This window comes from Allobacillus saliphilus, assembly GCF_018138385.1.
Classification (GTDB): domain Bacteria; phylum Bacillota; class Bacilli; order Bacillales; family Alkalibacillaceae; genus Allobacillus; species Allobacillus saliphilus.
In genome coordinates this window covers 1-57,671 of the sequence record NZ_JAGSIE010000006.1, presented here as the reverse complement: position 1 = coordinate 57,671, position 57,671 = coordinate 1, and the positions used below count along the sequence as shown (strand labels likewise).

The 57,671-nt window shown below is 38.8% G+C and carries 58 protein-coding genes and 1 riboswitch (1 of these 59 running past the window's edge); of the genes, 3 read left to right on the top strand and 55 right to left on the bottom strand.

The features are described from left to right. The 40 genes from KC820_RS01965 to ylqF form a co-directional block, all read right to left on the bottom strand. On the bottom strand, positions 1 to 1,856 hold the 5' portion of the coding sequence (locus KC820_RS01965; protein WP_212367509.1) for a chemotaxis protein CheA. The gene continues 142 nt to the left of window position 1, outside the view; 1,856 of the gene's 1,998 nt are visible here — the first part of the coding sequence; the start codon lies at positions 1,854 to 1,856; the stop codon falls past the left edge of the window. A 12-nt stretch (positions 1,857 to 1,868) separates the two neighbouring features. Next, positions 1,869 to 2,924 (bottom strand): protein-glutamate methylesterase/protein-glutamine glutaminase, encoded by a 1,056-nt coding sequence (locus KC820_RS01960; RefSeq protein ID WP_212367508.1) that lies wholly within the window; start codon positions 2,922 to 2,924, stop codon positions 1,869 to 1,871. 145 nt (positions 2,925 to 3,069) lie between these two features. Beyond that, positions 3,070 to 3,906 (bottom strand): MinD/ParA family protein, encoded by an 837-nt coding sequence (locus KC820_RS01955; protein WP_212367507.1) that lies wholly within the window; start codon positions 3,904 to 3,906, stop codon positions 3,070 to 3,072. A gap of 29 nt (positions 3,907 to 3,935) precedes the next feature. Continuing rightward, on the bottom strand, positions 3,936 to 5,039 hold the full coding sequence (gene flhF, locus KC820_RS01950) for a flagellar biosynthesis GTPase FlhF (RefSeq protein WP_212367506.1): 1,104 nt from the start codon (positions 5,037 to 5,039) through the stop codon (positions 3,936 to 3,938). Continuing rightward, a complete protein-coding gene (gene flhA, locus KC820_RS01945; RefSeq protein ID WP_212367505.1) occupies positions 5,036 to 7,069 on the bottom strand; it encodes a flagellar biosynthesis protein FlhA in 2,034 nt (677 codons plus the stop codon). The genes flhF and flhA overlap by 4 nt, the downstream gene beginning before the upstream one ends. A gap of 20 nt (positions 7,070 to 7,089) precedes the next feature. Then, positions 7,090 to 8,172: a flagellar biosynthesis protein FlhB gene (gene flhB, locus KC820_RS01940; RefSeq protein ID WP_212367504.1), complete on the bottom strand. Its 1,083-nt coding sequence runs from the start codon at positions 8,170 to 8,172 to the stop codon at positions 7,090 to 7,092. 2 nt (positions 8,173 to 8,174) lie between these two features. Further along, positions 8,175 to 8,954 (bottom strand): flagellar biosynthetic protein FliR, encoded by a 780-nt coding sequence (fliR, locus tag KC820_RS01935; RefSeq protein ID WP_212367502.1) that lies wholly within the window; start codon positions 8,952 to 8,954, stop codon positions 8,175 to 8,177. Between the two features lies 1 nt (position 8,955). Next, positions 8,956 to 9,225: a flagellar biosynthesis protein FliQ gene (gene fliQ / locus KC820_RS01930; RefSeq protein WP_212367500.1), complete on the bottom strand. Its 270-nt coding sequence runs from the start codon at positions 9,223 to 9,225 to the stop codon at positions 8,956 to 8,958. A gap of 15 nt (positions 9,226 to 9,240) precedes the next feature. After that, positions 9,241 to 9,909, bottom strand: coding sequence for a flagellar type III secretion system pore protein FliP (fliP, locus tag KC820_RS01925; protein WP_212367499.1), 669 nt, complete (start codon positions 9,907 to 9,909; stop codon positions 9,241 to 9,243). Continuing rightward, on the bottom strand, positions 9,902 to 10,621 hold the full coding sequence (locus KC820_RS01920; RefSeq protein WP_212367498.1) for a flagellar biosynthetic protein FliO: 720 nt from the start codon (positions 10,619 to 10,621) through the stop codon (positions 9,902 to 9,904). Before KC820_RS01920 ends, fliP begins: the two co-directional genes overlap by 8 nt. 28 nt (positions 10,622 to 10,649) lie before the next feature. Then, the gene (locus KC820_RS01915; protein WP_144087749.1) at positions 10,650 to 11,012 is read right to left on the bottom strand and encodes a response regulator; all 363 of its coding nucleotides are present in this window, start codon (positions 11,010 to 11,012) and stop codon (positions 10,650 to 10,652) included. Positions 11,013 to 11,055: 43 nt separating this feature from the next. After that, positions 11,056 to 12,249 carry a flagellar motor switch phosphatase FliY gene (gene fliY, locus KC820_RS01910; RefSeq protein WP_212367497.1) on the bottom strand — a complete coding sequence of 398 codons (1,194 nt, stop codon included), beginning with the start codon at positions 12,247 to 12,249 and terminating at the stop codon, positions 11,056 to 11,058. Beyond that, positions 12,242 to 13,237 carry a flagellar motor switch protein FliM gene (fliM, locus tag KC820_RS01905; RefSeq protein ID WP_212367496.1) on the bottom strand — a complete coding sequence of 332 codons (996 nt, stop codon included), beginning with the start codon at positions 13,235 to 13,237 and terminating at the stop codon, positions 12,242 to 12,244. Before fliM ends, fliY begins: the two co-directional genes overlap by 8 nt. A gap of 30 nt (positions 13,238 to 13,267) precedes the next feature. After that, positions 13,268 to 13,699: a flagellar basal body-associated FliL family protein gene (locus tag KC820_RS01900; protein WP_212367495.1), complete on the bottom strand. Its 432-nt coding sequence runs from the start codon at positions 13,697 to 13,699 to the stop codon at positions 13,268 to 13,270. Beyond that, the gene (locus tag KC820_RS01895; protein ID WP_212367494.1) at positions 13,692 to 13,910 is read right to left on the bottom strand and encodes a flagellar FlbD family protein; all 219 of its coding nucleotides are present in this window, start codon (positions 13,908 to 13,910) and stop codon (positions 13,692 to 13,694) included. The genes KC820_RS01900 and KC820_RS01895 overlap by 8 nt, the downstream gene beginning before the upstream one ends. A gap of 175 nt (positions 13,911 to 14,085) precedes the next feature. Beyond that, positions 14,086 to 14,979, bottom strand: coding sequence for a flagellar basal body rod protein FlgG (gene flgG / locus KC820_RS01890; RefSeq protein WP_212367492.1), 894 nt, complete (start codon positions 14,977 to 14,979; stop codon positions 14,086 to 14,088). 86 nt (positions 14,980 to 15,065) lie between these two features. After that, positions 15,066 to 15,443 carry a TIGR02530 family flagellar biosynthesis protein gene (locus KC820_RS01885; RefSeq protein ID WP_212367490.1) on the bottom strand — a complete coding sequence of 126 codons (378 nt, stop codon included), beginning with the start codon at positions 15,441 to 15,443 and terminating at the stop codon, positions 15,066 to 15,068. After that, positions 15,433 to 15,888: a flagellar hook assembly protein FlgD gene (flgD, locus tag KC820_RS01880; protein WP_212367487.1), complete on the bottom strand. Its 456-nt coding sequence runs from the start codon at positions 15,886 to 15,888 to the stop codon at positions 15,433 to 15,435. The genes KC820_RS01885 and flgD overlap by 11 nt, the downstream gene beginning before the upstream one ends. Positions 15,889 to 15,891: 3 nt before the next feature. Continuing rightward, the gene (locus KC820_RS01875) at positions 15,892 to 17,127 is read right to left on the bottom strand and encodes a flagellar hook-length control protein FliK (protein WP_212367485.1); all 1,236 of its coding nucleotides are present in this window, start codon (positions 17,125 to 17,127) and stop codon (positions 15,892 to 15,894) included. 55 nt (positions 17,128 to 17,182) lie between these two features. After that, entirely contained in the window at positions 17,183 to 17,755 is a 573-nt protein-coding gene (locus tag KC820_RS01870) for a MotE family protein (protein WP_212367483.1), read from the bottom strand. Between the two features lie 8 nt (positions 17,756 to 17,763). After that, positions 17,764 to 18,204: a flagellar export protein FliJ gene (gene fliJ, locus KC820_RS01865; RefSeq protein WP_212367481.1), complete on the bottom strand. Its 441-nt coding sequence runs from the start codon at positions 18,202 to 18,204 to the stop codon at positions 17,764 to 17,766. Positions 18,205 to 18,209: 5 nt separating this feature from the next. Beyond that, positions 18,210 to 19,520, bottom strand: coding sequence for a flagellar protein export ATPase FliI (gene fliI / locus KC820_RS01860; protein ID WP_212367479.1), 1,311 nt, complete (start codon positions 19,518 to 19,520; stop codon positions 18,210 to 18,212). Then, positions 19,510 to 20,280: a flagellar assembly protein FliH gene (fliH, locus tag KC820_RS01855; protein WP_212367477.1), complete on the bottom strand. Its 771-nt coding sequence runs from the start codon at positions 20,278 to 20,280 to the stop codon at positions 19,510 to 19,512. Before fliH ends, fliI begins: the two co-directional genes overlap by 11 nt. Beyond that, the gene (fliG, locus tag KC820_RS01850) at positions 20,273 to 21,286 is read right to left on the bottom strand and encodes a flagellar motor switch protein FliG (RefSeq protein ID WP_212367474.1); all 1,014 of its coding nucleotides are present in this window, start codon (positions 21,284 to 21,286) and stop codon (positions 20,273 to 20,275) included. The genes fliH and fliG overlap by 8 nt, the downstream gene beginning before the upstream one ends. Positions 21,287 to 21,298: 12 nt before the next feature. Next, on the bottom strand, positions 21,299 to 22,876 hold the full coding sequence (gene fliF / locus KC820_RS01845) for a flagellar basal-body MS-ring/collar protein FliF (protein WP_212367472.1): 1,578 nt from the start codon (positions 22,874 to 22,876) through the stop codon (positions 21,299 to 21,301). 76 nt (positions 22,877 to 22,952) lie between these two features. Then, a complete protein-coding gene (gene fliE / locus KC820_RS01840; protein ID WP_212367609.1) occupies positions 22,953 to 23,231 on the bottom strand; it encodes a flagellar hook-basal body complex protein FliE in 279 nt (92 codons plus the stop codon). A gap of 59 nt (positions 23,232 to 23,290) precedes the next feature. After that, positions 23,291 to 23,749 carry a flagellar basal body rod protein FlgC gene (gene flgC, locus KC820_RS01835; RefSeq protein ID WP_212367470.1) on the bottom strand — a complete coding sequence of 153 codons (459 nt, stop codon included), beginning with the start codon at positions 23,747 to 23,749 and terminating at the stop codon, positions 23,291 to 23,293. A gap of 2 nt (positions 23,750 to 23,751) precedes the next feature. Continuing rightward, positions 23,752 to 24,141 carry a flagellar basal body rod protein FlgB gene (gene flgB, locus KC820_RS01830; RefSeq protein ID WP_212367468.1) on the bottom strand — a complete coding sequence of 130 codons (390 nt, stop codon included), beginning with the start codon at positions 24,139 to 24,141 and terminating at the stop codon, positions 23,752 to 23,754. Between the two features lie 536 nt (positions 24,142 to 24,677). Beyond that, entirely contained in the window at positions 24,678 to 25,457 is a 780-nt protein-coding gene (gene codY, locus KC820_RS01825; RefSeq protein ID WP_212367467.1) for a GTP-sensing pleiotropic transcriptional regulator CodY, read from the bottom strand. 21 nt (positions 25,458 to 25,478) lie between these two features. Then, positions 25,479 to 26,870 carry an ATP-dependent protease ATPase subunit HslU gene (gene hslU / locus KC820_RS01820; RefSeq protein ID WP_212367466.1) on the bottom strand — a complete coding sequence of 464 codons (1,392 nt, stop codon included), beginning with the start codon at positions 26,868 to 26,870 and terminating at the stop codon, positions 25,479 to 25,481. Positions 26,871 to 26,873: 3 nt separating this feature from the next. After that, on the bottom strand, positions 26,874 to 27,431 hold the full coding sequence (gene hslV, locus KC820_RS01815) for an ATP-dependent protease subunit HslV (RefSeq protein WP_212367465.1): 558 nt from the start codon (positions 27,429 to 27,431) through the stop codon (positions 26,874 to 26,876). A 22-nt stretch (positions 27,432 to 27,453) separates the two neighbouring features. Then, complete coding sequence (gene xerC, locus KC820_RS01810; protein ID WP_212367464.1) at positions 27,454 to 28,353, bottom strand: tyrosine recombinase XerC; 900 nt, start codon at positions 28,351 to 28,353, stop codon at positions 27,454 to 27,456. 401 nt (positions 28,354 to 28,754) lie between these two features. Next, positions 28,755 to 30,827 (bottom strand): type I DNA topoisomerase, encoded by a 2,073-nt coding sequence (gene topA / locus KC820_RS01805; protein WP_212367463.1) that lies wholly within the window; start codon positions 30,825 to 30,827, stop codon positions 28,755 to 28,757. A gap of 183 nt (positions 30,828 to 31,010) precedes the next feature. Continuing rightward, complete coding sequence (dprA, locus tag KC820_RS01800; protein WP_212367462.1) at positions 31,011 to 31,889, bottom strand: DNA-processing protein DprA; 879 nt, start codon at positions 31,887 to 31,889, stop codon at positions 31,011 to 31,013. Positions 31,890 to 32,059: 170 nt separating this feature from the next. Further along, positions 32,060 to 32,965, bottom strand: a complete 906-nt coding sequence (sucD, locus tag KC820_RS01795) for a succinate--CoA ligase subunit alpha (protein ID WP_212367461.1) — start codon at positions 32,963 to 32,965, stop codon at positions 32,060 to 32,062. A gap of 16 nt (positions 32,966 to 32,981) precedes the next feature. Beyond that, a complete protein-coding gene (gene sucC / locus KC820_RS01790; RefSeq protein WP_212367460.1) occupies positions 32,982 to 34,142 on the bottom strand; it encodes an ADP-forming succinate--CoA ligase subunit beta in 1,161 nt (386 codons plus the stop codon). A 98-nt stretch (positions 34,143 to 34,240) separates the two neighbouring features. Continuing rightward, positions 34,241 to 34,525, bottom strand: a complete 285-nt coding sequence (locus KC820_RS01785) for an EscU/YscU/HrcU family type III secretion system export apparatus switch protein (protein ID WP_212367459.1) — start codon at positions 34,523 to 34,525, stop codon at positions 34,241 to 34,243. Further along, positions 34,522 to 36,387 carry a hypothetical protein gene (locus KC820_RS01780; RefSeq protein WP_212367458.1) on the bottom strand — a complete coding sequence of 622 codons (1,866 nt, stop codon included), beginning with the start codon at positions 36,385 to 36,387 and terminating at the stop codon, positions 34,522 to 34,524. Before KC820_RS01780 ends, KC820_RS01785 begins: the two co-directional genes overlap by 4 nt. A gap of 12 nt (positions 36,388 to 36,399) precedes the next feature. Beyond that, on the bottom strand, positions 36,400 to 37,173 hold the full coding sequence (locus tag KC820_RS01775) for a ribonuclease HII (protein WP_236782472.1): 774 nt from the start codon (positions 37,171 to 37,173) through the stop codon (positions 36,400 to 36,402). 56 nt (positions 37,174 to 37,229) lie between these two features. Continuing rightward, on the bottom strand, positions 37,230 to 38,078 hold the full coding sequence (ylqF, locus tag KC820_RS01770; RefSeq protein ID WP_212367457.1) for a ribosome biogenesis GTPase YlqF: 849 nt from the start codon (positions 38,076 to 38,078) through the stop codon (positions 37,230 to 37,232). Positions 38,079 to 38,231: 153 nt separating this feature from the next. On the opposite strand from ylqF, the gene KC820_RS01765 reads away from it, so the two are divergent. Continuing rightward, positions 38,232 to 39,431 carry an iron-containing alcohol dehydrogenase gene (locus tag KC820_RS01765; protein ID WP_212367455.1) on the top strand — a complete coding sequence of 400 codons (1,200 nt, stop codon included), beginning with the start codon at positions 38,232 to 38,234 and terminating at the stop codon, positions 39,429 to 39,431. A gap of 21 nt (positions 39,432 to 39,452) precedes the next feature. Then, the gene (gene trhA, locus KC820_RS01760; RefSeq protein ID WP_212367454.1) at positions 39,453 to 40,088 is read left to right on the top strand and encodes a PAQR family membrane homeostasis protein TrhA; all 636 of its coding nucleotides are present in this window, start codon (positions 39,453 to 39,455) and stop codon (positions 40,086 to 40,088) included. 60 nt (positions 40,089 to 40,148) lie between these two features. Here the strand turns inward: trhA and KC820_RS01755 are convergent, their stop codons facing one another. The 15 genes from KC820_RS01755 to smc all read right to left on the bottom strand — a co-directional run bounded on the left by KC820_RS01755 (position 40,149) and on the right by smc (position 57,197). Next, positions 40,149 to 40,880 carry an ECF transporter S component gene (locus tag KC820_RS01755; RefSeq protein ID WP_212367453.1) on the bottom strand — a complete coding sequence of 244 codons (732 nt, stop codon included), beginning with the start codon at positions 40,878 to 40,880 and terminating at the stop codon, positions 40,149 to 40,151. Then, entirely contained in the window at positions 40,856 to 42,532 is a 1,677-nt protein-coding gene (locus tag KC820_RS01750; RefSeq protein ID WP_212367452.1) for an ABC transporter ATP-binding protein, read from the bottom strand. The genes KC820_RS01755 and KC820_RS01750 overlap by 25 nt, the downstream gene beginning before the upstream one ends. Next, complete coding sequence (locus tag KC820_RS01745) at positions 42,514 to 43,344, bottom strand: energy-coupling factor transporter transmembrane component T (protein WP_336511005.1); 831 nt, start codon at positions 43,342 to 43,344, stop codon at positions 42,514 to 42,516. Before KC820_RS01745 ends, KC820_RS01750 begins: the two co-directional genes overlap by 19 nt. 294 nt (positions 43,345 to 43,638) lie before the next feature. Then, positions 43,639 to 44,481 carry a DUF4430 domain-containing protein gene (locus KC820_RS01740; RefSeq protein ID WP_212367450.1) on the bottom strand — a complete coding sequence of 281 codons (843 nt, stop codon included), beginning with the start codon at positions 44,479 to 44,481 and terminating at the stop codon, positions 43,639 to 43,641. Between the two features lie 12 nt (positions 44,482 to 44,493). Further along, on the bottom strand, positions 44,494 to 47,631 hold the full coding sequence (locus tag KC820_RS01735; protein WP_212367449.1) for a DUF4430 domain-containing protein: 3,138 nt from the start codon (positions 47,629 to 47,631) through the stop codon (positions 44,494 to 44,496). Positions 47,632 to 47,784: 153 nt separating this feature from the next. After that, a riboswitch (cobalamin riboswitch) is annotated at positions 47,785 to 47,979 on the bottom strand. Positions 47,980 to 48,126: 147 nt separating this feature from the next. Beyond that, positions 48,127 to 48,471 (bottom strand): 50S ribosomal protein L19, encoded by a 345-nt coding sequence (gene rplS / locus KC820_RS01730; protein WP_144087713.1) that lies wholly within the window; start codon positions 48,469 to 48,471, stop codon positions 48,127 to 48,129. A 131-nt stretch (positions 48,472 to 48,602) separates the two neighbouring features. Beyond that, the gene (gene trmD / locus KC820_RS01725) at positions 48,603 to 49,337 is read right to left on the bottom strand and encodes a tRNA (guanosine(37)-N1)-methyltransferase TrmD (RefSeq protein ID WP_212367448.1); all 735 of its coding nucleotides are present in this window, start codon (positions 49,335 to 49,337) and stop codon (positions 48,603 to 48,605) included. Beyond that, positions 49,334 to 49,855 (bottom strand): ribosome maturation factor RimM, encoded by a 522-nt coding sequence (gene rimM / locus KC820_RS01720; protein WP_212367446.1) that lies wholly within the window; start codon positions 49,853 to 49,855, stop codon positions 49,334 to 49,336. Before rimM ends, trmD begins: the two co-directional genes overlap by 4 nt. Before the next feature lie 5 nt (positions 49,856 to 49,860). Further along, complete coding sequence (locus KC820_RS01715; RefSeq protein ID WP_212367444.1) at positions 49,861 to 50,250, bottom strand: YlqD family protein; 390 nt, start codon at positions 50,248 to 50,250, stop codon at positions 49,861 to 49,863. Between the two features lie 76 nt (positions 50,251 to 50,326). Then, a complete protein-coding gene (locus KC820_RS01710) occupies positions 50,327 to 50,554 on the bottom strand; it encodes a KH domain-containing protein (protein ID WP_212367442.1) in 228 nt (75 codons plus the stop codon). Positions 50,555 to 50,569: 15 nt separating this feature from the next. Further along, on the bottom strand, positions 50,570 to 50,842 hold the full coding sequence (gene rpsP, locus KC820_RS01705; RefSeq protein WP_144087708.1) for a 30S ribosomal protein S16: 273 nt from the start codon (positions 50,840 to 50,842) through the stop codon (positions 50,570 to 50,572). Between the two features lie 79 nt (positions 50,843 to 50,921). After that, entirely contained in the window at positions 50,922 to 52,262 is a 1,341-nt protein-coding gene (ffh, locus tag KC820_RS01700; protein WP_212367440.1) for a signal recognition particle protein, read from the bottom strand. A 14-nt stretch (positions 52,263 to 52,276) separates the two neighbouring features. Further along, a complete protein-coding gene (locus KC820_RS01695) occupies positions 52,277 to 52,603 on the bottom strand; it encodes a putative DNA-binding protein (RefSeq protein ID WP_212367438.1) in 327 nt (108 codons plus the stop codon). 13 nt (positions 52,604 to 52,616) lie between these two features. Next, a complete protein-coding gene (gene ftsY / locus KC820_RS01690; protein WP_144087705.1) occupies positions 52,617 to 53,612 on the bottom strand; it encodes a signal recognition particle-docking protein FtsY in 996 nt (331 codons plus the stop codon). A gap of 18 nt (positions 53,613 to 53,630) precedes the next feature. Then, a complete protein-coding gene (smc, locus tag KC820_RS01685; RefSeq protein WP_212367436.1) occupies positions 53,631 to 57,197 on the bottom strand; it encodes a chromosome segregation protein SMC in 3,567 nt (1,188 codons plus the stop codon). 111 nt (positions 57,198 to 57,308) lie between these two features. On the opposite strand from smc, the gene KC820_RS01680 reads away from it, so the two are divergent. Further along, complete coding sequence (locus KC820_RS01680; protein WP_144087703.1) at positions 57,309 to 57,533, top strand: DUF1128 domain-containing protein; 225 nt, start codon at positions 57,309 to 57,311, stop codon at positions 57,531 to 57,533. The last annotated feature ends 138 nt before the right edge of the window (positions 57,534 to 57,671 follow it).

Genomic DNA, 57,671 nt, shown 5'->3' with positions numbered 1-57,671 from the left:
ACCACTAAACCGGCCACTTGCTCCCCTTTTCGAACAATGATAACTGATTCTTTATCTGACGCATTGTTCGAATCTGGTACATTGAGTACTTCACGTAAAAAGATAAGAGGGATGACTGATTCTCTGAAGTGCATCATTTGTTGTCCTTGAATGGTAACAATCTCTTCTTGTTTAATCATTGCTGTTTCAATGATTGTAGATAATGGAACTGCATACGTTTCACTACCAATCGTGCTTAACATGACTGAAATAATTGATAACGTTAGCGGAAGTTGAATTGTAAACGTTGTGCCCTCGCCTTCTTCTGATGTGATTTCTATTGTTCCACCCAATGACTCGATTGTGTTTTTCACAACATCCAGTCCTACACCTCGACCAGATAGATCAGAAACCTCATCAGCGGTTGAAAACCCACTAGCTAAAATCAACTCATCGATTTGTCGGTCGGAAAGTTGATTCGCTTGTTCTGGTGTTACCACTTGATTTTCAAGCGCTTTATTCAACACTTTTTCTCGATTAATCCCTTGTCCATCATCAGAGATTTCTACATAAACATGATTACCACTATGATAAGCCTTTAACAGTACATGTCCTTGACGATTTTTACCGTTCTTTTCTCGGACTTCGGGCATTTCGATTCCGTGATCCAATGAATTTCGAATTAAATGGACTAAAGGATCTCCAATTTCATCGATCACCGTTCGATCAAGTTCTGTTTCAGCACCTTCAATATCTAATTGAATATCTTTGTTCAACTCACGTGTCAATTGGCGGACCATTCGTGGAAAACGATTGAAAACTTGCTCAATTGGCACCATGCGCATAGTTAAAATGATGCTTTGAAGATCGCTAGATATCCTACTCATTCGACCGACAGTTTCTGTTAAATCACCATGTTCCATTTCAAAAGCAATTTGTTCCAATCTACCTCTATCAATTACTAGCTCCTCAAATAAATTCATCAACGCATCCAACCGATCGATATTCACACGAATTGTTTTGTTCGCTGACTGTTTGCGTTGCGATTTAGAATTGTTTTGGACTTCCATGCTCGCTTGCTTACTTGGTGTTTGATTCACTTCCTTGTTGTCGGTATCCTCATGATTATCTAGGCTCTTAATCGGCTGAATGCTTACCTGCTTAATTTCAGATACCTTCATAATTTTGTCATTTAATTCTTTCTCTTCTACCGAAGTCACAAAAACAACGTCAAACTGATGATCAAATTCTTCGCTCTCTAGTGTTTCTACTGAAGGGACGGACTTAATCACTTCGCCTTCTTTTTCCAAGATTTCAAAAACCATATAAACTCGGGCCGCCTTCAACAAACAATCATCCGTCAGCTGAATCGTTAAATGGTAAGTATGTAATCCTTCAGAATTTGCTTGGTTAATCACCGTTTCTTCAAATGAATCGAGTGTGAGTTCACCATTAATCCCATCTTCATTTGACGTCACCATTTCGTTCGTAATTTCTTCACTTTTATCGATCGCTTTAAGCTGATTTAAAATTGGTTGTATGGTAGATTTCCCATCACCACCAGCCGAAATATCACCAACCATCTCTTCAAGCTTCTCAACAGCATTCAAAAGAATATCCAATAATTTAGCTGATACAGCCAGTTCACTATTCCTAACTAAATCTAGTACATCCTCCATTTGGTGTGTCAATGTAGTTAAATCTTCGTAGCCCATGGTTGCTGACATACCTTTTAATGTGTGAGCCGCACGAAAAATGACTTCGATATGCTCCATATTCGTTGGGTCTTTTTCTAAATCAAGCAATCCATCGTTCACTTTTTGTAAATTTTCGTTACTTTCATCGATAAATATACCTAAATACTGATTGGTTTCCATTCATGTTCCTCCCTATTCGTCCACCAATTCCACAAGTGTTGAAGCGATCTCATCTAGTCGTCTGATCAAACAACCACTTATATTCTCAACAATGGATTTTGGCATTCCATAGATTAACGCGGTTTTTTGGGATTCAGCAATGACTACACTGTCCGGATCAACTCGTTTCAGTTCCTTAGCTCCATCCGTACCGTCATTCCCCATACCCGTGAGTATAACTGCAATTTTATTTATGTTTCTTAATGTCGAAGCTGACATAAATAACTTATTAACGGACGGTCTATGACCTTTTTCCGGATCTTCTTTATTAATATTAATTGCTAGTGAACGATTGAGCTGTTTGAGCTGAAGATGAAAATCTCCAGGAGCAATATAAACAACACCATTACGTAATATTTCACCGTTGATTGCTTCTCTAACTTTAATAGACGATAGTTCATCTAATCGTTCAGCAAGCGATTTTGTAAACCTCGCAGGCATATGTTGGACGATGACTACTGGTGCTTGAAAATTCTCTGGTAACTGAGAGGTGATATGTTGTAAAGCTTTTGGACCACCTGTTGATACACCGATACAAACAACCGTTTGTTTATGTGTAAATCGTGGAAGATATTCATTACTATTTATATCGAACATATTCCCTAAATGTTGATGCTGCTGTGTAACGGATGTTTCTGCTGCTTGAATGATTTTTTTAGTTATCTCTGTTGCTATTTTATGTATATCTAAAGAGATGGCTCCAGAAGGCTTGGAAATAAAGTCAACCGCTCCAATTCGAAGAGCTTCCACGGTTTCTTTTGCTCCAACTTTTGTTGTGCTAGATAACATGACAACTGGAATTGGATGACTCTCCATAATTCGTTCTAATGTTTCTAAGCCATTCATTTTAGGCATTTCAACATCTAGCGTGACAACGTCGGGTTTCAGTTGATTTAATTTTGCTAATCCATCAATTCCATCTCTAGCTGTTCCAACCACTTCTAATTGTTCTGACTGTTGAACGATATCAGAAATCACTTTTCTCATGAATGCTGAATCGTCTACAATGAGTACTTTGTATCGTTTCATGCAGAGCATCCTTTCTTTCGTTGTAGTGATTTCGTTTCTGCAGAAAAAGGAGTTAACATGTATACTTAAATCATTTAAAACCGGGACGGTTCGTATAACAATTGTGGTACTTAATCATCTTGAAAGAAGATGACCTAGAACGCGCTTAACGAGAAAGGATCATTTTGATTTTTTCCATAAACGTTCTAGATTGCTTGGGTTCCTTTGATTCAAGCTGTTCATATTGAGTGACGAGTTTATCCAGTTGTTTTGCGATTGGAGATTTTGGAAAAGACTCTATAAACGGTACTTGCCTTTTAACGGACTCTGTCACTGCAGGATCCTCCGGCAAGCTACCAGCAAAACGAAGTTGATAGTTTAAGAAATTCTTAGTTACTTCACCAAGTCGCTGATACACTTGCCATCCTTCGGTATTCTTTGTTGCCCGATTGATGAGTAAAGATAAATGAATAGATTGATTGTCTGATTCGATTAACAAATGCTTCATTGCAGCGTAACTATCGGTAATTGCAGTAGGTTCAGGTGTTGTGATAACAATTGATTCATCAGCCGCTTCTAAAAAAGCTAAGTGATTTTTCGTCATTCCTGCTCCTAAATCTAATAAAATATAATCAAAAAAGGATATGACCTCTTGAAGCTGCTGAATAAAATGTGTCCTTTCCGTACTATTTAACTCGAAAATACGAGTGAGACTAGTACCTGCTGCGATGAAAGAAAAGTATTCAGATCTTGATTCAATTATATCAAACATACTCATTTTATTCTCTAGCATTTCTACCATCGAATAGTCAGGACTAGTACCTAGTAAAATATCAATATTCCCCATACCGATATCTAAGTCAATCAGTAACACTTTCTTGCGCCGGTTAGCGAGGCAAAGCCCAAAATTAACAGCAAAATTAGACTTACCCACGCCACCTTTACCACTGAATATAGCAATCGCTTTTGCTTGTCGACGATTTTCTTGGGTTTGGTTACTCATCAGGTCCCGTAGTTTCGATGCTTGGTCATTTACCATAGCTTCTCACCGACCATTATACGAGCAAGTACCTCTTCATCTACATCCAAAAGGTCGTTCGGCACATCTTGTCCGTTTGTCAGAGCCAGAATATCAAAGCGATGTTTTTTCCATAAATTAAAAATCTGGCCATAAGTTGAAGTTTCATCAGCTTTCGTAAAAATGACTGTATCAACGGGTAATTCAGAAAACTGATGGTAGATCATGTTCATATCGTCTTCTTTTGAAGTAAGCGAAAGCACGCAAATCAGCTGATCCTGCTCTTTAAATTTGGCCATGTCCTTTAGTTGATGGATATATTCATTCTTCATATAGTTCCGACCGGCTGTATCAATATAGATGAGGTCTTTATCTTCGAATTTATCTTTGGCTGCTTCTAAATCTTCTGCATTGTAAGCAACTTCAATTGGAATATCTAAGATTTTCGCATACGTTTTCAACTGCTCGATTGCAGCTATTCGGTATGTATCCAACGTAATAAATGCAATGTCTTTCGAGTATTTCATTTTATCGTTAGCGGCCATTTTGGCTATGGTCGTTGTTTTACCAACACCTGTTGGACCGAGAATATATAAATGCTTGGATTGTTTTGCAGTTCCTTGAATATATGGAGACATCTCTTTTTTAAAAAACTCTTTTGTCACATCTAGTAATTCTGATTCTGTCATTTCTTCATCTTTTTTATAATACGTTGAAAGCAGTGTTTGAAGCACATTTGCGCGTGTATCTTCATCGATTCCATTTTGCCTCAGCCGTTGAAGTGTACTCTCGACAGGATGTGGATATTCATTCGACAAGGATAAGCGAGCAGACACTTTTTCTTCCGAAGTTTTTGTCTTCTGAACGCTTTTCACGTGGTTTGATCGCTTCGTTGCATGATTAGCCGTTTCCTTCTTACTTCGAACAGCATTACGATTCCGTGTTGGCTGTGGATCTACGGCTGCCAATACTTCTATATTCCTCTTCCCGAATAATCCAAAAAAACGACTTGTTTTAATCTCCCGGGAATCAAGAATAATCGCTGATTCGCCTAATTCCTTTTTCACTTGATTCATAGCTTCAGGCATTGTCGGTGCAATAAATTTTTTTACCTTCATTGAACATTCACCACCCCACTGCTTTCCACTTCAACAGTCGGCTCCAATTCGTTATAGGATAATACGACAGCTTCCGGTAAAGCTCTTCCGATAATTTGTTTGACATACATTCGAACAGCAGGAGAACACAAAACAATCGGTGCCGTATCTTGGAAATACGCTTGTGTGAACTCCTGGTGGACTGCTTCGATTAGTTTTTGTTGATTTTCTGGATCCATTGTTATGAAATTGCCATGCTCTGTTTGTTGAATTCCTTCTGCAACCATTTTTTCAACTTGAGGGGACAATGTAACAACCTTTAAAAATTGATTCTGTGCATATTGATTGGTAATTTGTACAGATAACGCTTGGCGACAATATTCTGTCAGTAGATCCGTATCACTCGTCATTTTTGAATAATCCGCCAATGTTTCAAAGATAATCGGTAAGTTACGAATGGAAATTTGCTCACTTAACAACTTAGCGAGCACCTTTTGAATTTCACCAACTGACAATGGTTCTGGTGTTATTTCTTCCACTAAAATCGGATGTGTTTCTTTTAAGTGATCGATTAACTGTCTTGTTTCCTCGCGTCCAATCAATTCATGTGCATGTCGTTTAATAACTTCTGTTAAATGTGTTGAAACAACAGATGGTGGGTCGACGACGGTATATCCGAGTAATTCAGCCTCTTCTTTCATTTCCTCGGTAATCCATTTAGCTGGCAACCCAAAAGCAGGCTCATTCGTTTCTATACCGTCAATGCCATCATCCTCTAAGTCCGGGCTCATCGCTAAATAATGGTTAATATACAATTCACCTCGAGCAACCTCATTCCCTTTGATCTTCAGTTGATATTCATTCGGATTCAACTGAATATTGTCGCGAATTCTGACGACCGGAATGACGAGTCCAAGCTCTAATGCTAGTTGTCTACGAATCATAACAACGCGATCAAGTAGGTCTCCTCCTTGGTTTTGATCGGCAATCGGAATAAGTGCATACCCAAACTCAAATTCAATTGGATCTGTATTCAATAACTGAACGACATTCTCCGGTGCTGCCATTTCTTGTGCACGCTCTTCTGTTTCATCGACTTCCTCTAAAGGCTCAGCAGCATTTTCCTCAGCACGACTCAAGTAAAATCCACCAAAAGCAAGCATACCGGAAATTACTGTTGTCAAAGCAAAATTAATCGGAGTTAACCCGAGCATAAAAATCGTTCCTGCTGCGATATAGAGTAACTTTGGAAAGCGGAATAATTGACTCGTGACGTCAAAAGAAAGATTTCCTTTGGCTGCTACACGTGTCACAATGATTCCTGTTCCGGTTGCGATTAATAGAGCAGGAATCTGAGAGACCAATCCATCACCGACAGTCAATCGCAGGAAAACATCTACCGTTTCCCCGGCACTCAAACCGAATTGGGTCATTCCGATAATAAATCCAAAAATAATATTGATCAGAACGATGACAATTCCGGCAATCGCGTCACCTTTAACGAACTTACTGGCACCGTCCATTGCCCCGTAAAAGTCCGCTTCGTCTTCAATTTTTTCACGGCGATCTTTAGCTTGTTGTTCGGTAATCAAGCCTGCATTCAAGTCGGCGTCAATACTCATCTGCTTACCAGGCATCGCATCTAACGTGAAACGCGCAGCGACTTCGGAAACACGTTCTGCTCCTTTCGTAATGACGATAAATTGTATGACGACAAGAATAAGAAAGACAACAAAACCGACTAACGGATTACCACCAGTCACGAAGTTACCAAATGTATCGACAACACCACCCGCGTCTGCTTCAGATAAAATGGAACGAGTGGTAGAAACGTTGAGGCCTAATCGAAATAATGTCAAAAGCAATAAGAGTGAGGGAAATACAGAGAATTCCAACGCTTCTTTTACATTCATGGCAACTAAGATGACGATCAAAGCCAACGAAATATTGATCAAAATGAGTATGCTTAATAATGAACCCGGTAAAGGAATCACTAGCATGATAATGATCATAATAACGCCGAATAAAACGGATAGATCTTTTATGGACATTCAGAAAAACCTCTTTCCAGTTACACTTTTCGTTGTAGCTTATAGACATAAGCCAATACTTCGGCAACTGCTTGATAAAACTCCTCGGGTATGGAGTCTCCAATCTCTACAGACGCATATAGTCCTCTTGCCAAACTTCGGTTTTCAATTCGCATGACACCATTTGCTTCTGCAATTTCTCTAATTCTAAAGGCGACATAGTCTGCTCCTTTCGCAACGACTAACGGAGCATCTGATTTTTCTTCATCATATTTTAGTGCGATGGAAAAATGAGTAGGGTTTGTAATGATGACATCTGCAGTCGGCACTTCGCTCATCATCCGCTGTTGAGCCATCTGTCTTTGGGTATCCCTGATTCGTGATTTAATCAGCGGGTCCCCTTCCATTTTCTTATATTCATCTTTCACATCCTGCTTGGACATTTTTATGTTCTTTTCGTGATCATACCGTTGATATAAGTAATCGAAGACCGATAAAAACATCAACATGAGAGAAGCGGCAATGCCCATTTGAATCGTCAATTGAGCAAAAAATGCAATCGATTCACTCACCGTTTTCAAAGATAGGAGCATAAGTTCATCTTTTTGAAGCCAAAGTACTGCAAAACATACACCGCCGATGGATACGATTTTCAATAATGATTTCAAAAATTCAACAAGTGCTCGAACAGAAAAGATTCGCTTAAATCCTTTAATTGGATCTATTTTCTTCAGATCGAACTTCAGTGGCTCACCCGAAAACAACAACCCGAATTGTATGTAATTCGATAAAAGTGCTGCGATTACTGCAACAACCATCACAGGTAAAACGACCTTGACAGCTTCCATTGTCATTTGAAAAAACACTTGCTCGGTAGTAGCTGCGGTTACTTCCCAATGGATGAATTCCGTAAAGCTATATGTATACATCCCTGTAAAGACTTCACCCATAACCGACCCAAAGACAAGCAAAAATAGAAAGACAAAAAACAATAAGATTGCCGAATTAATATCCTGACTTTTTGCAACTTGCCCCTTATTACGTGAATCTTGGCGCTTTTTAGGTGTCGCTTTTTCCGTTTTTTCTTGATTGAAGAACTGAAGGTCCAATCGTAGTAATTCCAAAATTAAGCGCCTCCCATTAACTGCATGAGTTGTCTCATCATCTGGAACATCGTTTCAAACAATCCACGAAGCAACATGACATAGAATGCCAAAAAGATAAGAATCATTACAAATGCGACAAATATTTTAAGTGGTAATCCAACGACAAACACGTTTACTTGAGGCACAGTTCTAGCAATCATACCTAAAGCGATATCTACCAAAAACAAAGACCCAACAACTGGAATTGACATTTGAAACGCAAGCATAAACATATGAGCGAAACTGTCTATAATAAAAACCGGAAAAGATTGATTGCCAATGGGAATCATGTCATAAAATCCAATGAATTCATAACTATAAAAAATCCCATCAATTAGTAAGTGATGCGCATTCGTAGCAACTAAAAACAACAAGGCGAAAATATATAAATATTGACCAATAATCGGGCTCTGAGCTCCGGTTTGCGGATCGACAATGTTAGCAATGGCAAACCCCATTTGGAAATCGATGAAGCCACCTGCTATTTGAATGGCAGATAAGATGATGTAAGCCAATAAACCAATCATTAATCCGACGGTAACTTCCTTCACCAGCAAAAGAAAGAACTGTCCATTCAAGAAAAACACCGGTATTTCTATAGTGAAATACATAATCCAAGCCAGAAACATGACTAAACCAATACGAACAGGCATTGGAATATTTCGATAAGAAAAAAACGGTGTCATCATAAAAAAACCAGCCAAACGAGCAACAATTAATAGCAACCCTGGCATTCTCGCAAGATCGATAAACTCATCCATATTAACCGACCACGTTAGGGATGTTATTGAATATGTTGATTGTAAATTCAATCATACGCTGAAGCATCCAAGGACCGAAAAAAACGACCCCAATAAATACGGCAATCATTTTAGGAATAAATGCCAACGTTTGTTCTTGAATCTGTGTCGTCGCTTGAAAGATACTGACGAGAAGTCCGACGGTTAGCGCTAAAATCATTAAAGGGCCAACAACAATCAATAATGTATAGACACCTTGTTCCGCTAATGCTATTACTGTATCTGCACTCATTTAATGCCCTACTTCCTATGTAAAACTTTCCAATATTGAATGACCAATTAAGTTCCAGCCATCGACAATTACAAACAACAAGATTTTAAATGGCAATGAAATCATAACGGGTGGTAGCATCATCATTCCCATTGACATCAACACACTAGCAACAGCCATATCGATGACCAAGAACGGAATAAAAATCATAAAACCCATTTGAAAGGCTGTCTTCAATTCGCTAATCGCAAAGGCAGGTACTAATGTCGTCAAAGAGATATCAGCTAGGGTCTCTGGGCTTTCTTCTCCGCTATAATCCATGAATAACGCAAGATCTTTTTGCCTTGTATGCTTTGCCATAAACTCTTTAAAAGGTAAGCTTGCCGCTTCATAAGCCTCGTCTAATGTTATTTCTTCATTGAATAGAGGTTGTAATGCTTCCTCATTCACTTCATTAAACGTCGGTGCCATGATAAAGAATGTTAAAAATAAAGCTAAACCAATGAGCACCTGATTCGGTGGCATTTGTTGCGTCGCCAATGATGTTCTAACAAACGACAAAACAATAATAATACGAGTGAAGCTAGTCATTAAAATTAAGATACTCGGAAGAATGGTTATCGCCAATAATAATAACAGTAGTTGAATGGCTGACGAAGCTGCTTGTGGATCATTTTCTGTCAATAGGTTGACGGCATCAGTCATGACGTTGATCCTCCTTCATTTCGCTTCCTTTCAGCAATTCACTACGATTCTTTTTCATTTGACTCAATTCAGATTGAAAGTCATTTTTTATGTCCGTCTTTTGATAAGGATTTTGATCTCTCTGAGTAAACCTTTTCAATAAATCTTGAAACTGAATGGCTTGATTGGACGTAGTCCCACTTGATTCCAAACTATCAATCGTTTCTGGCGAATCAATTTTATCGAGTAATTGGATGTTATCCCCGACACCAATTAAATAATAATCATTCCCAACACGCACAATTTGAATAGATTTATTTGAACCGAGGGATAAACCGCCGAAGTTTTCCAGTGAACGTGTCTGCTGATAGATTCGTGTTCGTTTCTGTAAAAATTTTAGTAGAAAATAGATTAAACCTAACACAACGACAAGCGCGACAATCATTTTTAAGAAATCCAAAAACAAAGAGCGATCAGATGCAGCCACTTGCTTACCAGCGGAGTCTTCATTGTCGTTATTATTTTCTTGTACAGGTTCTTCTTGTTGATTCGTTTCCTCTTCATCAAAAAGATCGGAAACATTTCCTTCTCCACTTGGTGAAGCAGATACTGAACCAAATGGAATGATTAAAAAGAATAGAAGTACCCCAATGGCTATTTTTTGTTTCATCTTCATCGACCCTAACCGTAAAATGTTTTCATAGATTTCTTTCAAACCGTTGTGTACATTCATGATGTTCTTTCATACAGCAATCTATCAATTAACTTAACACCTTGTTGATCGCTTCGAGCACGCGGTCCGCCTGGAAAGGCTTGACAATAAAGTCCTTTGCTCCTGCCTGAATGGCGTCGATCACCATTGATTGTTGCCCCATTGCTGAACACATAATTACTTTCGCATCACTGTCTGCACTTAATATTTCCTTTAAAGCAGTTAAACCATCTTTCTCAGGCATCGTAATATCAAGCGTCACAAGATCTGGTTGTAGTTCTGCATATTTCTCAACTGCCTCAACACCGTCTTGCGCTTCTCCAACAACTTCAAAACCGTTTTTCACTAAAATATCTTTGATCATCATACGCATGAATGCTGCGTCATCTACGATTAATATCTTTTTCGCCATAATAGATTTCTCCCTTATTCATTTTATATTTTTAGATGTTTTTCTAACGTAACTTTTGTATTCGTTCAGCTTGACTCAATATATCAGTGACCCGAACACCAAAATTTTCTTCGATGACAACGACTTCACCTTTTGCAATCAATTTACTGTTTACTAGAATATCAACCGGTTCTCCTGCAAGCTTGTCCAATTCAACAATTGAACCTGTGCTAAGATCGAGAATATCTCGAATAGGCTTACGCGTGCGTCCAAGTTCAACGGAAACATTCAGTGGAATATCCATTAATAAGTCTAGGTTACGACGCTCAGTCGGGTTTGACTTTTCTGAAGAGCCAAACTCACTAAATTGAGCGGATTCAACATTGTTGATGAAAGGTTTCTGATATGAACTATCATTGGTGTGCTGATTTGGTTCAGGCTCTTCCTCTGAATAATTTTTCACAGCTTTTTCACCTTCCTCCTTCTCAAAAGTTTGTTGATTCGATTCCTCTTTTTCTTTTGAACTTCCATTCAATAAACGTTCCACACTATCTTTGACGAATTGAATCGGCAACAGTTGCATGATACTAGAGTCGATTAGGTTTTCTACTTTCAGCTGGAAAGATACTTTGATCAACACAGGCTCATCTGGTAAATATTCTAAGCCATCACCTGTCATAACATCTAGCATAATTGGCTTCGGTGGTGAAATATCAACCTGCTCGTCGAAAATAGATGACATACTTGTTGCAGCAGAACCCATCATTTGATTCATTGCTTCTTGAATAGCACTTAAATGCAATTCGTCTAAATCGCTAGAAGGAGAGGAGCCATCGCCTCCTAACATGAGGTCAGCAATTACTGCAGCATCTTCATGTTTAATAACTAACAAATTTGACCCTGTGAAGCCAGATGTGTAATCTACGCTCACAGCAACATGGGGAATCGGAAATTCACCGGCAAGTTGATCAACATGTACAGCGGTAACAACTGGTGTTGTAATCTCTACTTTATGATTCAATAGAGTTGACAAAGTTGTCGCTGAACTACCAAAAGATATGTTCCCTAACTCACCGATTGCGTCTACTTCCATGGAAGTGAGCACATCTTCGAGTGAAGGTTTCGATTCATTCATTGACTCGGTTGATTGCTGATTTTGTTGATCAAAACGTTCATCCGTTTGGTCATCGGACGAGTCGCCATTCAGTAGCGCATCTATTTCTTCTTGTGTGAGCATATCACTTTTATGATTATCCATCGTTTTCCTCCTCCATATCACTGATGACCTGAACGGCTAAGTGATTATTTTTCTTGCCTGGACGAACATAAAATTTCGGTTCTTCATCAACATAAAACTTTAATGGCTCATGGATCGATTGATTGAGCTTGATTACATCGTCAGTCTGCAAATGCAAAAAGTCTTCAATGGTAACGGATGTCTCCCCTAAATTCGTTTTGACATCAACAGAGACGTTTGAAATATTTTCTTGAAGTAAATGATAATCTTCTTCATTTCCTTTATGAGCTTGGTTTTCCATCCAATAATGCACAGACAACTTAGAAATAATTGGTTCTAATAAAATGTGAGGAATGCAAATGTTCATCATTCCAGAACTTTCTCCAATCATTGTGTTTAGCGAAATGACAATTACCGTTTCATTTGGTGACACGATTTGTAAAAATTGCGGGTTCACTTCGAAATCTTCCATTTCCACATCAATGGAAACCATCGATTCCCAAGCTTCTTCTAAAGATTCCATTGCTGACCCAAATGTTCTGGACATTATTTTTGTTTCAATTTCTGTTAGTGTTTCTACTTTATTTAAACTAGAGCCTGAACCACCTAGCATTCGGTCTAATATCGCATAGGCGATGTTCGGATTCACTTCGAAAAGTAACCGTCCTTCTAATGGTTCCGCAGAGAAGACGTTTAAAATTGTTTTAGACGGGACAGAGCGGATGAACTCTTCATAAGGCACCTGGTCGACGGACGCTACTTGAATCGATACGTAAGAGCGTAGATGCCCTGAGAAAAACGATGTCAGTAACCTGGCAAAGTTTTCATGTATTCGTGTTAGCCCCCTAATTTGATCTTTCGAAAATCTCAATGCTCGCTTAAAATCATAGACTTTTATTTTTTTATCTTCTGTTTCATCTGCTCTTAATTCATCTGCATCCATTTCTCCACTGGATAACGCAGTGAGTAAGGCATCAATTTCGCCTTGAGATAATACATCATCGGCCATATTTCTCACCCCCATTATTGGGTCTTTCTACTATTGAAGAACTTTATCGATTGTAAAAATATCGGTTACCTTTCCATGGTCCTTCAATCCTTCTATTTGATTAAGACGTTTCTTTAATTGTTGTTCAACTTCACTGAGTCCACTTCTAAAATTTTCTTCTTTCAGGACAGTTAGTTCTTTTAAAATGACATTGTTTAACTGAAAGTGCTCACCTTTTTGTAGAAATTCAGCTGCATCTTCATGATCGGTAACGATACGAAATTGAATTAATAAGAAGTTGTCGTCTGATAAATCCGTCCGTATGTCTCCGGTCGTAAACGAATTCTCGACCATGTCATCAATCGTTCGTTCCTCCGATGAAACAGAGCCTTGATCACCGTAAACGAGAATAACAATGGTTGCTATTCCAATGATCGTCAACGAAATGAGTATTGTAATCATGATTTTGATTGGTTTACTCATTTTTCTCCACCACCTTTTTATGTAGATCAATTAATCCGATTTGTCGATAATAGTCAGTGATTAATTGAATGACTTCAGAGACCGTCTCTTTCACAAAATGCTTTTTCCCATTAATTAAGCTGATTGTTGTGTCAGGCAGTGCTTCTATTTTTTCTACATATAATGCATTCAAAACAAATTCATCACCGTTTAGTCTGGTTAATTCGATCATATTTAGGTAAGGGGCTGGGACAAATCTGGGACAAATCAAAGTTATAAACTCAGAAACACGAATGATAATCTAATTTAGCGTAGTATATTTCCGAAGCGGGTATTTCCGCATTACTAAATTAAAATGTTCGTATCTGAGTCAACTTTAAGAGTTTTGTCCCAGCCCCATGCCTCCTTTATCGTTTCAGATTAACAAGCTCTTGTAGAATTTCATCACTTGTTGTAATGACACGTGTATTCGCTTGGAATCCACGCTGAGCTGTTATCATTTCGGTAAATTCTTCTGAAAGGTCGACGTTTGACATTTCAAGTGCACCGGCAAAAAGACTACCAGCTCCACCTTCCCCAGGAACGTATAGATAATCAACGATTCCGCCGTTTAATTCACCAGCATTGTTGGAGATTTTATAGGAATTACTTCCAACTTTATTTAAACCTTCTGGATTGGAGAAGTTAGCAAGCAAGATTTGGCCGGCTACAGCTGGTTGTCCATCTCCATCCACATAATTGACCGTTCCATCTCCACCGATACTGAAGCTTTGAGCATCGTCCGGTAATTGAATACGTCCAATTTGATTTGTGACACCATCATTTGCTGCGTTTGGTGTACGCCCTACTAAATATCTGCCGCCACTCGTTACAATATGACCGTTGTCATCAAAATAAAAATTACCTGCTCTTGTAAAGCTAAGGTCATCAGCATCCGTCGCAAGATTATCATCCCCATCGACAGACTCGGCAGTCGCAAACATCCCATCACCTTCGATTGCTAAATCTAATGGTCTGTTCGTCGTCTGACGGTTACCTTGTGTATGGATATTATCAATACTTCCTGTAGTTGTTCCTAATCCGACTTGCATTGGGTTACGTCCACCTAATGTTGGGTTGCCTGCTGCATTTTGAATAGGACCTGTTGCACCTTGCATCGTTTGACTCATTAAATCTGAAAACGTGTAACGTCCTTTCTTAAATCCGAACGTATTTACATTGGCAATATTGTTAGAAACTACATCTAATTTCGTTTGAAAACCTTTCATTCCTGAGATACCTGTATACATTGAACGTAACATTTACATCTCTTCCTTCCGATTTTAAGTTTACTAGTCGAATTGCTTCTTTCGTTCAGCAATTCTAGGGCTTCCTTTCGGTCCAGCCGCTAATTAGGCATAATAATCGTCCCATTAATATTGGTAATCAATTGATCCGCTTCGTTACTTTGATCAAGTGCTGTAATAATCGTATGATTCTTTGTACTCGCAACTAAAACAGCTTCCTTCATCACGATGACAGAATCGGTTACACCTTTTTGTTTTGCATCTAGCATTTTTTCGTGAATTTCATTCCACTGTGACGGCGTAATATGAATATTCCGTTCATTCAATCGTTTTTGTGCATGTTTACTCACTTTGAGTTCAGCTGTCTGACTTTCCAAGATGGATTGGAAAGATTGTTGAACTGCTTTCTTTTGTTGCACTTGCTTCGATTGTGGTGGAATTGTCGGATAATGAATGGTATTAATTCTACTATTCGCCATCTGCAATCACCTCGTTGGTCGCCTGGGTAATTTCCATTACTTGACTTGCTGCAATTCGATCTTCATTGGCTAGTTTTAACACCACATCATTTCCGGTAAATGACACTGATTGTACCCGACCTGTTTCTTGCCCTGTATATTCACCTGTTGAATCATACACCGCGTATGTAATCTCCTTGTTGATTAGGTTCGAATAGGCTAAGAAATTTGATTGACTTTGCTGATTTGCCAACGTTTTCATTGTTTCTGACATGTTAATGCTTTGTTCCAACTGTGAAAACGTAGCCATTTGAGAGATAAACTGCTTGTCATCCATAGGGTCTAATGGATCTTGGTGTTTTAACTGGGCCATCAATAATTTTAAAAATTCATCTTTTCCTAAATCGGATTGTTTTGTTTGATTCGCTGTTTGATTCGCCAAATAAAGACTTTTATCAATTTTCATCTTCTACACCTCCTCAGCAAATAAATAATCTTGGAAAGTTACATCACCATCTTCTTCGTCTAATTGTCTTGCATTTTCTTGTTGTTTAGATGATTGTTCTTCCTGTTCCTCTTGTTTTTCTTTGAAGTTAGCTAAATTTGTTTCATTTGGCACGTCGATTTGACGTTCAACAACAACCTGGTGAGGTGAGAATAAGTGTCTTAATTGATGTAAATTTTTGTCTACCATTTCTTTTGCCATCTGACTCATGACGGTTATTTTAACGGTCATTTCTCCATCTTGCTTCACAAAGCGGAGAATCATTTCACCGAGCTCCATTGGATTCAGTTGCACCGTTAGTTGCGTTGTACCACCCGGTTTTGCAAATCGCGTTGATAGGATCATTTGCTCAATTTGATTCATCATTTGTTGCGAATTTCCTTGAAGCGGGAGACTTTGCTTAACCAATTGTGCACTGTTCGAATTGACATTCCTCATTAAATTGCCTAATTGCTCAACAGGGTCTAATGGCATGTGAGCTGCTGGCTTTGAAAGCTTTCCTGTAATGGCATGTGCCCAATTCATAACCGGTTTGTCAGAATCGGTATTACTTGATAAACGCATCAATTCCTTCGCAAAATCCGTTGTAGTCTGCGTTTGATTAACTTGCTCACCTGAGATGAGTTGCTGCCATACGTTCGACGTTACTCGGGTCTGTTGGTTACTTTGTTCGGTTGATTGGAGTTGTTGATTTCTTTGTTGAACCAATTGGAATAAAACATTTTCCATTAAATTTTTCAGACCATTCATTCCACTGGACGATTGTGGCAACAACGCTTCCAATCCTTTAGCGGATTCGATTGAAGCTTGACTATGTGACGTGAGCGAACGATACAGCTCAGTTAACACCAAACCGACTTGATCAATCGATGAGACGGATGAACCCTCTAGTAAACCATCAAGATCTTCTTCGGAAATGTTCATTGAATCGGTAAACGTTTGTAACCAATCAGATAGTTCGGATTCCAGTTCTTCATCAGAGGAAAGCAGCCCTAACAGTTTTTTTAACATCGTTTCTAGTTCTGCCATTGAACCTTCTTCGGAAAGCTCCATACCTTCTTCTACAGTTACTTTTCCAGCGATTCCTTGAAGCAACTTGGCAAAATCTCCTTCTTTATTTGACAACAGTGATTTGCCAGTAGCCCTGCCCATCAACTGATTAACTTGTGGCATGGCTTGTAGCATCATTGCGCTATTCATTTTTTCACCCCCTTTCAAAGCGTTGAGTTGTATCAATCAACTTTTAGTAGTTAAGTTATTCTGCACTTTTACGTTCAATCAGTGAGTCCGTATAGCTTGCTGCCTGTTCCGGTTTCATTGCTCCTAATACTTTACCGCGTTCTTCATCGCTCATTTGCTCAAGTAGCTTCAATGCAACTTGTTCTTCCATCTCTACAATAATCTCAGCTGCAATTTTTGGTTCAATTCCTGAGAATGAATTGGACATTTTTTTGATTGCTTCTTCTTCAGTCAATAGCGTTTCTTCTCTACGTTCCAATTCAACATTCAAATCAGCAATCTCGTTTTCTAGTTTTTCAATCTTAGCTTCTTTTTGACTAACTTGACTTTGTAGGTTTTCAATTTGTGTGTTCTTGTTATTATTCTCTTTCTGTATTTCTTCCAATTGGGACTGCAGGATTTCTTCATCTTTTGAATCTACGAAAGAAGAAACAACTGGTGCTTCTTTCAGTTGATTGATTGGATTGATTCCCATTACAGACAATACGATCAATAACATTGCAATGGCGAAGATAATTGGAATGACAATTACAAATAGAATCCATTGCAGCTTACTTGTCTTTTTACCTTCTTTGGCATTCTTAGCCATAACATCACCTATCTCGTACGGAAGTATTGTTGCACAGAAATTTCATCCATGAAGTCAGCTTCTTTTTTCTTTGCAAACTCTTTTAATTCTTCTTTTTTTAGTTGAAAGAGCTTTTCAATCTTTTTCATTTCAAGATGGGCTTCTTTCAATTGTTGTTCTTTTTGTTCCATGTTGACTCGTGCCTGGTGCACTTTTGTTTGGAGTGCTTTCTCTTCTGTTTCAATCCGTTGAATCGAATCATGCATTGTGTGTATGTATGTAACCGTTACTCGTTCTTTAAGTCGATTGTCAAATTGTTCTTGGAGCGTTTCTTTCTTTTTTAGCAACTGGAAAAGCTGTGTCGCTTGTTCTTCAAAATAATCGATTGCTCGTTGATACTGCGCTTGAGCTTCGTTCACTTCTTTTTCGCGAATATGGCAAATCTTTTCAATCGAATGTATTGTGTTCATGATCATCAACCTTTCAAGATTTGGCTAAGTTCGCTCAGTGATTGTGTAAGATTGCTGTCTTCATTTATGTTTTGTTCAAGAAAAGACATAATTTCTGGATAGTAATAGATTGCTTCATCTACCTTTGCAGAAGACCCTTTTTTATATGCGCCAATTTGTATCAGCTCTTTATTTTCCTCATATGTAGCTAACAGGGAACGTAACTTTTTAGCCAATTCAAGATGTTCATCTCCTGCGATTTTTTGAATGAGACGACTGACTGACTTAAGAACGTTAATTGCTGGATATTGACCTTGCTCAGCGAGTCGACGATCCAAAACCAAGTGTCCGTCTAACAAACCTCTAACCGCATCAGCAATCGGTTCATCCATATCATCACCGTCAACCAATACAGTGTAAAAAGCGGTAATGCTTCCAGTTTCACCAGTTCCTGTTCTTTCCAATAACTTAGGTAACAAGGCAAATACACTCGGTGGATATCCTTTTGTCGTTGGTGGTTCACCACTAGCCAATCCGACTTCCCGTTGAGCCATTGCAATCCTAGTTAACGAGTCCATCATTAAATTGACATCATATCCTTGGTCCCTAAAGTATTCACTAATTGCTGTTGCTGTATATGCCCCCCGGATTCGTTGTAAAGCCGGCTGGTCGGAGGTTGCAACAACGACAATAGATTTAGCCAACCCTTCTGGTCCTAATTCTTGCTCAATAAACTCTCTCACTTCTCTGCCGCGTTCTCCGAGAAGGGCAAATACGTTAATGTCAGCATCACTATTACGTGCTAACATCCCGAGCAGCGTGCTTTTACCAACTCCACTGCCAGCAAAAATTCCTAAACGTTGCCCCCTACCAACTGTCATACACGTGTCGATCGCTTTAATTCCAGTCGATAATACTTCATCGATTGGTGGTCTAGCCAGTGGGTTAAGCGGTTCTTGTTCTGTTTCATAAGGAATAAAATCACTTGGTAAATTAGATCCATCTAATGGGTTACCTAAACCATCCAGCACTTGGCCGATCAGTCCTTCTCCAACCTTTACTGTCAGTGACCGATTAAAGGATTCTACTAAACTTCCTGGACCAATCTGGTTTGTTTGTTCATATGGCATCAATAACACATGTTCGTTTTGGAAACCGACAACTTCGGCTAATATTGGCTCTTTTTCATTCGTTGCAGAATGAATATAACAAACCTCTCCAATATTAACTGCAGGGCCTTTGGATTCAATTAACAAACCTACATTTCGGTATACTTTTCCATATCGTACAATCGGATCAATTTTATGTAGTGCCTCAACGAATCGCTTAACTTCCACGCTGTTGACTCTCCTTCACTAGCTGCAACAATTTCTCTTTCACCTTACTTAATTGTTTATCAACACTAGCATCGATTTTTCCAAAAGGAGATTCGATCAAGCAAGCATAAGCTGAAAGTTCTTCATTTGAGAAAACACTGAGCTGTCCCTTACCTGATAAAATCCTTTCCAACTCTTCCTGTTGATTTATGACGAGTTGATAAGTTTTCGGGTGTACATAAACATGTACTTCTGGTTGATCAGATACTTCATTGACTGTTTGCTTCACAAGCTGAATAAAGCGGTCTTCGTTCAATTCAAATGTTTCATGAATAATTTTCTCAGCAATTTCTACGGATAACGTTACTAAGTCTTCTTCTGCATCAGAAAGCTTTTTAAGGTATGAAGCTTTCGTTTGTCTAACAACATCGTTTGCCTGGTCAATTAGCGACTGATATTGTTCCTTCGCTTGTCCAAGACCTTCCTTTTTCCCCTCTTCGTAACCCGTTTGTTTTGCTTCTTGATGTGCATGCTGGATAGAAGTTTTCGCTTCTACATATAGTCGTTCTGCTTCCTGCTTGGCCTGGTCTATTAATTGTTCGGCTTGTTGTTTCGCTTGTTCGACAATCTCTTCTGCAGAAACTTTTTTTTGTTTGATTTGATCTTCGTAAGTTAATTCGTTTTCTGCGTTTGTATCACGTGTTGGTTCCTGAAACGTACCGATATGAATCGGCCTTCCTGTAAGTTGTTTATTTGACGGATAACGAAAAACATTAGACAATGATGTCATCTCCCCCGCCTCGAGCAATGACTATTTCGCCCATATCCTCTAGTCTTCGGATCGTACCTACAATTCGCATTTGCGCTTCTTCAACATCCTTCAAACGAACAGGACCCATATATTCGATCTCATCTCGAATCGTTTCGGACATTCGTTGAGACATATTCTGAAATACGAGGTCTTTCACTTCTTCACTAGCTACTTTCAAGGACATGATTAAATCCTGATTCTCTACATCTCGAATGACACGTTGAATGGCTCGATTGTCTAAAGTGACAATATCTTCAAACACAAACATCCGTGTTTTGATTTCTTCTGCCAATTCAGGATCGCGGATTTCTAATTCATCTAAAATCGTACGCTCCGTTGATCGATCGACACCATTTAATATTTGGACGATTGATTCAACACCACCTGTTTCAGTGTAATCTTGTGTAACAGTGGATGATAAGTTCTTTTCAAGTAACTGTTCAACCTCTTCAATAATCTCAGGCGCCGTTGAATCCATAATTGCAATCCGTCGTGCAATATCTGCTTGCTTGTCCTCGGGCAATTCCGATAAAATTTGAGAAGCTTGCTCTGATTCCAAATAAGACAACACGAGAGCGATCGTTTGCGGGTGTTCATGTTGAATAAAATTGTAAATTTGAGTTGGATCCGCTCGTCTAGCAAAATCAAATGGTCGAACCTGTAAATTAGTTGTTAACCGTGATAGGATTTTGGAAGCTTCATTTTCTCCCAACGCCTTCTCCAAAACGGTTTTTGCATAACCAATTCCACCTTGTGAAATATAATTTTGTGCAAGAGCGATTTGGTGAAATTGATCCAAAATCTCCTCTTTCTGTGCTGGGTCTACTTTTTTGACGGATGAAATTTCTAATGTAAGCTGCTCAATTTCCTCTTCAGTTAAGTGCTTATATACTTGTGCGGAAATATCTGGACCCATGGAGATCAGCAATGCAGCAGCTTTTTGCTTACCGGTCAACTCTTTTTTCTGCGTTACCAATACAGACTCCCCCTAATCCTCTGAAATCCAGCTTCTTAATAATTTAGCGAATTCATCTGGTTGCTCTTTTGCGAGCTGTTCAAGCTGCTTTCTTTTGGCTGTTGATTCTGTTTGTTTCTCTTCGATCTTGAAATCTTCAAGATCTGGAATTTCTTCTTGATATACTTCCTCCACAACTTCCTCTTCATTTTTATTGCGGAATAGTAAGAATAAAAGTAATAGAATAGCAATAATCAAAATACCACCGACAATATATAACCATGTTGGAATGCCGGTTTTTGGAGATTCTAAACTTCCTTGTCTTGAAAACTCCTGAAATACGACAGAAATATTATTTAATGGCTCCTCGATCTCGACATCCGCGGATATCGATGTGTTCACAATCGAAGAAAGAATGGATTGAATATCTTCTTCAACTGCAGCCTGCTCTGCTGCTGTCAATGTAACCGTTTCACCATTTTCGATCGTAGAATTATCAACAGCTACTTGTATACCAATATCACGTACTTCATAAGGACTCTCAACAATCTCTTTTTGAATTCGGTTAAATTCGTTGTTAATCGTTTCCCGAACCATTTCATATTCTGATTGTCCTTCGCCTTCCTCAACTCCCTGGAGTTCAGGAATATCTGTATCTCCCTCAACTAAAGGGAATCCATCATTACCTGTATATGTTTCTGTGATCCGGTCAACGCTCACAGGTAAACCTTCCATATTTTCAAGATCTACCGGTTCGACTAACTCTTCGATTCGGTTTTCTTGGGTGAAATCAATATCTGTCGTTACTGATACGACAACTTTGTCTTGACCTACCATTGTTCCGAGTAGACGTTGGACACGACGTTGAATGTCTTTTTCTACCTGCTCTTTAACTTCCTGATTCTGCACATATGTATTTCCGTAACCATTTGTTGAATTATTTATATCTAAATAGTTAAAGTTTTGGTCCATGATGACGATATTATCTGTAGGGAGATTTGGAACAGCTTTGGATACTAGATGATATAACCCTCTTACTTGGCTTTCTGAAAAATTATAGCCAAAGTCGGTCTCCAACACGATTGATGCAGATGAATCCTGCATTTTCTCTCCGACGAATATCGTTTTATTTGCGCGATTGATCAGGACTTTCGCCTGGTTAATCCCGTCAATATTCTCAATCAAGCTTGCTAATTCAGTTTGTAAGGCATCGACTTCAATGATTTGTCGCTCTTCATCAGTCATACCCCAAGAAACATTTTCGGAAAAAAACGAGTAATCGATATTTCCGCTATTTGGGATGCCCTTTGAGGCAAAATCTACTAACAACGAGTCGGATTGTTCTTCTGGAACAAGGATCGATGTCCCGCCATCTGTCAATTCGTATGTAATACCGCGCTCGTCTAATTCTGCTTTTAATTGACCGACTTCTTGATGTGACAAATTGCTATATAAAGGCGTCATTTTTGTTGATGTCATAAAGTATGTAAGTATGATGATGAGAAGTATAAATACCGATAGTCCACCAATCAGCCATGTTTTTTGTGATTTTGAACTACTTTTCCATCTCTCGGTCAACTTTTCACGAAAGCGTTGAATGGATTGATTCATTTTTGTCCCCCAACTTCCATAAATCTCTCTATCTATTCTGGATCGACTTTACTTAGACTTTTACTAGATTATAAGATTAAATTTGCATTCGCATAACTTCTCTGTATGCCTCAATCACTTTGTTTTGAATTTCTGTGGCTGCTTGTAGAGTGACCCCTGCTTTTTGTGCTGTAATCATCACATCGTGTAAGTCTACATCTTCGCCACGGATTAGTTGATTCGTTTTTACATCTGATTTTGTTTGTAAATCATTTACATGATTAATTGCGTTTTTTAATTGTTGAGCAAATTGGTCTTTCGCTTCAGCGGTAGAAATATTGCTGGTTTTTTCTCCACGTGACATGGCCAACTTCATTGGACTGTTCGATTGCTGCAACGCAGACAGTTGGATTGGATCCATTATTTAAATCCCCCTTATTTACCGATTTCTAATGATTTCATCAAGATTCCTTTTGAAGCATTTAATGCAGTTACATTTGCTTCATACGCACGGCTTGCTGTCATCATCCCCATCATCTCTTTCAATGGATCGACGTTTGGCATCATCACGTAACCTTCGTCGTTAGCGTCAGGATGATTTGGATTGTAAACTGGATTAAATGGTGTCGGGTCTTCGTTAACGGAGTGGATGGAGACACCTTTTCCTGTGTTTATGTGCTGCTTTCCGATCGCTTTATGTAAAAATTGATTAAACTGCTCGCCTTTCGCTGTCTGGGTAACGATTTTTCTTCGGTATGGTTCCCATTCGCCAGCTTCATTCAACCGTGCCCTTGTTGTTTGTTGATTTGCAATATTATCTGCGTGCACATCCATTTTGAACCGATTTGCAGTTAATGCACTCCCACTAATATTGATGCCATCAAACATTCCCATAATTAACGACCTCCACCTAGGACTGTACGGATTGAATTGAATTTCCCATTGATCCGTTCAGTCAACGCTTCATAATAAAGTTGGTTTTTCGATAATTCAGCCATTTCCTTATCTAAATCGACACTGTTGCCATTATGGTTATATGTATGGTTCCGATTTTGTGTAATTTTTATCGTAGATGATTGTTGATCGAAAGGAATATGTTTCGGATGAGTCCTAAACGTTTCTAATTTCGATTGTTCTTGTTGTAATTGGGATTGGAACGATACTTTTTTTGCTTTATAATTGGGCGTATCCACATTCGCGATATTATTGGCGATAACTTTATTTTTTGTGGACGCATAATCAAGTCCCTGTGCCAAATGATTAAACGTATTATTAAATAGCTTCATCAGATTCCCCTCTTTCGAACATATATCTATGAATTTCTAAACCAATCGACAATCATTACAATTCAATTACTTTATTATTACACAAATCGAGGATTAAAGACATATTCTGTCCAATACTTTCCTAGTATTTCGGCAAAAATAAATCGAAAGTTCTATATAAAGATGAAATTTATGAACAAAATGACCTTCGATCTCTCCTGATGATCTTTTTGTTGATACAAGTATGAACGAAATTTATAACAAATTTAGTAATTGGGTTCTAAGTCAAATGTTAAGGATGGTACAAAAACTTTAAAGTTGACTGAGATACGAACAATCTAATTTAGTGTGTCGGAAATGCGCGCTACAGAAATATACTGCGCTTTTACCCATCGGTCATCATCAAAACCTACGCTGAGTCATGCATTTATCCCAACAAATATTTTAAAGCCAGTAATTGAAACGAATAATATATTCATTTATCGTTTCATGACTTATACAAAAAAATACCCCTTGAGTCATCGAACTGACTTAAGGGGTACTTTATATTAATTTAATTACATTGTTTTCTTTTCAAGCTCATTCAAGAATTTATCGTTCAATACTTTAATATACGTACCCTTCATACCTAGGGAACGGGATTCAATAACCCCCGCACTTTCCAATTTACGTAGCGCGTTAACGATAACGGAACGAGTAATACCTACTCGGTCTGCAATTTTACTTGCAACCAATAATCCTTCTTTACCATCAAGCTCTTTAAAGATATGCTCAATCGCTTCCAGTTCACTGTATGAAAGGGAATTGATCGCCATTTGAACAACAGCTTTACTACGAGCCTCTTCCTCAATTTCTTCAGCTTTATGGTGTAATATTTCCATTCCTACAACGGTTGCACCATATTCACCAAGTAGTAGATCGTCATCTTCAAAAGATTCCTCTACTCTTGCCAAAATCAATGTTCCTAGTCGTTCTGCTCCACCAAGAATCGGAACAATCGTTGTTAATCCTTTCTTGAATAGATCTTTGTTTTCAACAGGGAAAGCAGTGTATTCACTGTTGATATCAATATTCGATGTTGTTTCTTGGATATTGAATAAGTTACTCGTATATTCTTCAGGGAATTGTCTTTCTTCAAGCATTTGTTTCATTCGGTTATTCTCAATTTCTTCTTTGATCGCATAACCTAATAATTTTCCTTTACGGCTTACTACATAGACGTTTGAATCAATGACATCTTTTAAAGTACCCGCCATGTCATTGAAGTTCACCGCGTTTCCTTGTGTTTTTTGTAACATTTGATTGATGACTCTCGTTCTCTCTAGTAATGATTTCATTTTTAAATCCTCCTAATTTTTTTATAAAATGTATTGTGATAGGTCTTTGTTTTTAACAATCGTTGTTAGCTTTTCATCAACATAATGATCGGTAATCTCGATCTTTTCCATTGTGATGTCTGGTGCTTCATAAGATAGATCTTCGAGGAGCTTTTCCATAATCGTATGAAGCCTTCTTGCTCCAATATTGTCTGTTTCCTGGTTAACTTCATAGGCGATTTCTGCAATTCGTTTGATTGCTTCATCTGTAAATTCTAACTTTATATCCTCGGTTTCCAACAAAGCTGTATATTGTTTGATTAATGCATTTGATGGTTCTTTCAAAATATTGATAAAGTCTTCGATAGCCAGCTTGTTCAATTCGACTCTTATTGGAAATCTTCCCTGTAATTCAGGAATTAAATCAGAAGGTTTCGCCATATGAAAGGCTCCTGCAGCAATGAACAGCATATAATCGGTTTTAACAGTGCCGTACTTCGTAACAATCGTTCCGCCTTCAACAATTGGCAAAATGTCTCGTTGGACACCTTCTCTGGAAACTCCCGCTTGCTGATCATCTTTACCACATACTTTATCAATTTCATCGATGAAGATGATTCCTGATTGTTCGGCATGCTCTATTGCTTTTTGATGAACTTCATCCATATCGATTAACTTTTGTGCCTCTTCATGCGTCAGTATTTCCCTTGCTTCCTTCACAGGCAGTCTGCGCTTTTTCTTTTTCTTTGGAAGCATTTGACTGAATGCGTCTTGCATGTTCATCCCCATTTGTTCCATACCTGAGCCTTGTAGTGCATCAAACATGGATGGCGTTTGTTCTTCAACTTGAATCGTAACCATTTGATCTTCTAACTCACCAAGTTCCAATTGATGCTTAATTCGTTTTCGTTTATCCGCCACTTCATTATCTTCTTCTTCGTGTTCTTGCGGTTCCTGATTTTGCTGTTGACTAAATAACATCTCGAAAGGATTGGATACATTCGACTTCTTTTTCTTCTCCGGCACGAGTAGTTTCACAAGTCGGCGGTTCGCTTGCTCTCTCGCTTCTTCTTGGACTTCGATCATTTTTTGTTCTTTTACCATACGAACACTCATATCCACTAAGTCGCGAACCATCGATTCAACATCTCGCCCGACATAACCAACTTCGGTAAACTTAGTAGCCTCCACTTTAACAAAAGGCGCATGGACAAGCTTAGCAAGTCTTCTTGCCAATTCTGTTTTCCCTACTCCTGTTGGACCGATCATCAAGATGTTTTTCGGTACGATCTCTTCTTTTAATTCATTCGGAAGCCGCATGCGGCGGAATCGATTACGAAGCGCGACAGCCAATGCTTTTTTCGCATCTTGTTGGCCAATGATGTATTTATTTAGCTGATTTACAATTTGCTTCGGGGTCGCCGTCCTACTCATTCATCATTCTCCTTTTTCACCAAGTGTCTCAACGACGATTTGATCATTTGTAAAAACACAAATTTCACTTGCAATCTCTAATGCTGATTTAGCAATATTTTCGGCATCATCGATATTTCCATAACGTTTCAAGGCACGACCAGCGCTTAATGCAAAGTTTCCACCAGAACCAATCGCCAGGATATCGTCATCAGGTTCAATCACTTCACCAGTACCTGATACAAGCAACATGTTTTCAAGATCCATCACAATGAGCATCGCTTCAAGCTTACGAAGAACTTTGTCACTTCTCCACTCCTTGGCGAGTTCGACTGCTGAACGTTGAAGATTTCCTTCATACTTTTCAAGATACGCTTCAAATTTCTCGAATAACGTAAATGCATCAGCAACCGAACCGGCAAATCCCGCCAATACTTTTCCGTTATGTAGTTTTCTAACTTTACGGGCAGTGTGCTTCATCACAACTGCATTTCCGAGTGTCACCTGGCCATCACCGCTCATCGCTGCCTTTCCATTGTGTCGAACGGCAAAGATCGTTGTTGCATGAAACGCTTGTGACATATTTATCACTCCTATATTTCAATTAAGCTCTTGGATGTGCATTATCATAAATTCTCTTTAGATAATCCTTTGTCACATGTGTATATACTTGGGTAGATGATAGGCTTTCATGACCCAATAACTCTTGTACAGACCTCATATCTGCACCTTGGTTCAGTAAGTGCGTCGCAAATGAATGACGCAACTTATGTGGGTGGATTTTTGAAGTCAGGGCTGCTTTTTTAAGCATACGATTCAAAATATAACGAATTCCACGGTCGGTTATCGGCTCTCCTAAATGATTTAAGAACAAAGCGTTATTCTCGTTTTGTGATTTACTCTGAAGTTTTGGCCTTGATTCATCGAGATATTTTTTTAATTCCATTTCAGCAAAAGAACCAAAAGGTACGTATCTTTGTTTCCGGCCTTTTCCGAAAACGAGGAGAAGGCCAGCTGTAAAATCAACATCTTCAATTTTTATGCCAACGAGTTCAGTCACACGGATACCAGTTGCATAAAGTACTTCTAAAATCGCTCGGTTTCTTTGGCTAATCGGAGTCATTCCATCTTCCGCTGTAAACAGTTGATCCATTTCCTCATCATAAAAAAACTGAGGAATTTTTTTATCCAATTTTGGCATCGAGACATACAGGAAAGGATTTTGTTCAATAACTTCTTCTTTTTCTAAGTAGTTGAAGAAAGAACGTAATCCAGATAATTTTTTCGAAACGGATTTCTTTGATAATTTATCTCGGTATAATGTCGTTAAATACAAACGGATTTCCACGTGAGTGATTCGATTGATTTCACCAATAGACTCTACCGCTAAAAATTGTTCAAATTGCTTAATATCCGTTACGTATTGTTGAATCGTCAACTTAGATGTGTTTTTTTCTACACGCATATAATCTTCAAATGCTTGAACCCATTGTCCAAATATCATGGATAGCCACACTCTCTTATTTAAATCGCTTAAATCTTATCAAAATTTTTTAAATTATTCAACAATTAACACATCGTCTTCACAAATTTGTTGAATTTAGGACCTGAACAATCACCAATAAATGATGATGAATGAACTGTGCTACCCAGTACCTTTTCATTTAAATCCCGAAACAATAAGTTTTCTCTTTGTTTATGATGTAAAGGAAAACTTCTTACCACTGAGTAATTCTATAGGAATGTGAATTGTGTGTCAATTTAAATAAACTCTCTCTATACACTTTTCACAATTTAGATAAAATTTAATCACAAAACCGACTTATTTTTCTAAAAATAGGTATTATTAACCAAAAAAACACTGTTCCTACACTGGAATCCCAGAGAAGGAACAGTATGAGGTGATTATTGCACACCTTCTTTGTAATCGCAATTCGTACACGTTATTTGTGTACCTTTTTTCTGTTTCTTTTCTACCAATAATGACTCACATTTTGGACAAGGGCGATCGATTGGTTTATCCCATGATACAAAATCACATTCTGGGAATCGATCACAACCGTAAAATGTTCTTCGTTTCTTACTTTTACGTTCGACGACTTGCCCTTTTTCACATTTCGGACACGTTACCCCAATTTCTTTAAGAATCGGCTTCGTGTTACGACAATCAGGGAAGTTGGAGCATGCTAAGAACTTTCCATAGCGCCCCATTTTATAAACCATTTCATGGCCGCACTTCTCACAGTTGATTCCTGCAGGTTCATCTTTAATTTCAACTTTTTCAATTTCTTCTTCAGCTTTTTCTAAACGCTTCTCAAAGCCTTCGTAGAATTGACCGATTACACGACGCCATTTTTTGTCACCGTCTTCGATTCCATCCAAATCGTTTTCCATGTTCACCGTAAACTCGATATCTACGATCTCTGGAAAATACTCCTCTAGTAAATCATTGATGATTCCACCAAGCTCTGTCGGGATAAATCGTTTGTTTTCCAATTTGACGTATCCTCGGCGCTGGATTGTATCCAACGTTGGCGCATAAGTTGACGGGCGCCCAATACCTTTTTCCTCCATCGTTTTCACAAGTCTTGCTTCAGTATATCTTGGAGGTGGCTGTGTGAAGTGTTGTTCCGGTTCAATCTGACTCGCTGTAGAATGGCTTCCTTCTTCTAATTCCGGAAGTAATTTTTGCTCATCCTTTTTCTGATCGTCCGTACCTTCTACATATACCTTCATAAAGCCTTTAAACTTCACTTGTGAGCCCGAAGCTCGGAACTCGACATCGTTATTCAACAAGTGCGCTGTGACAGTGTCTAGTACCGCTGGTGCCATTTGGCTGGCTACAAAGCGTTCCCAGATCAACTTATATAGTTTGTATTGATCATTTGATAGTTTCGGTTTAATCGCTAATGGTTCTTTAGAGACAACTGTCGGCCTAATCGCTTCGTGTGCGTCTTGTGTTTTTTGTTGTGTTTTCTTCGCCCGAGATTTACCGAGGTATTCCTCACCGTACTTACTTTGAATTAAGTTTATTGCTTCATCTTTTGCAGTATCCGAAATCCGCGTCGAGTCTGTACGCATATAGGTGATCAAACCAGTTGTACCCTCTCGACCACCAAGATCGATTCCTTCGTACAATTGCTGAGCGATCATCATCGTTTTCTTAGCTCGGAAGTTCAATTTTCGGAATGCTTCCTGCTGTAATGATGATGTAGTGAATGGTAAGGAAGGGTTTCTTCTTCGCTCACGCTTGTTCACTTGGTCGACTTTGAAGTCTTTTCCGCTCAACTGATTCAGTATTTGATCGACATCTTCTCTCGATTTTAGCTCTTTCTTTTTCCCATCCACACCATAAAATTTCGCTTTAAATGTTTCACCGCTGTGGGAAAATTCAGCTTCAATTGACCAATATTCTTCAGGTGTGAAATTGTTAATTTCATTTTCACGGTCGATAATCAATTTGACGGCAACTGACTGAACACGTCCTGCACTTAATCCTTTTTTAATCTTTTTCCAAAGTAATGGACTAATATTGTATCCGACAAGTCGGTCCAGTACACGTCTTGCCTGCTGAGCATTCACAAGATCCATGTTGATCGACCTTGGCTCTTTAAATGAATCCTTTACTGCGTCTTTTGTAATTTCATTAAAAACGACACGGCAGGCTTCATCCTCACCTATTCCTAAACTATTAGCCAAGTGCCATGCAATTGCTTCCCCTTCACGATCGGGGTCGGCAGCAAGATAGACTTTTTTCGCCTTCTTGGCTGACTTCTTTAAGTCGTTTAAAATGGGACCTTTTCCTCGGATTGTAATATACCGTGGTTCAAAATCATTATCGACATCGACACCTATTTGACTTTTAGGCAAATCAATAACGTGCCCCATTGAAGCCTTTACCTTATACTTCTTTCCTAAATAACGTTCAATTGTTTTTGCTTTCGCCGGTGATTCGACGATCACTAAGTAGTCCGACATATATTCAGTCCTCCTGCGAGGTTTTCTATTTTAGTTTATTTTTTAAAAGTCTAGTCAATACACTAATTGACCTTTCACATGTATTATCCGTATTCTGCGTTGATAAATCTCATTCATTATTAAATACTTTCTACCTGTTTGTCAAACCGATTTTTCATTTTTTGGTTCTTTCAATGAAAATTCTTAACTTATTTTGTTCCACCAATCCATTAAGTCTTGCGGGCTTGTAATAGGGATTGCTCCCTCCTGCAAAAGCTTAAGGCAACCTTCTGCTTCTGGCAAGAAAATTGAATCAGGAACAACAAAAACATCCTTCCCTTGCTCAAGTGCCTGGTCTGCAGTAATCATTGTCCCACTGCGTTTAGTGGCTTCAATAATCAATGTCGCTTGACTCAGCCCGCTAATAATACGGTTTCGTTCAGGAAATTGCCAACGATTCGGCTTCACATCAGGTGGGTACTCGGTCAATAACAAACCATTTCTCTCAATTGCACGATACAACGACGTATGGGCCTTCGGATAAATATGATTGAATCCAAAAGCTAAAACAGCAATGGTTTTCCCTTGTTGATTTAATGTCAATTGGTGGCTCATTCCATCAATTCCATAGGCGAGGCCACTGACGATTGTGACAGATTTCTCGATGAGTGGGGGAAGTAATAAATTTATTTTATTTTTTGCAGTGGAGGAAGGTTTTCGTGAACCGATCACACTTAAATGAATACCACGAAGAAGACTACGATTTCCTCGTGCATAAAGGATTAATGGGGGATCTGGTATGGTAGCTAAAGAATGTGGATAATCAGTGTCATAAATTGTTATCGGGCGTAACATGCTATATTGTCGAGCGGATCTTTGTCGTTGAGGACGATTTCTGAAGTGTTCATATAGTGATTTGGCTTCATGGGTTGTCAATTGAAGTAGTTGGATGAGGTCTTTCCAATGGAGTGTATGCAATCGTTCGAGTGAAGGGTCTGTCAATAAATAATTTTGCACTTTTTTTCGTGTTATTTTTGGATGAGATAGCAAATGATACAGTTCAAATGAGGGGTTTATTTGCATTGAACAGTGGCTCCTTTGAGGGTAGGTATTATTTAATTTTAATAAAACACAAAATACGCTTGTGATTGTAATCTATAAAACTTGGATTAGTAAATGCTGGGGAAATTTGAAGGTTATTTCGTAGAATAATAGTTGAGCCCAGACGATTCATCTGGACTCAACCTAATTACTTATTGAACCGTTTTACATTTTTCGGCAAGTCCTTTTTCTTCAAGAACTTTAATCATTGTTTCACCAATATCTGCTGGTGTTTCAGCTACAGCAATTCCGCTTTCTTTCATAATGCGTTTTTTCTCATCTGCTGTACCTTTACCGCCAGAGATAATCGCACCAGCGTGGCCCATACGTTTTCCTGGAGGAGCTGTAGCACCACCAATGAATCCAACGACTGGCTTCGTCATATTCGCTTTCACCCACTCAGCAGCTTCTTCTTCAGCTGTTCCGCCGATTTCACCAATCATGACAACTGCCTCTGTTTCTGGGTCTTCATTGAAAGCTTTTAGTACATCGATGAAATCTGTTCCGTTTACTGGGTCTCCACCAATACCGACAGCTGTAGATTGACCATAGCCTTCTGTTGAAAGCTGATGAACCGCTTCATAAGTCAATGTACCAGAACGGGAAACGACGCCGATGTGGCCTTTTTTGTGGATATAGCCTGGCATGATGCCGATTTTAGATTCATCTGGCGTGATCACACCTGGGCAGTTCGGTCCGACAAGACGAGTTTTCGAACCTTCCATCGCTCTTTTAACTTTAACCATATCCAAAACAGGAATATGTTCAGTAATACAAATAACCAAATCCAATTCAGCGTCTACAGCTTCTAGAATTGCATCTGCCGCGAATGGAGCCGGTACGTAAATGACTGAAGCATTCGCTCCAGTTTCTTTAACCGCTTCTTCAACAGTATTAAAGACAGGTACTCCCTCTACTTCTTGTCCACCTTTACCTGGTGAAGTACCGCCGACAATTTTTGTACCATATTCAAGCATTTGTTTCGTATGAAAAAGGGCTGTTGAGCCTGTGATTCCTTGAACAATAACTTTTGTATCTTTATTTACATATACGCTCATGTTCGACCGTCCTTTCTTATTTGACTAGAGATACAATTTTATTTGCACCATCAGCCATTGATTCTGCTGAAGTAATATTCAATCCAGATTCATCCAAAATTTTCTTCCCTTGATCAACGTTTGTACCTTCCAAACGAACGACAAGTGGCATTTCAAGACCAACTTGTTTTGTTGCTTCGACAACACCTTCAGCAATGACATCACACTTCATAATTCCACCGAAGATATTGACAAAAATTCCTTTTACGTTTTGGTCAGATAGAATAATCTTGAATGCTTCAGTTACCTTCTCAGTTGTAGCGCCTCCCCCAACATCAAGGAAGTTAGCCGGTTCGCCGCCATAATGCTTGATAATATCCATTGTAGACATTGCAAGACCAGCGCCGTTTACCATACAACCGATATTTCCATCTAGTGCTACATAGCTTAAGTCATATTTGGAAGCTTCGATTTCTTTTTCATCTTCTTCGTCCAAATCACGTAGCTCTTGAATATCCTTCTGACGGAATAATGCGTTATCATCAAAGTTCAATTTCGCATCAAGCGCAATAACCTCACCGTCACCAGTAGTTACTAGTGGGTTGATTTCAGCAATTGAACAATCTTTTTCGACAAATACTTTGTAAAGGCTCATCATAAACTTAACAGCTTTACCAACGTATTCTTTCGGGATGTTCATATTGAAGGCAAGTCTTCTTGCTTGATAAGGGCTTAGACCTACAACTGGGTCAACAACCTCTTTGAAAATTTTCTCTGGCGTTTCAGCTGCCACTTCTTCAATTTCCGTTCCGCCTTCTTCCGATCCCATCATAACGACACTGGAAGTAGCACGGTCAAGGACAACACCTAGATAGTATTCATTCTTGATGTCGCATCCTTCTTCAATCAATAAACGTTTAACTTCTTTTCCTTCTGGGCCAGTTTGGTGTGTCACCAATGTTTTGCCTAGGATTTCGTCAGCGTATTGCTTCACTTCATCTAGGTTTTTGGCGATTTTGACACCACCGGCTTTCCCGCGTCCACCAGCGTGGATTTGTGCTTTAACGACTTTCACATCTGTCGTCAATTCTTTTGCAGCTTCAACAGCTTCATCAACAGAAAAAGCTACTTTACTATTTGGAACTGCCACATTGTACTCGCGGAAAATTTCTTTCGCTTGATACTCATGAATGTTCATGTTACATCCTCCCATCGATAATATCTCTAGCTATAAGAAAACCATGCTGGTCTTATTATACATAAAAAATTGTATCATTCAAAAGAACATTCGCCAAATTACTTGGTTTTTGTCATTTTTTGATCAATTCGATAAATATAAGCGAATACTTCGGCGACGGCTTGATATAATTCTTCCGGTATTTTTTCATTAATATTTAAGTGGCTCATTAACTCAATAAGCGCTGGGTCTTCGTGTACGGGAATATCTTCAGTAGCTGCTCGCTGCAATATTTCTTCAGCTAATAAGCCCTGGCCTTTTGCAATGACTTTTGGTGCTGCTTCCGCTTCACCATCATAACGTAGAGCAATGGCTGACTTTCGATTTGGCATAAACTTTTTCATGCTTTAAAATCAATCCCCTCACCTTGTTTTAACGAAGTAGAAGGAAAAACATCCATAGGAAGCTCTTTTGATTTTCCTTGCAACTCTTTCAAATGAAGGCCAGTGAATTGATAATCTACCCCTTGCAGACCAACTCTCAAATTCTGCTCGTAATGATGTACGATTGAACGAATCGATTTAGGATCTTGATGATAGATTGTTACATCGACCATTCGATTAATCACTTGCATATCAATAATGATATTGCTTAGATGTGGAAGATCTAAATAAAACATAATTCGACATTGTTCTGGATGAATCGTACCATCTGCTTGTTTTTTCCCTTCAAAGTCCATCCAAAGATCTTCATTTAACCCTAGCATTTCTTTTGGCAGTTGTGCACTAAACTGAATAAAATCACGATTAGCTTCCATCGATAGATGCATCGCTTGAAGAGTCTGTTGAATTTGTTGAGCCGCTGCTTGGAAAGATATTGAAGAGGTCTGACTTTGCACTTGTTGAAGCTGTGATAAAATACTCGGAAAATCACTCGACCTTCCCTTTCCACTCTCCACTTGGGTTAATTCCATAAAGCTCGACAATTTCGCCATAACCGTGGGCGCATTGACACTTGATAACTGCGTCATTCCTCTAAAAAATAAAAGTGCACGACTTTGTTCCCCATCTGTTTGTAAATGGAGTAAGCTCGTCAATGAGTTCAGCAATTGTGTTCCATTCGTTGTGCGTAGGAAGCCAGCTACGTCCGTGGACCGTTGCTGAATAGAATTCGTCAATTGGTCCAACGCATTTTGCTGCTGGATAGGTAGTTGTTTTTTCAAATTAGCCAAAAAAGTCCCTTGCAGTAAATTGTTAACAATCCGTACTTGTTCTTTTGTGGTGGCTCCGTTGTTTCGAATAGATTGCAAAATATCGACAACGGTTTGAAGATTTTTGCTTGAATTGCCTAATTGTTGGCTCGCCAGCTGTTGAATACTTGCCGAGATTTTTTCACCCGTTATTGAAAAAGGTAACGACTGGGTCTGACCATTGAGCAATTGATTGCCAGACGGTTGAAATCTGATTGATTGAGAAGCAGCCCAAGATCTAATATGTGCTGACCATTCGGCATAACTCGTTTGATTAGGTATAACTCCGGCTTTTTTGAAAAGTTGAAAGGTTGTCTGCGATCCACTCCCAACTTCTTTTAATGCTTGAAACAAGAATGTATGTAGTATTTGCTTGTTTGAGCGCTCACCTCGAAACAATTGCAGAGAGGATGCAAGTTGGATTTGATTCACGGTTTGTTGCTTACTTTCCATCATTTGGCTTTCCAACTGCTGAATGACTTGGTTAATTGATATGGGTTGATTCAAACGCTTCGATAAAGACTGATAGACTTGTTCTGTCAACGGCATACTTCGAAGCAACATCTCCGACAGGATTGTCGCTCGCGTTGTAAATGCATCGTTTTTACCCAATGCAAATAATTGCCCAAGGGATTCCTTCGACAGTGGAATTTGTTGTTTCATCAACTCGTGCAATAGCGCTTGGTCAGCCTTTGTTAGCTTTAGACCGAGCGTTTGCATTAACACGTTGATCCGTTCAGCAGGCTCATTTGCCGGTTTTTGTGATAGTACTTTCATTTTAATTGCGGGAGATGTTTCCATCACTTGCATTAAATACTTTTGGTTGGCATGAAGTTCCGTATCAATTTGACCAACGATCTGCTTCCCACTCATTTGCATCAAGGCACGGTTTTCAGGTAAGAACTTGATAACGCGTGCGGGAAGTATTTGTCCAGTCCGAACGGTCAATTTAGAAGAATCCGTCCGAGACAAACGGATTGATTGAAAAAGTTGATTAATTGGATTCGGTTGCATCACTTTTTTCCTCCGTTAGACAAATTGATTTACTGGGGCAAAGCTCTTCCGATGATAGGGAGTTGAGCCGAGTGTTTTTAACGCCTCCAAATGTTCTCTCGTTCCATAACCCATATGTTTCTCAAATCCATAACCTGGATAATCAGAAGCAATATCCTTCATCATCCGGTCTCTCGTGACTTTTGCCACCACACTCGCTGCAGCAATTGAGATGCTTTTGGCGTCCCCTTTAATGATTGATGTTTGTGGATAATTGAGATCAGGCAGTTTCATTGCGTCAATTAACAGATGTTCTGGTTGAATCAATAACTCATGGACCGCCCGCTTCATTGATTCCAATGATGCTTGATGGATATTCATCAAGTCGATTTCCGTCGGACTTACTATACCTAAGCCTACTGCAATTGCTTGATCCGTAATAACATCAAAAAAGGATTCACGCTTTTGTTCGCTTAGTTTCTTGGAGTCCGTCAAACCCGGTAAATAAAAGTCTTCTGGTAAAATAACGGCCGCAGCAACAACCGGACCGGCAATCGGACCACGTCCGACTTCATCAATGCCAGCGATTAACTGCACCCCTTGTGATTTCAACTTGTTTTCATATTGCATCATTTCATAAAAAGCTTTTTTCAATTCTTGTTTCTTCAGTTGTCTTTTTTCAAATTGTTCTAGAAGTTTTTGAACACCAACACGTTCGTCATTTTTAATATGAATAAGCCATTCATCCGACACATGGTCACTGAATAGTTTTTCTTTAATCATCGTGATCGTTTCTTTTGTTTCTTTCATCGGTCTCACCTACTACTGAATTCTTGTTGATTATATCGGTTAGTCTATTTTTTTGTTTATACGTGCAGCCGGTCCATCGTAATTCTTCCAAGTTTACCAGAACGAAAATCACGTAAAATGACATCGGATGTTTTTTCATAATCGACAACACCGCCAGCTTGGAGGCATCCTCTTTTCTTTCCGATGACATCAAACCAAGTGACGACATCTTCTTCTGATAGATCGAGGCCGTATCTTTCTTCAAGCAAAGTCGGATAATGTTCTTTCAAAAATTTCAGTAGAAAAACGACAACTTCATCCAAATGAAGAATTGTATCTTTAATGGACCCAGTCGTTGCCAGTTTATACCCTACTTCTTCCTCCTCAAATTTCGGCCATAAAATTCCTGGTGTATCCAACAACTCAAATTCACCGCGAATTTTAATCCACTGTTGCTTTTTCGTTACACCTGGCTTGTCACCGACTTCAGCTCGTTTTTTATTCGCCAGTCGGTTAATTAATGTCGATTTACCAACATTCGGAATCCCGATAATCATCGCCCGGATTGCACGCGGCGCCACCCCTTTACTGGCACGTTTATCATTGACACCTTGACCTAATTCTTTTGCTTTATGGATGAGCTCCTCAATATCTTTTTTCTGGTTCACATCGACAGATAATGCAATATTGCCTTCCTCTTCGAAATGATTCACCCATTGCTCTGTAATTTTTGGATCAGCTAAGTCACTTTTCATTAATACAACCAGTTTCTGTTTTTCTCCAAGAATTTCTTGAAGCATGGGATTCTGTGAGGAAATCGGCGTTCTTGCATCGACTAACTCAATCACAAAATCAACAAGCTTTAATTTTTCTTGTACTTCCCTTTTCGCTTTGGCCATATGGCCCGGATACCACTGAATTTGCATTGTTCCACCTGCCTATCTTCTCTGACTGTTACTTCTTTCATTATAAGGAATTTCAGCTCGTTTGCCTAACTATATTAGTTAGTAAAGGGGTCGTGTATAATAAATAAATAATTAATTCTTTTCAGAAAACAATTGAAGAAAGCGGTGTTTAAAATGTACCAACTATATTGTCGTACATATCAAATGGTTTTGCGTTCGGTCTCAAAATTCCTTCCTTGGAGAGAACCAAGAGTTTTCTCTAGAAACAACGGCATCAATCAACTTGTTCCGTTTCTGATTGAACATAAAATGGAACGTTTGTTGTTGGTAACCGATAAAGATATTTCAAAAATTGGATTAATGAATCCTTTTCTCAAACAAATGGAAACAGAGAACATATATCCTTTTATCTATGATGGTACGGTACCAAACCCGACAATCACAAATATCGAAGAAGCATACACTATGTATAAAGAAAATCATTGTCAAGCCATTATAGCATTTGGGGGTGGTTCACCGATTGATTGTGCGAAAGCCGTTTTAGCGAAATTAGCTAGACCTAATCTACCACTTGCCAACATGCGTGGACTGATGAAAATCCGAAAGAAAACAAGCTTTCTCATTGCTGTGCCAACAACCGCCGGAACAGGTAGTGAAGCGACTTTAGCGGCAGTTATTTCAGATCCAGATAGCAAAGAGAAATATCCGATCATGGACCCCGTATTGATTCCAGACGTTGCTGTATTAGACCCAGTGTTAACGAAGAATTTACCACCACACTTAACAGCCACCACTGGGATGGACGCCTTGACACATGCCATCGAAGTTTTTATCGGAAAAAGTACAACAAATGAGACACGAGAAGCGAGCAAAAAAGCAATTCAACTAATTTTTGAAAATATATTTATTGCTTATAAAGATGGAAGTAACCTTGAAGCAAGGAAAAACATGCTCGATGCCTCTTACCTGGCTGGTTTTGCATTTACCCGCTCTTATGTCGGTAATGTGCACGCAATTGCTCATACGTTAAGCGCATTTTACAACACGCCTCATGGGCTGTCGAATGCTATTATCCTGCCATATGTGTTACAATACTATGGAGAAATAGTCTATGAACAACTCGCAGAACTATCAGAACTTATACAAGTTAGCGAACACACCGATCCAATTGATGAAAAAGCTAACCGCTTTATTGAGGAAATTAAACGATTGAATCATCGAATGCATATTCCTGATCATTTCTCAGAAATTAAAACGGAAGATTTACCACAAATGATTGCCCGCGCCCACCGGGAAGCAAACCCTTTATATCCTGTGCCCAAAATATTTACGAAAAAAGACCTTGAGCAATTGTATAAAGCTATTAGTGGGTAACCGAGAAAGGAATGGTTCACCATGGATACAACACACACATTTACAAAAAAAGAAGAAGTGGTCAATGCGATCACCCACGGCATTGGCATCTTACTCAGTGCTGCTGCGTTGGTCTTATTAGTCATTATTGCAGCAATTAATGGAACGGCTTGGCATGTCGTCACATTTTCAATATTTGGCGCCTCAGCAATCGTTCTTTATACCTCATCAACATTGCTACACAGTTTAAGACCAGGACGTGTTAAAGATGTATTTGAAATTTTAGACCATTCGTCTATTTATTTCTTTATTGCTGGCACATACACTCCATTCGTTTTAATTGCTGTAAAAGGTGGTCTCGGCTGGACACTCTTTGGAATTGTTTGGGGTCTTGCAATTGCAGGGACTGTCTTTAAGATCTTTTTCGTGAAAAGATTCATGCATGTTTCCACGTTGCTTTATATTTTGATGGGATGGCTAATCGTCTTAGCGTGGAGTCCACTCTCAGCTTATATGACAACAAGTGGAATGCAACTTCTTGTCGCAGGAGGACTTCTTTACACAGTTGGTGCTATTTTCTATATGTGGAGAGGTTTTAAATATCACCATGCTTTATGGCATTTATTCGTCCTAGCCGGATCGATTACACACTTCTTTTCAGTAGCTACTTTAATCTAAATTATTTAAAGCCCAGTTAGATGACTCGTTCCAAGCGATTCTAACTGGGCTTTTATCTGTTTATTTGCCTGAATGATCATATGCGATTGATGGCTTTAACGTTGAGTCTTCTAGTAAACCATGTTTCTTTTTAAAACGATTTAAAATTCGTATCCAGCTCACACTAAACAAACTGATGAAAATTACATTAGATATTGCATGGGCCAAATCGTGATAAAAACTGGACACATATATACCGACAAGGAACTCCCATGTGAAATTATGCATATTGCTAAAAACGATCCATAGATTCATCATCCAACCGAATATAAATCCCCAAATGAAACCAAATGAATTTAAGATCCATAGCTTTCCCATTCCTAGAAATTGTCTCAATAAACCAGCACTCATGCCCATCGTCCCCCAAGCAAACATTTGCCATGGCGTCCAAGGACCTTGGCCCAGAAACATATTTGAAACGATTGCTGCCAAAGCACCAACTAAAAAGCCTGATTCTGCGCCGAAAACCAATCCGACGGTTATAATCACAAAAGAGGTCGGCTGAACACTTGGAAGACCAGCAAAGGGTACACGTGCTACGGCTGCAATCGCTATCAATAAAGCCAAGATAACGATCTCTCTCGTTTTTATACTTTTCATTTCAAAACGAATAAAAAACAACATCATCACACAACCAATAATACCTAAACTCAATAGTAAATAGTTGTGATAATTAAACACGGTATACATGACAATTAGCAAGACAAAAACCGTTATGGTAACAATAATTAAGCTAGCTCGTGCGTTTGCCATGAATGCAATACCTCCTCTAACGTTAACACTTCAGGGTATTGACTGTTTTGAGTCACTCGATTAATGGATGTTGTATAAAAATAGTTGCCTGTGAAAAACGTATGAGGTGCTGCTTCGGCTGTTATTTTCCCATCAAATATCATGGCACACTTCGTTGCGATTTGTGCGGTAAATTCAATATCATGAGTAACCATCAAAATTGTTAAGCCTTCCGAATGTAACTGGCGAAGAATCGACTGAAGTTGAATTTTTGAAACGGAATCCAGTCCTCTTGTCGGTTCGTCCATAAACAATATAGATGGTTTCGTTAACAACATACATGCTAATGCTGCTTTTTGTACCTCACCGCCTGAACAATCATAAGGATGTCGTTTCCTTAAATGCTCGATGCCAAATAAATTTAGTAATGATTTTATACGTTGTTCAGAATCTTGGATTTCATGTTGTTCTGCAATTAATTGCATTTCTTTTTCGATTGTATCTTGAATGAAGAAAGTATGCGGTTGTTGTGATAAATAAGCAATCTGTTGATGAACGCTATCGATTGATTTATGTGTTAATTTACGGCCAAACCGCTTCACACTACCCCGCTGAGGTTTGAGAAGTCCTAGACAAGTTTTCAATAGTGTCGTTTTACCAGAACCATTTCCACCCATAACAGCATAAAAATCACCTTTATTTAATGAAAAATCCAGCTTAGCCAAGACCATCGGAGCAGTTTTCTCATATTGAAAATAAACATCTTTCAGCTCAACAATTGACTCTGCGTCCGGATTCAATTTTTGATTTTCTTTTTTCACAATGGGATTCATTGGTGGAAGTGAAGCAAGGCGTGCTTTACCTTCATTTACATTCAACGGAATTTGATCAATCGTTGGTGAATGTTGCAACTCTAAACACATCTGAGAAATCGACGGGATGTATGGCAAGAAACGTTGATCCTGTCTATTGAAAATTTGATGAATGACTTCCCTGCTCTTTCCGTCATAAACAACCGTTCCTTCGTTCATGAACACAACTCGATCAGCCTTATCGAACAAATCCTCAAGCCGGTGCTCAACGATAATAACGGTTATACCAAGCTCTTTATTTAACCGCTCAAGCATGATCAACAAATCTTTTGCAGCTACAGGATCAAGCTGGGATGTAGGTTCATCAAGAAGCAATACTCTTGGCTTTAATAAGAGGGCTGATAACAAACTCAAAAGCTGCTTTTGACCACCTGATAATGCTGTCGTTTTCTGATGCAATAGATGTTCGACACTAAACGTATGAACCATCTCCGCCAACCGTAGCCGCATATCGATTGGTGAATAGCCTAAATTCTCCATACCAAATACAAGTTCTTGCATGACATCATCCATAATAATTTGATTTTCTGGATCCTGAAAGACAAGACCGATCTCTTCGATTAACGTTCTTTCATCCCATTCATCAAACGGTTTCCCTATGTATGATATATCGCCCGATTGCAATCCATGCGGAGAGATTTCCTTTTTCAATAAGTGAAGGAGGGTCGTTTTACCACATCCACTTGGTCCTCCAATGACAACGAATTCCCCTTGTTTTACGTGCAAATTAACTCCATCCAACGCATAATTATCAGATTCAGGGTATTGAAATGATAACTCCTTTATATGGATAATTTCCATCTTATTTTTTCTCTCCCTTCAATGAAAAGTGGAAAGGACGTGATAATAAACATACTGCAAAAAACAATCCAATCGATCCAAAAAAACTGCCATGGACCCAGCTCTGGATAAATAATCATCTTTCCATAACCTAACCTGCCTCCATAAAAGCAAAGCATCATTAAGCCTGCTAATACGAACAGCCATACCCAATCGCGTTTATCCATAAAGTAAGGAGTATAAGAACTTTTTTTCCCTTCCGTTCCATACCCTCTCGCTTTCATTGAATTGGTCACGTGGATGGCTTCTTCAAGAGACCATGTCAAAAGAATTTGAACTCTAAGCATTCCGTTTCTAACCCTCGTTTTGAAATCACCTACAGTCATACTCATTCCTCTTAACCGTTGAACATCACCAATTTCATCAAGACGTCTTTTCATTAATGGGACAAGCCGAATGGCCATCATAATCATTAAAGCGATACGTGGAAGAATTTTTGAAAAAATATATAAAAAACGATTACCGTTTAATATGAGATTGAAAGAAATGAAAACCACTAAAATGATCGCAATAAAAAGCGCCATCGTGATTCCATACATAAACGCTTCTAATGTCACTTGCTTTCCTCGAAAATAAAAAAGAATCGTCGTCCCACGTGAGACAAGAAACGGATTGATCAGGATAATTAGAGTACTCATGATCGATAAGGTTGGTAACCATTTCCGTAAGTCTTTACCTCGATCATGAGATATATTGACAAGAATCAGTAAAAATAAAATAGTCACTAAAAATATTGGATGATTAAAATACATCGCTAACGTCAACATACAAATATAATAAAAAAGCTGAACATATGGATGGTAACTACGAAAACCATTATCGATTTTTCATCACACACTTTCTATGTAAATATCGATATAAAACCAATTCATATAGGAAGGCAGATGAGCCCACATCGAAGAGGGCTCATCTGAAACTTCCGTGAATCAAAAATTACGCTATCTTCTGAAAGGCTTTAAATCAGCCCCTAAATCCTTGCCTAAGTTCGTTGTATATAGCCATTCCACCCGATCGCCTGGTAATAACGGCACTACCCCAGCTCCTCGGTCTGGAAAGATTCCATTGACTCAATACATCCAACCGCTACCAGAGCCTCGGTCAAATTCATAAACGTTTGCAATACCTTCAACATAGGCAGTTGCGCCTTGACCACCCCGGTAATCCATCTGGATTTTTTGTGCCTTTGTTATTTTGATGAGCGCATCGAGAACGGTGAATCCATCTTTTATTTCCATTTCAGTAGGTGGCAGTGGCACCTCACTATCAGAAATGACAATCGAATGGACAATCGTTTGCTCCTTTTTCGCATCTTCTCCTTTTTTACTCTCATCTGAAGGTTGGTCGTTCTTCTTTTGATTCTCCTGATTGCTTTCTGAGGAATCCTTTGGTTGATTATCATTGTCATCTTCTTCATTTTTAGAAGGTTGAGAAGAGGATGGTGATTTTTCTTTCGGTTGCTTCTTCTCTTCCTTTGATTCTGATTTGTGATCGCCTGATTTGCTGCTCTTTTTTGTTGATCCATTCTTCACTTTTTCCGTTGATGCTGTAGTAGTTGAGTCATCTGATTGCTCTTGATGAGCACCATCGTCTTCGGACGATGAATCTGGTTGGCTTGCTTCCTTTTTCTCGGTCTCACTAGCCACTTCTGTTGTTGCATCTGGATTTGATTCATTATTCTCTTCAGATGATTTTTCCGAATTTGTTTCTTTTCCAATACCAGATTTAGTCAAACTTGTACCGATATCATCAATTGTTTTATGAAATGTAACTTCTCTTACTTCAGATTGCTCTTCAGCTTCCTTTAGCTCATTTGCTTCTTCTTTGGATAATGGTGCAGAACCACAAGCGGCTAATAAAAATAACAGAGCAATTGAAATCGGGATGAAGAGACGTTTATACGTTAATTGCATAGAATCCTTCCTTTACCCGTGTTTTCTATGATTCTTCTTTAGATAATATAGGATGAGAACCGCTCCTAAAATAATGAACAGTGCCAGCGCTAGCCAATAGCCATACGTCGTATTTTCTGACTCAGCCTGTTTTTGTCCGCTACTTTCTTGTGAATGGACATCCGTTTCTTCTGATTCTTCATCGGATTGACTGACTAGCGAATCCGTATCTCCTTCATCTTTGGACTGATCCTTATTTTCATTCGAATCCTTGACGGAAGACGCTTCTTGTTCTTCCTTTTCGGATGGATGATCATTTTCAGTAGAATTAGAATTCCCATGTACATCACTACTAGCAATAAGTTGAACGGATTGTTCTTTTTGTTGATTAGTACTTCGAGAATCTTCATTTGAATTGGAGTGTCTTTTACTAGTTTCACTATTTGTTAGATTTACACTGTCTGTTTGACCTACTGGCTCAGTCGGATTTTTCGATAAATTTTCTTGTCGCTTATTTTCTTCAGATGAATTATTTACGGCCATCTGAGTTGGCTTTTCAAAATTATGACTTGTACCATCAAATACACCATAAATACTAAAATGATTTGTTTGGAAAGAGATTGTTCCAGTTTTTGAATTATATTTACCTGAATCAATGTGCTCCCATTCATTCGTTTGTTCATTAAAATAATAAGCCTGAGGATTCTCTGCTTCTTGTTGGCTGACTTGGAGTGTCAACGTAATTTCATTGTTACCGAAATTACTGACTTTCGTGTCTCCTGCCTTAATCGTGAAATCATAAACGGAACCTACTGCGTAGTCCGCAGAATATTTCTCCATTTGAATGGTTACCGGTGCACCTTTTGATTGCTTCGATAGTTGACTCAGAATTTCCGTTGGAATGTGTACGACTGCTTTTTCTTTGTTAATTTTTAGGTCATTTTTGTTTTCAATTAGTGAGTCTATAACATCGTTTTCTAATTTTACTACTAATTTATGTTGTTTCTTTGCATTTTTAGGTTGAACATCGAGCGTTCGATTTGATATGTTTTTTATTTCATTCATTGTAATGGTGGCGTTCATGACTTTATTTTTATTCGTTGTTCCAGAAATTACGACTCTCGTTTCATCTTTAAATGGATGTTCTTGATCTTCGCTTTCTTCCTTTGAGTCTTCATTATCGTTTTCATCCGGTGTTTGTTCTTTTTGGTCAAATTGATAGAGTGAACCTTCACCTGTCAGATAATAATAATAGGCTATCAATGCTTGGAGAGCCTGCTCAGTTGCCATTACATCTGAACGGCTATCCTCTTGCGTATGTTTAAATCCTCCATCATCATTTTGATACGTTAATAAGTGGTCTACTAAACTGTTTTTGTTTTTTGTAAACTGATTTCCTGATGCATCAATTCCATAAGAGGATAAGCCTATTATTACTTGTGAAGTCGTCTCACTTGTTACGCCTCCAACAAAATCTCCGGCAAAGAATCCTCCATTATCTAATTGCTGTTCCGTTAACCACTCAATTGCTCGCTCTAGTGCATTGCTCACTTCAGGGTTATCCGTATACTGACTAAGCCCAGTAATAACCATTCCAGTAATATCAATATCTGAACTAGCAAAGTATTCATTTAATGGCCAACTACCATCACTATTTTGTGATGCCAACAATTTATCAATGATTGCTTGCCGATTCCACTTCGCGTCGCTTGGAATCTCGAACCCGAGTGTATCTAATGCAATGAGAGCAAAAGCGAGTCCGTTATTTCCTTGCAAAGTCATCGTGTCAGTACCACTGACATGAATCGGGCTATTATAGATTTTTTCAATTAAATTAAATCCGTTTATATTTTGCGGATTTAAATCAAGTGCAACTGCTGCAATTGTCAAACGCTCAATATCTGTAATTTTAATTCGATTGTTTTCTAATCGATCAATTACTTGATCTTGGAGATTTTGATGGAAAATACGATTATATTCTTCAGGGATTTCATGAGAAGTTCGAGCAATTGCAATGGCTTCCCAATCACTTTTCACACCTTTTGTTAAAATGTATTGACTGGCAGAATCAATAGCATGCTTGATTTTTTCAATGGAAACGCCTTCATTTTCTGAACTGTCACTGTCACTCTCATCATCATTTTCTTGTGCTTGATAAAATATCTCATACCGCTCGGTGGCTTTATTGCCCGCCTCATCCTTTGCAGTAATAACTATGAGATTTCTACCCTCATTTAAATAAATTTCATTTTGTTGATCATTCTTAATTTCAATAGGTTCTTCGTTAAGTGTTGCTGACAGTGTAATAGCTTTACTTTGATCATCACTTGCTTCTACTGAGAATTTTAGTGAAGGTTCATTAACCTCTAATCCGTCTGTCATACCTTCGACAGAAATTTCTGGTGGTGTTTCATCTTTAGGTTTTGTTACCGTTACTTTCGCATAAGGTCTAGTAATGTTCCTATAATCATTCTTAAGTCTTTCTGCTGAAAGAGTATATTCGCCAGGTTTATCTAGAGTCATGGTGAGATTTCCATTCTCATCTGTAACCACTTGTTCATCATTTTCTTTGTACGCTTTTTCGTTTACTAAAATCGTCGCGCCATCTACTGGCGAAATATTATTATAGTTTACACCCGTCAATTCCATATTAAATGGTTTACCTGCTTCGACAACTATTTCGTTTGTTTTAAACCAAGCAAATGTGTTATCTGTGTAATTTTCAACATAAAAAACAACGATGGAATCTCCATCTTCTATTTTGTGCTCTAATACTCCGACCGGTACAAACTCATTGTCAATATAGTACATCCACCCACTCATTGGTCCCCGGTCAAACTCATATAGCCCATTAATGCCTGCTATATAGTTGCCTCCATATTTTAAGTCGAGTTGGTTGTCGCCAGATTGTTCTAACGCTTGAATGATTGCATGAATGGCCCTAGGTGAATCGCTTAAAATTGGTTTGGAACTACCAACATATTCTTGCAGATCAAATGAAGTAACATCCAGGTTCATTTCCGGAACTACTGTTTTATTGTAAGATTCTACTCTTACATCGACATTTACAGTTTGTTCCGTTTCTGCAAATGAAGTAAAAGTCGATTGAATAATAATTGATAAGAAAAACACGATAAAGAACAATTTTAAAAACCGTTGTATTTTTTCCAACTTTTCTCTCTCCCTTATTTTGATCACTTTTTGAACATAAAAAAACATCTCTAACGAGTAGAGATGTTCAGTGGGCATTCGTTCACTATAATCAATTTATGTAAATCGAAATTAGCATAGTCAGACGCCACACCTCCCTATCCTCGTAGGTTGAATGGTGCAAAAAAACAGGCAGGTCTCCTGGCTTATGGTCATCATTCTCTAAATCCTTCCCATCATCAGACAGTGGATTGCTTTAGAAAACTCGCAATATACAGTGGCGGGACCGCGCCGGGTTCTCACCGGCTTCCCTTTTAATGATTGATTAAAAAGTATTTAATCGAATCAACCTATTTTTACCTATTCAATTATCTATAGTCTATCGGTTTCCTCAAAAAACGTCAAACTCGTTTTAATTATCAGCAAATTTACGACAAAAAATATTCGATGATAAACAAAATAAAAAAGCTGTCCTGAGTACAATTTTTGAACTCAGAACAGCTTCTTATATTCTCATTAGCGTCTCTCTTTAATTCTAGCTGCTTTACCACGAAGGTTACGTAGGTAATAAAGTTTCGCACGACGAACTTTACCTTTACGAGCAACGTCGATTTTCGCAACGCGTGGAGAATGTACAGGGAATGTACGCTCAACACCTACACCATAAGAAATCTTACGGACGGTGAATGTTTCGCTAATTCCGCCACCACGTCTTCTAATTACGACACCTTCGAAAACCTGAATACGCTCACGGCTACCTTCGACAACTTTCACGTGAACTTTCACTGTGTCTCCAGCTCTAAATTCAGGCAAGTCTGTACGTAGCTGATCTTGAGCAACTTGGTTAAGAATTTCTTGCATTCTGCTCACTCCTTCCAACAAAATGCTCTTACTTTCTAAGAAGTAGCGGAACATTGTTATCACGCTTAACGAACTTAAGCACATTCATAAATATATCATACTGCATCAACAGATGCAATGAAAATTCCAGACTACTTTTCGTCGATAATTCGACTCAATAGCTTTTGTTGTTTATCCGTTAAATTTGCTTGATCAATTAAATCCGGACGTCGCTCATATGTCCGCTTAAGCGATTCATATTCACGCCAATCCTCAATGTTTTGATGGTGTCCAGACAAAAGGATTTCAGGAACGTGGTGGCCGCGAAATTCACTCGGTCGTGTATAATGCGGATGCTCCAATAGGTCAGTAGAAAATGAATCTTTCTTGGCTGAATCATCATTCCCTAACACACCCGGCAAGAGTCTCACGATACTGTCTGTAACGACCATGGCGCCAAGTTCTCCACCTGTCAATACGTAGTCACCGATCGATATCTCATCTGTTACGAGATGTTCCCGAATTCGTTCATCATAGCCTTCGTAATGACCGCATATAACGATTAAATGCTTCTCTTCGGCCAGCTCCTCAGCTTTCTTTTGGGTATATGTCTCTCCTTGAGGACACATTAAAAGAATCCTTGGTTTCGTCTTAGACTGTTCTGTTAAACTTTCAACAGCATCAAAAATCGGTTGTGGACTGAGTACCATACCAGCTCCACCACCATATGGATAGTCATCTACTTTGCCATGCTTACTCTCCGTATACTCTCGAAAGTCAACTAGGTTATAATCAAAGTGCCCTGCTTCATGCGCTCTTTTGAGAATGGAAGAGTTCATCACGCCAGAAAACATTTCAGGAAATAATGTCAATACATCAATTTTCATTCGGATAGCAGTCCTTCCATATTCTCAATGATGATTTTTTTATCTTCCACATTTACTTGTTTAACGATTTGTTCAATATAAGGAATGAGAGCATCCCGTTGTCCATGCCGTTGAATAACCCACACATCATTGGCTCCTGGCGACAATATTTCTTTAACATGTCCAATATACGTATCATCTGTCAGATATACTTCACAACCAATGATTTCATGATAATAAAATTCATCATCATCCAAGGAGTGTTGATCTTCTCGAGCTACCTTTAAATATCCACCCTTCATCCACTCAACATCATTGATGGAATTGCGTTCTTCAAAGGATAATAAATCGAATTGTTTATGCTTCCGATGCGAATGAACGGTTAATAAGACCGGTTCGCTTTCTTGATCATTGAAAAAGTATAGTGTATGACCAGGAGCGAATCGTTCGTCAAAATCAGTGGTCGAGATGACCCGAACCTCGCCTCTAACACCATGGGTATTGACGACTTTTCCTACATTAAAAAAGTTTTCTTTCATGCAAATCACCTATTGATTTTCTCTATTATTCCGTCTTTAATGACGATTTCTCGATTACCAGCAATATCATCCCATGAATCACCGACTGACAGTTCAATAATCTCTTCAACTTCTCCTTCAACAATTTCACTACCAATTGGTAATGTTTCCAACTGTTCTAATTGATATGTGCACCATTCAATCGAGCGTTTTCTGCGTTCCTCTTCTCGATTAAAACGCTTTTCCACTTGGTTTGGTTGGAATTTTTTTTGATGAAGTAATTTTTTCTTTTCAAAATAAAGTTGATCGAGTTCAGTCTGATGCTTCATTTTTCTTTTTTCAAACTTTTGTTGAAGTGTTGCTTTACTCTTTGGTGTGATGACTTGCTTGATTTTCGTTTTTCGTAAAATTTTCACGACATCCACCTCGAAAGCGTGTCTTAAAAAAACGTAAAAGTGAAAAAAGGGAAAGGTTTATTTCCCCCCTCCCCATTTACATGATATCTAAGTAGACTCTTTTGTTTGTATCTGAACCTGCAGCATAAACAACCGTACGAATCGCCTTCGCAATTCGCCCGTTTTTACCGATGACTTTCCCGACATCATCCGAATGGACAGTCAAATGATAACGAATTTTTTCATTCGTTTCTTCAACTGTCACTTCGACTTGATCCGGATGGTCAACTAACGGATGAACAATCGTTTCAATTAAGGCTTTCATGTATATCTCAAATCCTTATTTGTTTGTTTTTGAATTATGAAATTTTTCCATGATGCCTTGCTTAGAAAATAAGTTACGCACTGTATCACTTGGTTTTGCACCTTTTGTCATCCAGTCTAACGCTTTTTCTTCATCGATTTTAACCTCAGGTGTTTCTGCAACTGGATTATATGTGCCGATTTGCTCGATAATACGTCCATCACGAGGTGAACGAGAGTCTGCAACGACTAATCGATAAAAAGGATTTCTTTTAGATCCCATTCTTTTCATGCGAATTTTTACTGCCATAATTACACCTCCATTTAATCTTTCCTATCACAAGTTTAGATTGTATCAGAGAATTTTTAGTCTGTAAAGGGTTTTTACATTACATGAAAGGAAAATTCATTCCTTTCTTTTTACCCTTCTTCGGACTAGTCATTTGTTTCATCATTTTCTTCATATCTTCAAATTGTTTTAGCAACCGGTTCACTTGAGAGACTGATGTTCCGGAACCTTTCGCTATCCGCTTTTTACGGCTGGCGTTTATGACGGATGGCTCCACTCTTTCTTGCTTCGTCATGGATTGAATAATTGCTTCGACATGAGATAATTGCTTATCGTCCACTTGAAGATTTTTCATGCCTTTCATTTTATTCGCACCAGGCATCATATTGATCAGTTCATCGAGTGGTCCCATGTTTTTAACTTGATCCATTTGTTCAAGAAAGTCTTCGAAGGTGAATGACATCGACTTAATTTTCTCTTCCATTTCCTTCGCTTTTTTCTCGTCAACTTGGGTCTCAGCTTTTTCAATTAAGCTGAGTACGTCACCCATACCGAGAATTCTCGAAGCCATACGGTCTGGGTGAAATGCTTCCAACTGATCTAGTTTCTCACCCATACCAGCAAACTTAATTGGCTTACCTGTTACAGCGCGAATGGATAATGCGGCACCGCCACGGGTATCTCCGTCTAACTTCGTTAAGACAACTCCTGTGACATCGAGCTGTTCATCGAAGCTCTCCGCGACGTTGACGGCATCCTGACCGGTCATCGAGTCAACAACTAAAAATACTTCATCTGGATTGACCGACTGTTTGATCTCTTGAAGCTCTCCCATTAGATTTTCATCAATATGCAAGCGTCCGGCAGTATCGATAATGACATAATCGTGATGCTCTTCTTTTGCCTTTTCGATGGCTTGATTCGCAATATCTACCGGATTTGCTTCGGTTCCTAACGAGAAAACAGGAAGATCGAGCTGATTACCTAATGTTTCTAATTGGTTGATTGCTGCTGGACGATAAACGTCGGCTGCAACTAGCATAGGGTTTCGGTTATGTTTTTTACGTAATAGGTTCGCAAGTTTTCCAGTAGTTGTCGTTTTACCGGCACCTTGCAGACCGACCATCATAATGACAGTTGGTGGCTTGTTTGCTACCGCAATTTTACTTTGTTCGCCACCCATTAATTCTGCGAGTTCCTCTTTTACAACTTTAATTACCTGCTGTCCAGGCGTCAGGTTTTCTAACACCTCTTGACCAATCGCTCGTTCTTTTATCCGTTTAATTAAATCTTTTACGACTTTAAAGTTTACGTCCGCTTCCAATAAAGCTAGTCGAACTTCACGTGTCATTTCTTTAACGTCTTGTTCGGAGACTTTTCCTTTACCGGTGATTTTTTTTATTGTATTTTGCAGACGGTCTGCCAAGCCTTCAAATGCCATGTGCAATAGACCCCCTAATCAATGTTTTCCATTTGGTTTAATAACTTTTTCATCTGTTTTAGATTTTCGTTTTCAACAGCAGTTTTCATCTGGTCGATTAACGCGTTCCTTGTCTGGAATCTTCGATAAAGTCCCAGTTTTTCTTCATAATCTTCCAGCATAACTTCTGTACGTTTAATATTATCATAAACTGCCTGCCGACTGACATCATAAGTCTCTGATATTTCACCTAGCGAGTAATCTTCTAGGTAGTATAGGTCCATATAATTCTTTTGCTTTTCGGTCAGCAACTGTTGATAAAAATCGAACAGATAATTGATTCGTGTCGTTTTCTCAAGCATCACGGAATGCCTCCTATTCTTCTGCACTGTCATCTACGAGATCGCCAAATAATCCATAGACAAACTGATGGGCATTAAAACGTTGAAGGTCCGTCATTTGCTCACCGAGTCCAACGAACTTGACCGGTAGTCCCATTTCATTTCGAATCGCAAGAACGATTCCACCTCGGGCTGTTCCATCAAGCTTCGTTAAAACAATACCTGAAACATCTGTTGCCTCTTTGAATGTTTTCGCTTGAGCCATTGCATTTTGACCTGTCGTAGCGTCCAACACGAGTAATGTCTCATGTGGCGCTCCTTCAATTTCTCGGCTGATTACGTTTTTCACTTTTGATAACTCTTTCATTAAGTTTACTTTGTTTTGCAATCGGCCTGCTGTATCACATAAAAGCACATCAGCTCCACGAGACTTGGCAGCTTGAATCCCATCATAAATGACAGCAGCTGGGTCGGAACCTTCGCTATGCTTGATCACATCGACGCCTGTCCGCTCGCCCCAAACTTCCAGTTGTTCAATTGCGCCAGCACGGAATGTATCACCTGCAGCAAGAACAACCTTCTTTCCTTCTTGTTTCAACTGGTAGGCAAGCTTTCCGATTGTTGTCGTTTTGCCGACACCATTGACGCCCACGATGAGAACAACAGAAAGACCATCTTCGTTGAGGTTCAATTCTTCGATGGATTCTTCGTCACCACCATAGTAAATCTCAACTAATTTCTCTGATATGACTTCTTTGACCTGTTCGGTATCTTTAATATTTCTTCGTTTTACTTCCATCTCCAACTCTTCGATCAATTCCATCACAGTTTGAACACCGACATCTGCGGAGATTAGAATTTCTTCCAATTCCTCAAAAAATTCTTCATCTACTGTACGATACCGAGCGACCAAATCATTCACTTTCGACGTAAAGTTATCACGCGTTTTCGTCATACCCGTTTTAAATTTATTCGTTACCTGTTCGGTCTGGTTGTTAATTTTATCTTTTAGTTTCTTGAAAAAACTCATCTTTCACAACTTCCTTTCTTACGTTAACATCATATCTTTCGTTTCTTCGAGTTTAACGGAAACCAATTTTGACACACCTGACTCTTGCATCGTTACTCCATATAATACATCAGCTAGCTCCATTGTACCTTTTCGGTGTGTGATCACAATGAATTGGGTTTCAGCAGAAAATTCACGTAAATATTTTGCGAAACGGAATACGTTTGCTTCATCTAAAGCCGCTTCGACTTCATCCAATACACAAAATGGCACAGGGCGTACACGTAAAATAGCAAATAACAGTGCAATCGCTGTTAATGAACGTTCACCACCAGATAGCAAGCTTAAATGCTGCAGCTTTTTACCAGGAGGCTGAGCAATAATTTCCACACCTGTTTCAAGCATGTCTTTAGGGTCTGTTAATTGTAGCTCCGCTCGGCCACCGCCAAATAATGTCTTGAATACTTGTGTGAACTCTTTCTGGATTTTCTCGAAAGTGTCACTGAATTTCCGGATCATCTCTTCATCCATTTCACCGATGACATCATATAACGTTTGCTTCGCTTCCAACAGATCGGATTGCTGGCGCTTCAAAAAGTCATAACGCTCTTGGATTCGTTCATACTCTTCGATGGCGCCTAAGTTTACATGTCCTAATTCATCGATCGCACGCTTAATGGTTTTTACTTTTTCTCTAGACGATTCTAAATCATCCGTTACCCCATATTCTTGTTTTGCACGTTCATGTGTCAGTTTGTAGTCATCCTGCAATTGTTGCAATCGGTTTTCCAATTCAACGTCCAATCGACTCGCATTGACTTCAAGCTTTTGAACTTGATTATTTTCTTGCTCATATTGTTTGTTTTTTTCTTTTACTTCACGTTCAAGATCATCTCTTTGATGAGTAATGGTCTGTCTTTTTTCTCTTCCTGCATCGATTTTTTCATTCAACTCAACGAGGCTTTGTCTATACGTCTTTAAGTTTTCTGTCAGGTTTTCAATAGAATCCTTCTGTTCATGTGATTCTTGCAATTGCTTTAATTCTTGTTCTTTCGCTTGCTTAATTTCCTTTTGTTCTTCAAGGTCTGCCAAAGCTTCATCGTAGCGATTTTTCTGGTTTCGTACCTCGCTATCTTGTTCAGCATAGCGAATTTGCATATGGTTTAATTTTTCACGAACTTCTTCATGCTCCTCTTTATAACTGGATAGATTGTTCGTCAAATGCTCAATTTGATCACGTAAGCGATTCGTTTCTTTCTCTGATTCACCAAGAAACGCAGTTACATCATTCAAATCATTTTTAAGCTGTTTGATTTCAATTTCTAGTTGATCATTCTCTTGATCATACACATTTAATTGATCTTGTACGTTGGACAATTGATACGTGACAGAGTAGAGCTGCTGTTCTATTTCTTTAATGTTTTCTTCCTGACCTCTTTTTTGTTCTTCGAGCTCATTCATTTCTCGCTTTAACTGTTCCTGTTTTGCTAGCTTTTCTTGTAGGTTTTGTTCAAATTGCTTTGTTTTCTGTTCATATCGATTCAGTTTGCTCGCTGTTTCGTCCAGTTCTTTTTCTCGCGTGAACAAAGAAGCTTGGTTGGAGTTTTTCTTAGCACCACCTGTCATCGAACCACCTGGGTTCACAACGTCGCCTTCTAGTGTCACGATTCGGTAGCGATGGTTCGTCTTGTTCGCAATTTTATTGGCTGCTCTTAAGTTCTCTGTAATCAGTATGTTTCCTAAAAGCTGTTTGGCTATCGATTCATAAGCTGGATCGATTGATACTAAATTAGCAGCAATACCAATAAAACCATCCTCATCTAATCGGTTTACGTCTTCTTGTCGAATCATTCGAGATCGAATTGACGTTAACGGTAAAAATGTTGCCCGACCACTGTTAGACGTTTTCAACCAACTGATTGCATTTCTGGCCGCAGCTTCATCAGAGGTTACGATATTTTGAGCTTGACCGCCTAGCGCTGTTTCGATTGCGGTAACGTATGTTTCATCGATATCCAACAACTCAGCAACCGCACCGTGAATGCCTTGCAGCTTCTTCTTTTTGGAAGCTTGCAGCACTGCTTTAACGCCGTAATAAAATCCACTATAAGATGCTTTCATTTGTTCTAGCATATCTTTTTTTGAACGCAACTGATCGATCAAGCGGTAAGCTTCTTGTTTTTTACCTTCTGCAATTCGAATGTCTTCTGTTAAAGCATTGTATGTTTCAGTCGATTGCTCAAACTTTGTTTCTATCTCTTGGTACGTTGATTGTTCTTGTTCAATTTCTTTTGTATAAGATTGCTCATTTTTTTGTAGCTCTTCTCGCTGTTTAATCAATTGTTCAAAACGTTCATCTAAACGCTGTTTACGATAGCTTGTTTGTTCAATTTGTTTTTCTTTTGAATGCTTCTCATTCTTTTTTGCAGCTTGCTCATTAAGTTGATCGATGTATTGTGCTTTTAATGTCTCGATTTGCTCTTCAACTTGGTTGCCCGTTTGATTTAACTTTTCTTTCAATTGATTGATCGTACGCTTCGTCTCATCACGCTGAGACTTGAGTAAATTTAATTTTTTCTCATGATCTTCAACATCGAACTCGCCTTGTTCGATTTGATCCTGATATGTTTGGATTTGATTTTTTAAACGTTCTTGATTTTCATCAAAGTGTTTTAATTGCTCCGTTAATAAGTTTCTTTTCCCATCCAATTGCTCGATCTGTTGCGTCAATAGTAACTTTTTCTCTTGCCACTCTTCGATTTCTTGGTCTAACGCCGCGATGGATTGACGATAAGTTTCCAATTGAGCGTCATCTTGATTAATTTCAGTCTTTAAATGGAGTAGGTATTCTTTCTTTTTATCAATTTTGGACAGTAGCTGTTGCCATTCTTCATGGTAGGTTTCAATTTCTGTTACTAACAACGAGACTTCATATTGTTCCAGCTCATCTTTTTTCTCCAAGTATTCTTTTGCAATTGCCGACTGTTTTTGCAGTGGTTCAAGTTGTCCTTCGATCTCGTGAATAATATCTTCAACACGACTAAGGTTATCCGATGTGTCGATTAATTTCTTTTCGGCATTTTGTTTCCGCTTTTTATACTTCAAAACACCTGCTGCCTCTTCAAAGATACTTCTTCGTTCTTCAGACTTTGAACTAAGAATTTCTTCGACCCGGCCCTGGCCGATAATCGAAAATGCTTCTTTTCCAAGACCTGAATCTAGAAAGAGATCTACAATATCTTTTAATCGACACGGTTGTTTGTTAATTAAATATTCACTATCTCCTGAACGATAGACGCGTCTGGTTACAGCAACTTCCTCATAATCGATTGGTAGTCGTTGATCTTTGTTGTCTAGCGTCAATGTGACTTCCGCGACATTGAGCGGTTTTCTAGAATCACTTCCTGCAAAGATAATGTCTTGCATTTTTGAGCCACGTAAAGATTTCGCTGATTGCTCACCAAGCACCCAGCGAATCGCATCGGTAATATTTGATTTACCACTACCATTCGGCCCTACCACTGCAGTAACTCCAGGAACAAAATCAACGGAGATTCGTTCTGCAAATGATTTGAAACCGACTGACTCCAGCTTTTTTAAATACATATGTATTCACCTACTCATTTCCCAAACTCACTTAACATTTCAACCTATTTATTTTATCATAAATACTAGGCTACAAAAAGTCGACTTAAAGTTGCTAAAGAGGTGAATACAATGAATTTGAACGAACCAACAGAAGAAAACCTAGAATTTATCATTAACGATCTATCTGAAGAGCTTCAGATTATTAATCGTTCAGTCGTTAAACCTGAAAACTTTGACCTAGCGAACTATCAAGAGATTAAGGACCTTTACGACATGGTAAAAGCAAAACGCCAAGTAAGTGTTTCAGAGATTCATGCGATTATTGATGAATTAAAGAAATACCGGAAGAACTAACCTTAATTATAATGAGGTCATCTTATCAATGACGTTTTGACATGCAGAGAGCTGCATTTCGGTATTGAGACGTCTTCTCGACGACATTTCGACGTGCGATTTGCTTCATTCGGGTGTTGAGCCGTCTTCTCGATGACA

Excerpts from the sequence above, each read along its gene's own strand:
- KC820_RS01960 (WP_212367508.1), bottom strand. The coding sequence starts at position 2,924 with ATGAAACGATACAAAGTACTCATTGTAGACGATTCAGCATTCATGAGA.
- KC820_RS01955 (WP_212367507.1), bottom strand. The coding sequence starts at position 3,906 with ATGAGTAACCAAACCCAAGAAAATCGTCGACAAGCAAAAGCGATTGCT.
- flhF (WP_212367506.1), bottom strand. The coding sequence starts at position 5,039 with ATGAAGGTAAAAAAATTTATTGCACCGACAATGCCTGAAGCTATGAAT.
- flhA (WP_212367505.1), bottom strand. The coding sequence starts at position 7,069 with ATGTCCATAAAAGATCTATCCGTTTTATTCGGCGTTATTATGATCATT.
- fliR (WP_212367502.1), bottom strand. The coding sequence starts at position 8,954 with ATGGATGAGTTTATCGATCTTGCGAGAATGCCAGGGTTGCTATTAATT.
- fliQ (WP_212367500.1), bottom strand. The coding sequence starts at position 9,225 with ATGAGTGCAGATACAGTAATAGCATTAGCGGAACAAGGTGTCTATACA.
- fliP (WP_212367499.1), bottom strand. The coding sequence starts at position 9,909 with ATGACTGATGCCGTCAACCTATTGACAGAAAATGATCCACAAGCAGCT.
- KC820_RS01920 (WP_212367498.1), bottom strand. The coding sequence starts at position 10,621 with ATGAATGTACACAACGGTTTGAAAGAAATCTATGAAAACATTTTACGG.
- KC820_RS01915 (WP_144087749.1), bottom strand. The coding sequence starts at position 11,012 with ATGGCGAAAAAGATATTAATCGTAGATGACGCAGCATTCATGCGTATG.
- fliY (WP_212367497.1), bottom strand. The coding sequence starts at position 12,249 with ATGGATAATCATAAAAGTGATATGCTCACACAAGAAGAAATAGATGCG.
- fliM (WP_212367496.1), bottom strand. The coding sequence starts at position 13,237 with ATGGCCGATGATGTATTATCTCAAGGCGAAATTGATGCCTTACTCACT.
- KC820_RS01900 (WP_212367495.1), bottom strand. The coding sequence starts at position 13,699 with ATGAGTAAACCAATCAAAATCATGATTACAATACTCATTTCGTTGACG.
- KC820_RS01895 (WP_212367494.1), bottom strand. The coding sequence starts at position 13,910 with ATGATCGAATTAACCAGACTAAACGGTGATGAATTTGTTTTGAATGCA.
- flgG (WP_212367492.1), bottom strand. The coding sequence starts at position 14,979 with ATGTTACGTTCAATGTATACAGGTATCTCAGGAATGAAAGGTTTTCAA.
- KC820_RS01885 (WP_212367490.1), bottom strand. The coding sequence starts at position 15,443 with ATGGCGAATAGTAGAATTAATACCATTCATTATCCGACAATTCCACCA.
- flgD (WP_212367487.1), bottom strand. The coding sequence starts at position 15,888 with ATGAAAATTGATAAAAGTCTTTATTTGGCGAATCAAACAGCGAATCAA.
- KC820_RS01875 (WP_212367485.1), bottom strand. The coding sequence starts at position 17,127 with ATGAATAGCGCAATGATGCTACAAGCCATGCCACAAGTTAATCAGTTG.
- KC820_RS01870 (WP_212367483.1), bottom strand. The coding sequence starts at position 17,755 with ATGGCTAAGAATGCCAAAGAAGGTAAAAAGACAAGTAAGCTGCAATGG.
- fliJ (WP_212367481.1), bottom strand. The coding sequence starts at position 18,204 with ATGAACACAATACATTCGATTGAAAAGATTTGCCATATTCGCGAAAAA.
- fliF (WP_212367472.1), bottom strand. The coding sequence starts at position 22,876 with ATGAATCAATCCATTCAACGCTTTCGTGAAAAGTTGACCGAGAGATGG.
- fliE (WP_212367609.1), bottom strand. The coding sequence starts at position 23,231 with ATGAAGTTGGCCATGTCACGTGGAGAAAAAACCAGCAATATTTCTACC.
- flgC (WP_212367470.1), bottom strand. The coding sequence starts at position 23,749 with ATGGGAATGTTTGATGGCATCAATATTAGTGGGAGTGCATTAACTGCA.
- flgB (WP_212367468.1), bottom strand. The coding sequence starts at position 24,141 with ATGAAGCTATTTAATAATACGTTTAATCATTTGGCACAGGGACTTGAT.
- codY (WP_212367467.1), bottom strand. The coding sequence starts at position 25,457 with ATGAAATCATTACTAGAGAGAACGAGAGTCATCAATCAAATGTTACAA.
- hslU (WP_212367466.1), bottom strand. The coding sequence starts at position 26,870 with ATGAGTAGGACGGCGACCCCGAAGCAAATTGTAAATCAGCTAAATAAA.
- hslV (WP_212367465.1), bottom strand. The coding sequence starts at position 27,431 with ATGTCACAAGCGTTTCATGCAACAACGATCTTTGCCGTTCGACACAAT.
- xerC (WP_212367464.1), bottom strand. The coding sequence starts at position 28,353 with ATGATATTTGGACAATGGGTTCAAGCATTTGAAGATTATATGCGTGTA.
- topA (WP_212367463.1), bottom strand. The coding sequence starts at position 30,827 with ATGTCGGACTACTTAGTGATCGTCGAATCACCGGCGAAAGCAAAAACA.
- dprA (WP_212367462.1), bottom strand. The coding sequence starts at position 31,889 with ATGCAAATAAACCCCTCATTTGAACTGTATCATTTGCTATCTCATCCA.
- sucD (WP_212367461.1), bottom strand. The coding sequence starts at position 32,965 with ATGAGCGTATATGTAAATAAAGATACAAAAGTTATTGTTCAAGGAATC.
- sucC (WP_212367460.1), bottom strand. The coding sequence starts at position 34,142 with ATGAACATTCATGAGTATCAAGCGAAAGAAATTTTCCGCGAGTACAAT.
- KC820_RS01785 (WP_212367459.1), bottom strand. The coding sequence starts at position 34,525 with ATGAAAAAGTTTATGCCAAATCGAAAGTCAGCCATTGCTCTACGTTAT.
- KC820_RS01775 (WP_236782472.1), bottom strand. The coding sequence starts at position 37,173 with ATGAAAGAAACAAAAGAAACGATCACGATGATTAAAGAAAAACTATTC.
- ylqF (WP_212367457.1), bottom strand. The coding sequence starts at position 38,078 with ATGCAAATTCAGTGGTATCCGGGCCATATGGCCAAAGCGAAAAGGGAA.
- KC820_RS01765 (WP_212367455.1), top strand. The coding sequence starts at position 38,232 with ATGTACCAACTATATTGTCGTACATATCAAATGGTTTTGCGTTCGGTC.
- trhA (WP_212367454.1), top strand. The coding sequence starts at position 39,453 with ATGGATACAACACACACATTTACAAAAAAAGAAGAAGTGGTCAATGCG.
- KC820_RS01755 (WP_212367453.1), bottom strand. The coding sequence starts at position 40,880 with ATGGCAAACGCACGAGCTAGCTTAATTATTGTTACCATAACGGTTTTT.
- KC820_RS01750 (WP_212367452.1), bottom strand. The coding sequence starts at position 42,532 with ATGGAAATTATCCATATAAAGGAGTTATCATTTCAATACCCTGAATCT.
- KC820_RS01740 (WP_212367450.1), bottom strand. The coding sequence starts at position 44,481 with ATGCAATTAACGTATAAACGTCTCTTCATCCCGATTTCAATTGCTCTG.
- rplS (WP_144087713.1), bottom strand. The coding sequence starts at position 48,471 with ATGCAAGAAATTCTTAACCAAGTTGCTCAAGATCAGCTACGTACAGAC.
- trmD (WP_212367448.1), bottom strand. The coding sequence starts at position 49,337 with ATGAAAATTGATGTATTGACATTATTTCCTGAAATGTTTTCTGGCGTG.
- rimM (WP_212367446.1), bottom strand. The coding sequence starts at position 49,855 with ATGAAAGAAAACTTTTTTAATGTAGGAAAAGTCGTCAATACCCATGGT.
- KC820_RS01710 (WP_212367442.1), bottom strand. The coding sequence starts at position 50,554 with ATGAAAGCCTTAATTGAAACGATTGTTCATCCGTTAGTTGACCATCCG.
- rpsP (WP_144087708.1), bottom strand. The coding sequence starts at position 50,842 with ATGGCAGTAAAAATTCGCATGAAAAGAATGGGATCTAAAAGAAATCCT.
- ffh (WP_212367440.1), bottom strand. The coding sequence starts at position 52,262 with ATGGCATTTGAAGGCTTGGCAGACCGTCTGCAAAATACAATAAAAAAA.
- KC820_RS01695 (WP_212367438.1), bottom strand. The coding sequence starts at position 52,603 with ATGCTTGAGAAAACGACACGAATCAATTATCTGTTCGATTTTTATCAA.
- ftsY (WP_144087705.1), bottom strand. The coding sequence starts at position 53,612 with ATGAGTTTTTTCAAGAAACTAAAAGATAAAATTAACAACCAGACCGAA.
- smc (WP_212367436.1), bottom strand. The coding sequence starts at position 57,197 with ATGTATTTAAAAAAGCTGGAGTCAGTCGGTTTCAAATCATTTGCAGAA.
- KC820_RS01680 (WP_144087703.1), top strand. The coding sequence starts at position 57,309 with ATGAATTTGAACGAACCAACAGAAGAAAACCTAGAATTTATCATTAAC.